This window comes from Altererythrobacter sp. C41 (assembly GCF_016803135.1).
GTDB lineage: Bacteria > Pseudomonadota > Alphaproteobacteria > Sphingomonadales > Sphingomonadaceae > Pelagerythrobacter.
In genome coordinates this window covers 1-57147 of the sequence record NZ_JAEVFE010000012.1, presented here as the reverse complement: position 1 = coordinate 57147, position 57147 = coordinate 1, and the positions used below count along the sequence as shown (strand labels likewise).

Here is a 57147-nt window from a genome sequence, read left to right as displayed (position 1 = left end):
AGGGCCCGTTCCACGGGATGATGCCGGCCACCACGCCCATCGGTTCGTACCGAATGCGCCGTTTGCTCACGACGCCGCGAAAATCGACGTCTTCGAGTTCGTCATCGAACTGGTAGTTCTCGGCGAGGTCGGCGTAATGGGACAAACGGGCGACCGGCACATCGAACAGCGTATCGCGTGTGAGCCAGATCGGCGTTCCGACTTCCGCCGACAACAGGGGGCGGATTTCCTCGGCATGGCGTTGCAGCGCCGTTTGAAGCTGCCGGATGCACTTGGCCCGGAACGCGCGGTCGGTCGACCAGCTGGTGGTGTCGAAGGCGCGGCGTGAGGATTCGATTGCGCGCAGGAAATCCTCGCGCGTTCCGTCCGCCGTAACGCCGATAACCTCGTCCGTCGCCGGGTTGATGTTTTCGAACACCGCGCCGGAGGACGACGGCACCAGTTCGCCATCGATGAGCATGCGCCATTCGGCGATCGGGGGATTCTTGTGACTCATGGCACTCTCTCCTGGGCGATTATCTGTCTGGAATTGTATTAACCGCGGCCTGCTCTGTCGTCGGGCGGGATCAGGAATCCTGCCCGACTTTATCGGAAGGGCGATCAACCATTCCGCGGCCAATCAGCGACGGCTCGATCCCATCGAGGGAGGAGACCCCGCACAGCATCATTGCCCGTCGCAGTTCGGCCTCGAGCGATTGGAGCATTCCGGTAACGCCCTCGGCTCCGTCGGCGGCGAGACCGTAACTTGCGGGGCGGCCGACGAGGACTGCGCGCGCGCCGAGCGCCAGAGCCTTGAGAACCGACGTGCCGCGGCGCACGCCGCCGTCGACGTAGACTTCTATCTTGCCGCCGGCGCCTGCCACTACGGAAGGAAGGGCGTCTACGACATTCACCGCCGTATCCAGTTGATTGCCCCCATGGTTCGACACGATCAGGCCGGCGGCGCCGGCTTCGACGCAGAGATTCGCATCGTCGCCCCGGAGCACGCCTTTGACGATTACCGGAATTGTCGTCTCGGCACAGAGCCATGCCAGATCGTCGATCGAGGCGCCCGAATAAAGCCGGTCGAACGAAGGGGCCGGGTCCGATCCTTCCCAGAACGCCGGTGGAGGGGGAGGCGGTGCCGCTCTGCCATCGGGTATCAGATCGACAGTGAGCACGATGGCGCCCACGCGCCCCTCCTGAACAGTCCCCAGGATATCGCGCATGATTGCTCGGTCACCAGCCATATAGAGCTGTTGCCAGATCGGCTGGGAAGGCCTCAACACTCGCAGTTTGGGGAGCGAGGGGATCACCGAACTGGGCAGGATCACCAGTGTTCCGGCTGCCTGAGCGCCCTCGAGCAGTGTCAGTTCGCCGTCTCCGCAGTACCGTGTCGCGCGCCCATTGGGGGCGATCATCACGGGCAGCGCGATCTGCGTGCCGAGGACTTCCGTCGCGACCCGGGTTTCGCTCACCCCGCGCAGAATGCGCGGGTGCAAGGCGAGTTGCTGCCACGCGTCGGTCGCCCACCGTGCGGAGACGCCGTCATCTGTCCCTGCTTCGAGGTACTGCCACGTCTCGGGGTCCAGCAGAGCGCGGGCACGTTCGCGCAGGTCCTCGATTCCCGTCAAGGGCGCGGAGCTTTGGCGTAACTGTGATGGCTGCGCCATTCAGGGTTGGGGCGAATCAGCGGCGCGCCGCCGTCGACCGAAAGCGTTTGCCCGGTAATCCAGCGAGCCTCGTCACTCGCAAGGAATGCCACAGCGCGGGCAATGTCCCACGCATCTCCGTCTGTCGGCAACACGCAGCGCGAGGCGCGTTCGGCGCGCAGACGTGCAGCCGCCTCCTCGCTGTCGCACATCCGATCGACCATTGCCGTCCATACTTCTCCGGGACGAACGGTGTTGCAGCGGATTCCGTCGGGACCATGCTGGAACGCGATATGCTTGGTCAGCGCCTCGACCGCGGCCTTGGTGGCGCCGTAGGACAAGCTGCGCGACGGGTGGTCGATCGCGGTCGTGGACAGATTCACCACGGCGCCGCCGTCGTGCATGGCGGGGATGGCGTACTTCGCCATGAAGATCGCCGACTTGGTGTTCAGCGCGATCGCGCGGTCCAGGGATTCCTCGGTAATGTCCGTCGCGGCACCTCCGGTGCCCGCGCCGACATTGTTGATGAGGATTCCGATCGTACCGAAGCGATCGACCGCTTCCGATACGGACCTCGCGCACTCGGTCTCCTGCGTAAGGTCGGCCACGATTCCCACGGCTCGGCCTCCCGCCTGTTCGATCGCAGCGACGGTCTGCTCCGCTACTTCTTCGGAGATATCGACGACGGCAACCGGATGGCCGCGCTCGGCGAGCAAGCGGCATACGGTCTCGCCGATGCTCGGCACGCGGCCGGGACTCGTCCCTCCACCTGTTACAATGGCTGTCTTCAACTCCCGCCCGTTCCCATCGTTCACGTACAATCTCTCCGCTGCAAGCGATGCAACGCTAACGAAGCAGCCGCGATTCTTCCCGAGTAAATGAGGCCGTCCGGACTTTATCGCGATGGCGATTTTCAGGACGGCGGCCGCCGCATTGCTTGGATGAATCCGATCCCGAACCAAAAGGGGCCGGTGCTCTGGACAAGGAAGCTAGCGATGATCGATTTCAGCGGACAAGGCGCCATCGTTACCGGCGCGGGCTCGGGAATCGGCCGCGAGACGGCATTGCTCTTGGCTTCCCGCGGCGCGAAGGTGCTTGTCAACGACCCGGCTCGGGAAATGGCGCAGGCCGTTGTGGACGAAATTAGGGCGGCCGGCGGGGCTGCTGCTGCCGAGCTTACGCCGGTGGGATCGGTCGACGCGGCGAAGCGGATCGTACGGGCCGCGGCCGACTTTTTCGGGCCGGTGGACATCCTGATCAACAACGCGGGCATCTCTCGCCCAGGGCCCTTCGGACAGGATAGCGATGCCGATATCGAGCGCGTTTTTCAGGTAAACCTGCTTGGCCCTTATGCGCTCATGCGTGCCGTGTGGCCGGGCATGGTGGAGCGCGGATATGGGCGCATTCTCAACACGTCTTCGGGCGCAGCGCTCGGTTCCGGAATCAGCGGCGCCTACGCGCCCTCGAAGTCGGGAATAATCGGGTTGACCAAGGATGCGGCGATCAGCGGTAAACCGCACGGCATCCGCATCAATGCGATCATGCCGACAGCACATACATCCTTGCTCGAGAACCATCCCGACCGGGACTTTCGCCGCTGGATCGAGATCAACTTTCCCGCCAGCCTCGTCGCTGCGACGAGCGTTTTTCTGACCAGCAGGGAATGCGATGTCACCGGAGAGGTGTTCTCCACAGGTGGCGGACTGGTCCAGCGGGTGGCCTTTTATGAAACCGCCGGCATCCTCGACAAGGAGCTTACACCAGAAGCGGTCCGCGACAATATGGAGCGGATCTGCGCGACCGAGGGCGGCACCGTCATCACGCGGCAAAGCGATCGCAGGGGCGCAAGCCGACTTTCCCGCAGCTAGAAGTTGCAGCCGCGTCGCGCGCTAGACCGATTCCAACGAGCTCTGATTAGAGTGAACCGATCTTGATGCTGCCAGAAGAACGATAGCGCTGACTCCGTAGAGGGTCGCCGTCACCGCAAGTGCCGGGCGTAAGCTGTCCGCATAGCCCAAACGCCCGAAAAGATCGCTCAGAACACCTGCGATTTGCGGTCCCAAGCCATAGCCCACGAGGTTCATGACGATCATCAGGACGGCCATGCCAACGCCGCGTCGCGCGGCAGGCAGGCGCGTCACATAGGCACCGATGACCGGGCCGTAATAGGCAACGCAGAAGATCGAGTAGATGGCCAGACAGACGAGGCTGGGAACGAGCGTCGAGAACGAAACCGCTGCGATCGCGGCTACGCCCGCGATCAGATTGAAGCCGGCGACGCAGGTCAATGCGCTGCCTCGTGATTTCCGGTTCAGCCAATCGCCGACCATGCCGCCGCCCGCGATGCCGATGAGGCCACCCACGCCGTAGGTTGCGGCGATCAGCACGCCCGCTTCGGCAATTCCGATCTCATGGACGCGCACGAAGAACGGCGCGAGAAATGCACTGATTCCGACCTGGCTGGCGACGGCTACCCCACAGGCCACAATCAGCAGTAAAAGGTAAGAGTCGCGCCGCAGGATCGAGGCGAAGCCGTGAATGCTGGGAGGCTGGCCCACAGCTTGATCCTGAACCCCGCGCTTCGGTTCGCGAACGCATAACCAAGTGATCGCCACGAGAAGGAAGCCGGGCGCAGATGCCACCCAAAAGGCTATCCGCCAGCCGAAATGCGCGGCGATGAGGCTTCCGAAAGCAAAGCCAATTATTATGCCGAGCGGTGTGCTCAGGTAGAGGAACGCGATGGCACTTCCCCGTCGTTCCTCCGGTGCGATATCGCTGACCAGCGAGGTCAGCGCGGGAGCCTGCCCGGCTTCCGACGCGCCAAGAGCAGCGCGTACGGCTACCATGCCGGCAAAACTGTGCAACATCGCGACGATCGCGGTCAGGCCGCTCCATAGCACCATCATGATCGATACGAGCCGAATTCGATGGCTTCGATCGACCAGCCGCCCCATCGGAATGCCTGCGATCGTGTAAGGAATCGCGAATGCCAGCCCCGTGAGCAGGCCCAACTGGGTGTCCGAAAGCAGAAATTCTCGTTTGATCGGTTCGGCGAGGACGGACACCAGCGCCCGATCGATATTGCCGAGCGTGAACAGCAAGACGAACAGAATCAGCGTGGGCCAGGGCAGGCGCTCTGTTGCGACGGAAGGCGACAAAGATATTCTCCGAGCTGGGGTGTGACGGTGCGTCGCGGCTCGATGAATCAGAATCGATACGTTGCCTTCAGCCCGAAGACACGCGGATCGCCGATGGTTGCCGCATTGTAGCCGATGGAGTTGTAAACGACGATGCCGAACGGGCGATATTCCGTTGCGAGCACGTTATTTACATAGAAGTTAAGATCGATCGGCGTGCCCCCCGCGCCGCGCCAGTCAACGCCGAGATTGAGAATACCGTAGCCGGCCTGGCTTTGCGAGTTGAGCGGTCCGAACGCGGGGCCTTGGGCGGTGTCCGAATAGAAGACGCGGGATTGGTAATAATAGTCGCCCCGAAGACTAACCTCACCGACTGAGTCCGGGACGGGCAGATCGATCTTGCCTGAAACGGAAATCTGATGGCGCGAGACCTGCGCGAACTCGTTATCGGAAAAGTCGCCCAATCCGGTGAGAAAATCCTTATAGTCCGGTCGGACATAGGCATAGTTCAATCCGAACTGAGCAGCCGATGTGGGCTGGTACAATATTTCGATCTCGCCGCCGTCGATCGAAGCGGTCGTGGCGTTGACGATGGCCGGGAGAATACCGCCGGGCGGAACAACCAGCCGCTGAATATCGCGGTAATCGGAGTGAAAGAGCGCCACGTTTGTGCGCAAGAATGCGCCGTTGCCGAAATGCCAATCGCGCTTGAAGCCCAGTTCGAAAGCGTCGACGTATTCAGGGTCGAATGGGCCGAAATCGTTGGGTCCGGTAGCAGTATAATTGAAGCCACCGGCTCGGTATCCGCGAGAGTAACTGGCATAGGCCAGCGTATCGGGATCCGCCTGATAAGCGCCGCTGAGCTGCCATGTCGGCGTATCGTACCTCGCTTCGCCTTCGATCAGACAAGCGTCTGCCGGGAACGGGACGCCGTTGTCGCGCAGATTGCACGCGCCTTGGTTGTCGAGCCTGCCGGTAAAGCTCGTGTGAGCCATTCTGCGGGCGTCGTGGGTAAATCTGAAGCCGCCGGTGAGCGAAAGTCCGTCCAATCCAGGCACACGCCAGGTCGTCTGGACGTAGGCTGCGTAACTGTCCGCTTCCGTGTGGTTCTCGGAAAAGCCGATGTCGGCGCCGTTCAGGACAACCCTGTTGTTATCGCGCTGGATAACCTGGTTGCTGTAGAAGAGGCCAGCGACCCAGTCGAATTGCTTGCCAGTCCCCTGCAGTTGGATCTCCTCAACGAATTCATGGCCGTAATCTGGAATGCTTGCCTCGAGAACCTGAAACGGAAATCCTTCCAAGTCCTGTTGTTCGAGACGATCGAAGTCACGGTATCCGATGATGTTCTTGAAGGTCACCTCGCTCGCTATTTCGACTTCGGTCACATTGGAAACTGCCCATTGATCGAGGCGCGCAAAGACACGTTCGTTGGCCTGCGCGCTCCAGAAGTCGCTTCGCTGGATTGCCTCGATCCGATCAAACTCCTCAGTGATCGAAGGCCGGCCGTCCATGCCGTTGAAAATGAAGGTTGCGCCACTGCCCGGCCGAACTGCGGTCGGCGCGTATGCCGTGCCGTTCGTTCGCAGCCGCGTGCCCTGATAGAGGAAATAGCTTTCTACCGCACCGGATTCGAACAAGGCGCCCAAGCGCCAAGCGAGCTGGTTGTTGTCGTTGAGACGCCGAAAATTGGCGGAGCCGGTATTGGGAATCGTTTGATAGTATGCCGATGTTTCCGGATTGGTGACGTTCCGTACGTAGCCGTCGCGGTCCTCGAAATCGAGAGCGGCTCGGAGTGCGATACCATCGGCAAGGGGGATGTTCAGGACGCCTGTCGCTTCTACGCCCTGCCCGCCATCGAAGAGCGTCGCGCCGATCGTGGCGGAACCTTCCATCGCGTCCGTCGGCCGTGCTGGTTGGATGACCAGCACGCCGCCTGTGGTGTTTCGGCCGAACAGGGTTCCCTGGGGCCCCTTGATAGCCTGCACCGATTCCAGATCGAACAGCAGCGGACTGATGCCAATCGTGAAACCATAGCTAATGTCGCCCACCACTACGCCGACCGATGGGTCCTGGCCCGGTGCGATCTCGCTAGGACGTACACCCCGGATTCCGATGTTCATGCTGGTCGGAGAATTGAATGCTTCGATCCGCAACCCAGGCACGAGCTGGTTGAGCTGAGTCGCATCGGAAATGCCGCGCTCGAGCAGAATATCGCCCGATAGCGCCGTGACCGCGACGGGCACGTTCTGCAAATTCTCCGAGCGGCGACGCGCTGTAACGACGATCGCATTTGCATCAGCAACGGATGCTTGGGCCGTTTCGGTCGCGTCGTCGGGTTCGACCGACTGAGCACTGTCGGATGCTTCTGATTGAGCATGAACGGAGGGCGCAATAATGGCGCCGCCGAGGGCCAGTGCCGTCGAGGTCAGCAGCCGAACTACTGTAACCATTCTATCCTCTCCCAATGTGATGATTATAAGGTGAAATGCTATGACTGCCGGCGTGGCAGGCGGACCGTCAGGCCATCGAGACCTTCATGCAGCGTGATCTGGCAGCTCAGTCGGCTCGTGGCCCGGCGCGGCTCCAGCGTTCCCTCGAGGAGTTCTTCTTCGTCCTCGTTGGCTGGCCCAACCTTCTCGGCCCACGGTTCCGCCACGTAGACGTGGCAAGTCGCGCAGTTGAGGAAGCCCCCGCATTGACCTTCGATTTCAGCAATTCCCGCGGCCAGGGCCGCGTCCAACAATGTATGGTTCGCCTCCGCGTGGACTTCATAGGTCCCTTCGGCCGCTTCGAAACGGATACGCACCATCGGCTCAGCCTTTCTTGCGGAGGCTGAGGGGCACGGCGACGGGGCTGAGTTCCTGCGCGGCTTCGGTATAGCGGATCGCCTCCAACGGCTCGGCGAGCTCCATTGCCTCGAAGCGATTGACCGCTTCGCGAAGCACCGTGCGGGTGGTCAGTCGTGCAACCGGCGCACCGATACAGTGATGGATGCCGTGTCCGAACACGAGCAGGCGCTTGGGCTGCCGTCTGATGTCGAACACGAAGGGATCATCGAAGACATCGGGGTCGAACGAGGTCGCGCCCTGCAGCATATAGACGGGCATGTTGCGTTCGAGCGTGAGGCCGGCGAATTCCACCTCCCGCGTCGGGAAGCGATAGTTGAACAAGCCCGGCGCGCGGTGCCGGGCGACCTCCTCCACGGCGTTCGTTGCCAGTGCGGGGTCACCACGCAGCAGGGCGAGTTGGTCTGGCCGGCTCGCGATCTGCAGGAAGGCCGTACCGATCAGGCTTGCGATGGTGGAGAAGCCGCCGGTCAACAAGGTGATAAGCTGCGCTAAAACTTCGTCGTCGGTCAGCACCCCGTCCGGCCCGCCGCGGCGCACGATATTGGAAAGAACACCGTCGGTCGGGGTATCCTTCTCCGCCTCGATCATGCGGCGGCAGTAAGTGGCTGCCATACTCCAGCAGCGATCGAAGTGCACCGCTTCGGGACTGCCGGGCATGCGGCCGCCAGGTGCGAACAGAGCGCTGGCAAGGTCGAGGAAAATGTCGTGATCTTCCGCAGGGACTTGCAACAATTCGCCGAGCATGACCCGCTGGGCCAAGGGGCGCGCGATCTCCGCCATGAGCTCTACCCGAGGTCGACCCTCGATAGCCGACAGGATGTCGTCAACCGCCCGTTCTACTGCTGGCGTAAGGCGGGCGACGGACGCCGGCATGAACGCGGGGTTCAACGTGCGTCGCAGGCGTGTGTGGACCGGCGGGTCCGAGAACGCGATGTTCAAGTGTCCGCTGAAGTAATCCACCGATTTCACGGCATTCGGAGGCTTGACGCTCGAGAAGAGGGCGGCATCGCCGTAGATCGCTTCCACATGATGGTATCGCGAGAAGACTGCGGCACGCGCTCCATCGACCTTGGTGAAGAACGGTTCCTCCTCCAGAAGACGTTTGTAGATGGGATAGGGATCGGTCTTCAGACGCGGGTCGTAGAGATCGAACCAGTGCTGTGAAGATTGCATGGGGTGTCCTTGGCGTCGCGAAAAAAGTGAGGGGATCGGGTCCCTCGCCGCGTAATCGGGGAGGTCGTCGGACCGTCCGGGAAGGGGGTGGCCTAGGATCGCATCCGCGATGTTTGCGTTCGGACGCTACAGGTTGGGCAGGTCGCCTTCATGGCCATCTCCATTTGATTTATCGTTTCGCGGGAGATTGCACGCCGGGGCCCACTCGGTGCTCTATAATCGCGTGATATACCCATGCCCGCGCGGCATAGCTGCTCGGGAATTCGCGGGATTGAGGAGGCGAGGCGAATGGATTTATCGCAGTTGCGATACTTCGTGGCGGTTGCTGAGGCGCGGAGTATCAGTGGCGCAGCAGCCAAACTGAGAATCGCACAGCCGGCCGTTTCGAGACAAATCCGCAACCTGGAAGAGGAGCTCGCCCAAGCGCTGTTTTCCCGTTCAGAGCGCGGAGTTTGTCTTACGCCGGCGGGCGAGGACTATCTCGTCTCGGTCCGGGCAATCCTTCGCCAACTGGACATGGCGAACGACGCTATCAGAAACAGGGCGCCTCCCCATGCCTTGCTGCATCTTGGCATCGTGCAACTTGCCCAGTCCTATCCGCTGATAACCGAAATTATCGCCGAGTTTCGAACCACCCATTCGGAGATCCGCCTTGAAGCCTTGCAAATGCCATCCAGGGCCCAGACGGAGGCGCTCGCCGCCGGCCAAATCGATGTCGCAATCGGTGTGCCGCTGTTCGAATTGCCCGCCGGCCTGGAACGCATCCACTTGCTGAATGTCCCGCGCGGTGTCGTCCTGTCCGAACGGCATCCTCTCGCGACCAAAGCGGATCTGGTTACGAAAGACATTCAGGATTTTCCCCTCATTACGACCGCTCGCCGCACATGGAGCGGCAATATCGACCGGTTCTTCGCTGCCAGCCGAGCAGAGGGTTTCGTGCCGGATTTCGCCGAGACGTTCGACAACTTCTCCCTACTGTTGGCACGGCTCCGCGACGAACATAGCATTGCGATCATTCCCGAGCCCGGTCCCAGTGCTCCGATGGAGGGTCTCATGTTCCGCCGGATTGCCTCGATAGATTACGAGATTCCCATTTGCCTCTATTGGCGCGCGCCGTCGCAGATCGCGCCGGTGAACGCGCTGGTTCAGCTCGTCTTGAACAAGTTGGGACAGATCGAACCGGCCCGAACTTAGGCCGAATTCATCGCACAGGCGAAGAAACGAGGCGCTCGATTTACACTGCGCCGCGGGCGTCATAGCCAGCTGGGCATGACCCATGATTTCGATCTCGTCGTCGTCGGCTACGGCGCCGCCGGCGTTGCCGCTGCGATCACCGCCGCCCGTCGCGGTGCCAGGGTCGCGCTTGTCGATAAGCAGCCCGAAGATGCGCACTTCTCGAGCACTCGCATGTCGGGCGGGCTGTTCATGGGGGCGACGGATATCGATCAGGCAACGGTGTACCTGGACGCCTGCTCCGGCGGCATGATCCCGGTCGAGGTCAGCCGCGCCTGGGCCGAGAGAGCCGTGGAAGTGCAGGCATGGGCGAGGGACATCGGAATTGAATCGATGCACGCTGCCGGGGGATGGTACCCCAAGCTTCCGGGCTTCGAATCGATCGAAGTCTACGCCCCGATGCCCCGCGGTGTGGATCCTGCCAGCGTCGACTACACGCTGCCCGCGCCCGGCGAACTGGCGTTCAAGGGACCGGTTCCTTTCGGCAACGGTCAGACGCTTCACGATCAACTGGTCGAGGCGGTGGATGCCGAGCCGAACGTTCATCCCTTCTTTGGTCACCGAGCAGAGCGCCTCCTCCAGGCGGATGATCGCATCGTCGGGGTGCGTTGTGAAACAGCCGAGGGGACGGTCACGTTTCGCGCAGGCAAAGGGGTGGTCCTTTCCTGCGGCGGGTTCGAGCAGAACCAGGAGATGATCCTCAACCATCTGAAGGCCTACCCGATATATTTCTACGGTGCCCCTTCGAACACCGGCGACGGCATTCGCATGGCACAGGCCGTGGGCGCCGATCTTTGGCACATGAATCAGATGATCGGCCGCGCGGTGGGACATTTCACCCATCCCGACGGGCGGGACATCAGCTTCAACATTTCGGTGAACCCGCCCGGTTACGCGATCGTCGACAAGTACGGCAGACGCTTCGCCAACGAGTACCTGCAGGCCGTTTCGAAGCCGAATTTCTACTATGAACTGCTTCACTATGATGCAGACTTGCTCGAGCACCCGCGGATCCCCGCATACTGGATCTTCGACAGCCGGCGCCTGAACGCGCGCCCGCTGTCCGGTGGATCCTTCGGTCATTACGCCTGGAGCAAGGACAACCGGGCAGAGATCGAAATGGGCTGGATCAAGGAAGCCGACAGTGTGGAGGAAGCGGCCCGGCTCGCCGGCTGTCTCGATCCCGAGTGCGCCGCTGCGACCGTCGCGGCGTATAATGCGGCGTGCGCGGCTGGAGAGGACGAATTCGGCAGACCGATGAGTTCGCTCGTGCCGATCGACGAACCGCCTTATTACTGCGTTCCCGTCTATCCGGGCGGCGCGACGACGAACGGCGGCCCGCGGCGCGATGCGAAGGCTCGCATTCTCAATCCCTTCGGGGAACCCATTCGCGGGCTCTATGGGGCGGGCGAGCTGGGCGGTGCCATCGGCGTTCTCTACCCCTCCCCAGGTGCCAATCTGGGCGAGGCATTCGCCTTCGGCGCAATGGCTGCCGAGACGGCGCTGGAGGACGCGATCTGATCTTGCTGTCCGCGCCGCCCACCAGTCAGGACGGGGACGATAAACGATGCCACGGGGAGAATGCGCGATGCTGATGGCCGACAAGACGGTGCTCGTGACGGGTACAGCCAGTGGAATCGGACGTGAAACCGCTCTGCTTGCCGTGCGGGAGGGGGCGGCAAAGGTCGCCTGTCTCGATGTGCATGATCAGAACAACGAGGAGACCGCCCACGAACTCGAGAAGATGGGGGCCGAAGCGATCGCGCTGCACGTCGATCTGGGAGACGTCGACCAGATTCGAACGGGCTTCAAGAGCACGTTGGAGGCTTTTGGCCGGCTTGATGCGTCCGCCCACATCGGTGGATACTCGTGGCGGGGCGAGACGCTCGATGTCACCGAGGACCTCTGGAACCTGGTGATGAACGTCAACCTGCGCGGGACATTCTTCTGCTGCCAGGAAGCCCTTCGGATCATGTACCCACAGGGCAGCGGTGCGATCGTCAACATGTCGGCCGACGCGGCCTTCAACCCCATCTACGGCTTTGCGCTTCAGGCCGCGGGAAAGGGCGGGATCGTCAATATGACCAAGACGCTCGCGCTCGAAGCCGCCCCCCGCGGGGTCAGGGTGAACGTCGTGTCCCCTGGCATCTGCCGTACTCAGAAGGCGGGTGCGAACCGGCCGTTCCAACCGCCGCTCAAGCGTGAAACGGCCCCGCCATCGGATGCCGTCGAGAGGCTGGGCGATATGACAGCCATCGGCCGCTACATGACCATGGAGGAAGTCGCGAACGCCTTCGTGTTCCTCTGTTCCGACCGGGCGTCCGGCGTCAGCGGCGACCTCATGTTCGTCAACGGCGGGGGCTATCCGACCCTGGAATACTGAGCACGGGGGACAGCCGGATCGAACCAGCGAGAGGCATTGTCCCGCATGATGGCGCTCTCCTCGCGCTCGCTCAGGCCTGCGCCGCGAACGGCATTCAGCGCGGCGGCGATCGGACGTGACGGCCAATCCGAGCCGATCAGGAGACGCTCGACGCCCACGGTATCGATCGCGAGGCGCAGGGCCGGCCCTGCGGGATAGCCGCAGTTGTCCAGATGAACGCGGGTCCGCAGATAATGGGACGGCGGATGTCGCGTCGGCCCCGCATGCCGGCTGTCGAGCCGGTCGATCAGGAATGGAAGAATTCCGCCGAGGTGCGTGAGAATGAGTTCCAGGTCCGGCACGCGGTCGAGCAGTCCGGACTGGATCATGCGAGCGGCGACCAATGCGTGGGAAACCATCGCATGCATGCCGGAGGCGAGGCCGTAGTCGTCGAACGCGGGCGACAAGTCCGCGACTCCCGCCGCCGGGTGGAGGAGGATCGGCAACCGCTGGTTTGCCGCGAGTGAGAACACCTCGTCGAAGCCGTGGTCCGGGCGATAGCCCGTCGTCTGGGCAACGATCTGAACCGCGCGCAGCGCCGCTTCGCCGGAAATCCTCGCAAGCTCGGCATGGGCGGCGCTGGGGTCGGGCAGAGGCAGCGCGGCGGCCATCACGAACCGGTTTGGGTGGGCGGCGCAAGCCTCCAGCAGGCCGTCGTTGGCGGCGCGGCAGATGTCCCGCCGTCTCTGCTCGTCGGCGACAACGCCGATCGGCGCCATGCTCAGAACCGACACGTTCACCCCCGCATCGTCCATCGCTCGCAACCGGGCATCGAGGGTGCACATCGGGGAATCAAGCTCGAGCGTGCGAGAAATCCCGTCCACCTCGATGTCGTGCAGAAGTCTGGCCGCCTTGGTGGGCACGTAGTGGGTTTGCACGTCGATCACGCCCCCGTGCGTGCCGCCTGCGTGTTCGTGAGATTTTGCCATATTTGCCTCGCCCCGTTCCGCGGAAATCATCGATCGCGTTTGAGGTGTGATTTCCACATGCGGGCTTCACAATGCCCGTAGAGACGAGGGTCGCGTCACATTCTCGGGAGAGCGCGGCCGAATTTCGAAGGAGCGATGAATTCCATCGATCCAAGCGCGCCGATTGACCCTCTTCGTTTGGCCGGGTGGTGTCATCGCCATCCAGGACGTCAGCGCCCACGCTGCGAAAAGAAGCGATCAGATGCCGGCCCGCACTACGTTGAACTATTCAAATCCCGCGTTTTTCGGCCGGTAGCGGACCGTGGCCGATCGCAACCTGGCCGCACAGGCGGACTTCATCATCATCGGCGGTGGAACGGCCGGCTGCGTGCTGGCCGACCGCCTTTCGGCATGCGGGCGCTACCGGGTTCTGCTCATCGAAGCGGGCGGTCCGGATCGCAGTCCGTGGATTCACATACCGTTGGGCTACGGCAAGCTGTTCGATCACCCGCGGCTGGACTGGCGCTTCGCCACGGTGCCGCAAGCCGGCCTGGAAGGGCGGAGCATCGGCGTACCCCGGGGCAAGGTCCTCGGTGGATGCAGCTCGACCAACGGTCTGCTCTATGTGCGCGGGCAGCGCGAGGACTACGACGACTGGGCCGCCGCGGGGAATACCGGCTGGTCCTTCGACGACGTCCTGCCGTATTTTCGCAAGGCCGAAGACCAGCAGCACGGGGCCGATGACTATCACGGCGTCGGCGGCCCGGTCGCGGTGCGGGATCCGGTGGAGCCTCACGAACTTGCAGAGGCATTCATCGCCTCTGCAGCCGCGCTCGGTATACCCCCGACGGACGACTTCAACGGCGCGACACAGGAAGGCGCCGGCTATTATCAGATGACCGTGCGGGGCGTGCGTCGCAGCAGCACCGCCGCAGGCTACTTGAAGCATGCGCGCAAGCGCAGGAACCTGCGGGTTCTGACCGGTGCGCTGGTCGAGCGGATCGGGTTTGAGGATGGGCGAGCCGCCTCGGTTCACTTCCGGCATCGCGGCCGGATCTGCGAGGCGGTGGCAAGCTGCGAGATTATCCTGGCGGGGGGAGCCATCGCTTCGCCGCAGCTGCTCATGCTTTCGGGTGTCGGCCCGGGGGCGGACCTTGCGGCGCTTGGCATTCCCGTCGTGAGTACACGCGCAGAGGTCGGCCGCGGACTGCAGGACCATCTCAACGTCCGCAGCAGCTATGTCGCCAACCGGCCGATCACGATGAACGACCGGCTGGGATCCATGATGGGCCGCCTCGGCGCCGGACTGGAATACCTGGTGAGAGGCAAAGGACCGCTTACCATCGCAGCCGGCTTCGGCGGCGCGTTCTATCGTGCCGACGGCGGGGAAGGTCGGCCCGACACGCAGGCCTATCTGCTGCTGTTCAGCACCGATCGCATGGGAACCCGGCTCCTGCCGAACTCGGGCTTCATGACTTCGGCGTATCAGTTGCGGCCGAAGAGCCGGGGCGCGATCCGCCTTCGCAATGCGGATCCCAAGGCCGCGCCGCTCATCGATCCCGCCTATCTAAGTCACGAGGAAGACCGCCGGCTCGTCCTTGCCGGAATGAAAAAGCTTCGCGGGATCATGCGCTCCGCGCCGATGGCTTCTTATCTCGCCGATGAGGGCGACCCGCCCCTGGACTGCGACGACGCCAGACTGATGGAGCACATCCGGCAGCGCTCGAGCGCCGGCCATCACTTCGCCGGATCGTGCCGGATGGGTGCCGACGAAGGAGCTGTCGTCGATCCACGCCTGCGCGTTCGCGGCGTGCGGGGGCTGCGCATCGTGGATGCGTCGATCATGCCGGCGCTCGTATCCGGCAACACCAATGCTCCCGTCATCATGATTGCGGAGAAAGGCGCCGAGATGATCCTCGACGACGCCAGACAGGAACAGCGATGACAATCATGAACGAACTCGAACTTCGTCATGCCAGGCGCTTGTATATCGGTGGCAGGTGGGTCCAGCCCGAGCATGCCGAGCCGCTCGACGTGGTCAACCCCGCGACCGAAGAGTGCATTGCACAGGTCGCGCAAGCCGGAATGGCCGATGTGGATCGTGCCGTCGCGGCGGCGCGCGCGGCGTTCGATCGCGGCGAGTGGTCGATGAAGGCGCCGTCGGAGCGAGCGGCCCGGCTGCGCCTGGTGGCCAATGCGCTGCGCGAGCGCCTGCCCGAACTCGCGCGGGCGATCACGCTGGAGATGGGTGCCACACTTAAGGTTTCGACCGGCAGTTGCGCCGTGCCCCCGATGCTGTTCGACTGCTACGCTGATCTCATCGAACGGCTCCCGGACGCCGAACGGCGAGAACGTCCCTCCGGCGAGGCTTACACGGTGATGGAGCCGGTCGGCGTCGTCGCAGCGATCGTGCCGTGGAACGCACCGCTCAATCTGAGCGCGCTCAAGGTCGCACCGGCGCTTGCAGCCGGTTGCAGCGTCATACTGAAGGTTGCGCCAAGCACGCCTCTCGATGCGCTGATCTTCGCCGAGTGCCTGGACGCGGCGGGATTGCCGGAGGGTGTCGTAAGCGTGCTGCCCGCCGGCAACGAGGCGGCGGACGCATTGGTGCGCGACCCGCGTGTGGACAAGGTGACCTTTACCGGCAGCACTGCAGTCGGGCGGCACATCGCCAGCGTCTGCGGCGAGCGCATCGCGCGCGTCGCGCTCGAGCTGGGCGGCAAATCGGCCGCCATCATCCTCGACGACATGCCGATCGACGAGGTCGTCGCGAAGTTGCTGCCGGCATCCACCACTCTGACCGGTCAGGCCTGTTCGGCGCTGACGCGCGTGATCGTGCCGCGTCGCCGCCACGACGACTTCGTCGAAGCCTTCGCCGCTGCATTGCGCGCGATGTCGGTGGGCGACCCGTTCGATTCCACTACCGACATGGGTCCGATCGCGATGGCGCGGCAGCGGGAGAGAGTGGAGCACTACATCGCCGTCGGAAAGGCCGAAGGAGCGCGGCTCGTCACGGGCGGCGGCCGGCCGGCGCATCTCGATCGCGGCTACTTCGTCGAGCCGACCCTGTTCGACCGTGTCGACAATCGCATGACGATCGCGCGCGAAGAGATCTTCGGACCGGTGATCGCCGCGATTCCATACGAAGGCGAAGCCGAGGCGATCACCATTGCGAACGACAGCGACTACGGGCTCTATGGCAGCATCTTCACTTATGACGACGAGGCCGTGTGGCGTATCGGGCGGCGCCTGCGCACCGGCAACGTGGCGAAGAATGCGGTGATCGTCGATCGAACGCTTCCTTATGGAGGATTCAAGCAATCCGGACTCGGACGCGAGGGCGGTCTGGAGGGATTGCGCTCATTCCAGGAGCAGAAGACCGTCTATCTTGCGTGAATCGCAAAGTGAGGGGGTTTGTTCGCTCCTTCGATAAATGGGCGGAAGGATCCCGCCTGATCCCCGCGCCGACCAACCCTGCATTAGAACCTATCGCGACCGACGCGACAGGCCGCGCCGACCGAAAGGATGGACGACGATGCACGACTTGGTGATCCGCAACGCACTGATTCTGGATGGCCTCGGGGGCGTGCCCTACCATGCAAGTCTCGCAGTGAAGGCAGGCAAGATCGTCGAGATCGGCGAGGACTTGGGCGAAGCCGCGGAAACGATCGACGCGAACGGCCTCGCGCTGATGCCCGGCATCATAGACTCGCACACCCATTACGACGCGCAGGTAACCTGGGACGCGCTATGCGATCCATCACCGCCGCATGGCGTGACCACGGTGGTAATGGGCAATTGCGGCTTCACCATCGCGCCATGCAAACCCGAAGACCGCAAGCTCATGATGGGCCACCTGACTCGTGTGGAAGGAATGGCGATCGAGGCGCTGGAGGAAGGGATCAAGTGGGATTTCCGGACCTTCCCCGAGTACCTCTCGATGATCGAGCAGCAGGGGGTCGGGCCCAACGTTGCGGTCTATATCGGTCACTCCGCACTGCGGACCTACGTCATGGGGCCGGATGCAACGACACGCGTCGCCAATGACGACGAGATCGAAACCATGCGCGGCCTCGTCGCGGAAGCGATGGATGCGGGCGCGCTGGGCTTCTCCAGCTCGACGCACGAGCAGCACGTCGGATGGGGCGGGGTGCCCATGCCCTCGCGCTTGGCCGACGACCGCGAATTCAGGGCGATTGCCGCGACTGTCGGCGCGGCAGGCAAGGGAACCTTGATGCTTGTCAAGGGCTCGAAGACCAGCATCGAATGGATCGAAGACCTCGCGCTGGAATCGAAGCGTCCGGTTCTCGTCTCAGCCATGCGCCATCACCCGGCGTCCCCGAACAAGGTGTTCGAGGATCTGGCCGCACTGCGCAACGCGCGCGAGCGTGGACGCCGCCTCTACGGCCAGTGCTCCTGCATGCCGATGGCGATGGATTTCAGCCTCGAGAATCCCTATCCGTTCGAAGCTTACGATGCCTGGAAATCGGCGATCGAGGCCGATGGGCGCGACGCCTACATCGCGGTTCTCAAAGATCCCGAATGGCGCGCCGCCATGAAAGACGAGATCGTCAACAATCCCGGCATGCGGATCTTCCGCGGCAACTGGGACACGTTGACAGTCGGCGAAGCAGGAACCGATGCCAATCGGGCGCTGGAAGAACGTTCGGTGGGCGAGCTGGCGCGCCAGGCCGGCAAGCACCCGTTCGACTATTTCCTCGATCTGGCGCTCGAGGAAGATCTCAAGACTCTGTTTGTGACCGAGTTCTCCAACTTCGACGTGCCGGCAGTTACCCGAATTCTCCAGGACCCGGACAATCAGATCTCCCTGGGTGATGCCGGCGCGCACCTGAGTTTTCTGTGCGAAGCGGGCTTCGGTCTGCACCTGCTGGGACGCTGGGTGCGTGAGCTTGAGGCGTTGAGCCTGGCGGAAGCCGCACGGCGACTGACGGGACAGCAGGCGAACCTGTTCGGAATCCGCGACCGGGGCACGCTCGAACCCGGCAAGGCGGCCGATTTGCTCTTGTTCGATCCCAGCACCGTGGGAATCGGTCCCAAGCGGCGGCTGTTCGATTTGCCGGGCGGCGCGACGCGACTGCGTACCGACGCCCAGGGCGTACACGGTGTCTGGGTCAACGGGCGCCGCCTCGCGGATGAGAACGGCCCCATTTCGGTCGAGAAAAGCGGGCTGCCTGGCAAGGTGCTCCGTGAATTCGCAGCGTGAAGGTCAGGCGCCCTTGAAAGACGCGGCGCGCCGCTCCTTGAAGGCGCTTACCCCTTCCTCGTGATCCTCACTGCGGGACATCAGCGGCTGCATGCTGAACTCCGCCTCGAGGAACTGATCGAAGCTGGTCGCGGCAGCGAGTTCGAACTGGCGCTTGGCCATACCCAGCGCCAGCGTCGGCCCATTGGCCAGCGACGCCGCCAGCTCCCGGGCCCGATCGAGTAAGCTGTCGGATTCGACTTTCTCGAGCACCAGGCCGAGCCTTTCCGCCTCGTCCACGCCGACCATTCTGCCGGAATAGACGATCTCCTTCGCTCGCATGGTGCCGATCTGTTGCCGCAGTTGCCAGACTGCGCCGCCGTCGGGAACGAGGCCGATGTTGCGAAAGATCTGCGCGAAGCGAGCCGTCTCCGAAGCGAGAACCAGGTCGCACGCAAGTGCGTAGCTCCAACCCACGCCGACGCAGACACCGTTCACTGCGGCTATGGTCGGCTTCTTGAGGCCAGCGATCGCGCGCGCGATGCGATGCAAACGGCGAATTTTCGTCATCGACCATGCAATGCCGCCTCCGCCCATCTCGTTGACGTCCATCCCGGCGCAAAAGGCGTCGCCCGCGCCGGTGAGGATCACCGCGCGCACCTGGTCGTCTTCGGCAAGAGCCTCGAACACGGTCCAAAGCTGTTCGCGCATTTCGATGGTGATCGCGTTTTTCGCTTCGGGGCGGTTGATCGTCACCGTCGCCACCCCGTCCTCGATCGCCAGGTCGATAGCCATCCTCAGTCACTCCGCCTTGTTTGAAATCTCAGGTGACGCCGGCGGCTGGCATGGTCAAAGGGGCCAGGTCAGACATCGCCTCCTCGATTTTGCGAGCGGGACGAATTGCATCGGTTCTTCGTTTGAGGGCACGGTCAGGCGCGTGATGGGAGACTCCGAATGAGTAACGACGAACTGACCTTCGAACCGGAGACGACGGCTCTCGTCGTCGTCGATCTGCAGAACTTCACGATTGCGATGAACACGGTTCCGACGCCTGCCTCGCAAGTGCTGGCGAACTCGATCCGGCTCGCCCGGGCGTGCCGCTCGGCCGGCATCCAGGTCGTTCTCGTGCGGGTCGGACACGACGCAGCCAAGGTTCCCCCAGTGAAACCGGTGACGGATGCCAGCTTTTCCGGTTTCGAGTTCGGGCCCGGCGCGAAGGAAATCCCGCAGGAACTCGGACCGGAAGATGGCGACATCGTCGTCGACAAGTACAACTGGGGTGCATTTCACGGGACAAATCTGGACATACATCTGCGACGCCGGGGTATTCGCACGCTGATCGTCACCGGCCTCGTCACGAATGTCGGCGTCGATACGACCATGCGCCACGCTCACGAACGCGGCTACGATCAGGTCATGGTGAGCGATGCCGTGGCGGCGATGACGCAGGAGGAGCACGATTATACGTGCAGGATCATTGCCCCCAGGCTCGCCCGCGTCCGAACGACGGAGCAAGTGCTGGCTGCCATCTGAGCTGGACGTCTAATGAAAGGCATTGTTCGCGACCCATCCAGCCCGTTGGGTGCCGCTGTCGTCGACTTGCCCGATCCACCCGATCCCGGGCTGGTTGAAGTCCTCGTCCGGATGCGGCTGGCGCCGATAAATCCGGCCGATCGCCTGGTGATTGCCGGACGTTATGCGCCGCCGGAGGGGCTTCCGGACGTGATAGGTGCAGAGGGGATGGGGATCGTCGAAGCGATCGGCGGGAACGTATCGGCCCTGACGCCGGGGATGCGCGTCATCCTGCTCTCCCGCGGCAACTGGAGCGAATGGCGCTGCGTTCCCGCGGCCGACCTGATCGTCGTCCCGGACGCGCTGCCGGACGCGCAGGCTGCGATCCTGCGCATCAACCCGGCGACGGCCGCGCATCTGCTCGATCGCCTGGCCTTGTCCTGCGGCGACTGGCTGATCCAGAACGCGGCTGGGTCGTCGGTTGCGGGGTGGGTGCGCAGGCTCGCCGCGCGCCGCGGAGTCCGCACGATCAATGTGGTACGCGGCACGACTCCAGCGGCAAGTTCGGAGATCTTCCTGAACGATGGTGACGATCTGGCTGACCGGGTGCTGGAGATGGCCAAAAGCCAGCCGGTCGGGGCTTTGGACGCCGTTGCAGGCACCGCGACGGGACGGCTGGCGCAATGTCTTGCAGCGACAGGTGCGCTGCTGGTCTATGGTCACCTGTCCGGGGAGCCGTGCTCGATCCCGTCGACACTCCTGACGACGAAAAGCCTCAACGTCCGGGGCTTCACGCTGCGCACAGCCGAAGCTGCCGAGGACCCGCTCCGGCGTGCCCGTCGCTACGAGGAATTGGGCGCGCTCGCAGAACAAGAGCCCGAGCCTATCGCCGGCATCTATCCGTTCGACCAACTGGAGACGGCGCTGGCGGCGGCCGCCAACAAACCTGGAGGGCGCGTTCTCCTGTCGGCGTGACGAGGGGGCCGGCAAACATCGCTCACCCGAAATGGCCCGCTGCCCCGCGCCCCACTGGTTGACCGGCCGGCGCACCTCGCTCTTGGGTCGGAGGCGCAGCAGCCGGAGATCGAGCCATGCCTATCGCCGACCAGATCGCCACCTACGTGAGCGAAACCGGGTATGCCGACTTCGAGCCATCGGCGATTGAACGCACGAAGGATCTGTGCCTCAGCTCCATCGGATCGGCGGTCCTCGGCGCCCGGATGGAAGTCCCCGCGGTCCTCGCAGACTATGTGCGTTCGATGGGCGGGCCGAGCCAGGCGGGCGTCATCGGCTTCGGGTTCAGCACGTCGGCCGAACTGGCGGCGATGATGAACTGCAATTCGTCGCATTGCACCGAGCTGGAAGACGTCGCCTGGCCTGAGGCACAGTATACCTGCTGCCTGATCCCCGCGCTTTTCTCGCTCGGTCAGTCGCTTGGCAGCAGTGGGCGCGAGTTGCTGGAAGCGCTCATCATCGGGTTCGAGGTGGCGGCACGGCCGGGCATGATCTGCTCGAACCACGGCGCAGCGGCGCGCGGCTTTCTCTCCTGCGCCAACAACGGCACGATCGGCGTCGCCGCCGGCGCGGCCAAGCTCATGAAGCTTGAGAGAGCGCAGATCCGCGATGCGGTCACGCTCGCGACTTCGGTGGGCGGAGGCCTGGTGCGTCAGACGGGTTCGGCGGCGCACGTGGTCGAGGCAGGCTTTGCCGGCAGGGACGGGATCATGGCCGCGACGCTCGCGGCGCGCGGGCTGGGCGGCAACCCGACGATCATGGACGGAAAGGCAGGCTACTACGATGCTCTTGCGGGCCAGCCCGAGATCGCATTCGATCTCGGCGTCGGGAGCGACGTGCGTGTCATGGCCGTCGGCCAGAAGAAGTATCCCTGCTGCTATCTCCTGCAGCGTATCATCGATCAGACGAAAGCGCTCGTTTCCGCGCACCACATAGCCCCCGAGGCCGTCGCCGAGATCACGGTGGAGGTGAACCGCGCCTTTCCGACGATCGTCAAATATCCCGAGCCGACGGATGTGGAAGAGGCACGCTTCAGCCTGCCGCACGTCGTCGCAGGGGCTCTCGTTGGCGAGCCGATGGATGTGGACACCTTCTCCGCGGCAAAGCTCCATGACCCCGCGATAGCGGCCCAGCGCGGCAAGGTTCGCATGATCGTTCACGACGAGTGGGGCTACGACCAGCTCGGCAAGGAAGATATCCTGACGATCCGCCTCGCCGACGGCCGCGAATACCGGGCGATTTGCACGACTGCGCGCGGCGACGCGGAGGATCCGCTGACGCGGGAGGAGACGGTCGCGAAGTTTCGCGCCTGCGCCGAGCACATCCTGCCACCGGCGGTTTGCGAGGACGTCCTCGCCATGCTGACCGGCCTCGAGGACGTTCCTTCGGTCGCGCCGCTGCTCGAACTGATCACGCCCGGTCCCGACCCTCAAACGGTAGCTGCCTAGATGAATCTCGATTTCACCGACGAAGAACTGGCATTCCGCGACGAAGTGCGGGCGTTTCTCGCGCAGTCGCTGCCGGACGATCTCCGGCGCAAGATGATCGACCGTCGTCACCTGGAAAAGGACGATATCGTCCGCTGGCAGCGCATCCTCAACGCGCGCGGCTGGGCCACGCCCAACTGGCCGGTCGAACATGGCGGCCAGCCCTGGTCGCCCGCGCAGCGCTATATCTTCCAGGAAGAGATGGCGCTCGCCCATGCTCCCGAGGGATCGCCGTTCAACGTCAACATGATCGGCCCGATCATCGCCAAGTTCGGAACCGATGCGCAGAAGGCGCGGTTTCTCGCGCGTATCGCCAACATCGACGACTGGTGGTGCCAGGGCTTTTCCGAACCCGGCGCAGGCTCGGACCTCGCATCGCTGAAGACGCGCGCCGACCGCGATGGCGACGAGTACGTGATCAACGGTCAGAAGATCTGGACCACACAGGCGCAACACGCCGACTGGATGTTCGCGCTCGTCCGCACCGATAGCAGCGGCCGCAAGCAGCAGGGCATCACGTTCCTGCTCATCGACATGAATACCCCCGGAATTACCGTGCGGCCGATCGAGACGATCGACGGCGGCCACGATGCGAACGAGGTATTCTTCGACGACGTGCGGGTGCCGGTCGAAAATCGCATCGGAGAGGAAGGCCGGGGCTGGGACTATGCCAAGCATCTGCTCGGCAACGAACGCAGCGGCATCGCGCGCATCGGCCTTTCCAAGGAACGGCTCGCGCAGCTTCGGCGGCTCGAAGTGGAGCTGTCTGCCGACGGGCGCCTCACTGCGGGGGAACGCGATCGGCTGCGGCGCAAGCTTGCCGAAGTCGAGGTGGAACTGCGCGCATTGGAGCTGACCCAGCTTCGTGTGGTGGCCGCAGATGCAGGCGAGGGCGGCGCCGGGGCGGCCGCATCCATCCTCAAGATCAAGGGGACCGAACTGCAGCAGCGCATGACCGAGCTGGCGATCGAGCTGGCCGGCCCGGCTGGACTTGCCATGCCCGAGGAGGAGGAAAGCGGCGCGGCGCTGGAGGACGGGTGGATCGCGGCAGCCGCTCCCTTCTACTTTTCCATGCGCAAAGTCTCCATCTTCGGCGGATCCAACGAGATCCAGAAAAACATCATCGCAAAAGCCCAACTCGGGCTCTGAGCGGAGGATCACAGGTGGATTTCGAGTACAGTGACGAGCAGCGGTTGCTGCGCGAGAGCGTGGCGCGCTTCATAACGGATCGCTACGATTTCGAGGGGCGCCTTCGAGCCATGCAGGCACCGGAAGGATGGAGCCGCGATGCCTGGAGCGACATGGCGGACCTTGGCCTCCTCGGATTGCCCTTTTCCGAGGAAGACGGCGGTTTCGGTGGAGGCGGCGTCGAAACGATGATCGTCATGGAGGAACTGGGCCGCGGCCTCGTTCTGGAGCCTTACCTGTCGACGGTGGTTCTAGCGGGCGGTGCGATCCGCCACGCGGCGAGCGCCGGGCAGAAGCAGGCGCGTATCCCGCGGATCGCCGCCGGCGAGCTTCTCATGGCCCTTGCACATCAGGAGCCCGGCGGCCTTCGCCATGGCCCTGACGCAGGCAGTTCCGCGGAGCGCCGAAGCGACGGCTGGGTGCTGACGGGCCGGAAGATCGCGGTTCTGCACGGAGCGACGGCAGAGGAATTCGTCGTCAGCGCGCGCACGAATGCGGGTCTGTCGCTGTTCCTCGTTTCTGCCTCCGCGCCCGGAGTACGGGTCATCCCTCAGCGAGGCTACGACGGCATTCCGGTCGCCGAAGTCGTTCTGGACGAGGTGGCGACAGGGAATGAGTCCCTGCTGGGCGAAGACGGCGGAGGCGCCGCCGTGCTGGAGCGTGTCTTCGAGGAAGCGAATGCCGCCCTTACGGCGGAAGCCGTCGGGATCATGGCCGATACGCTCGACGTTACCGTCGACTACCTGAAGACGCGCCAGCAGTTCGGTGTGCCGATCGGCAGCTTCCAGGCGCTGCAGCATCGCTGTGTCGACATGCTCATCCAGGTGGAGCAATCGCGCAGCATGGCGATCCTCGCGGCACTGTCGCTGTCCCAACCGCCGGCGCAGCGATGCCTCAACATCGCCGCGGCCAAAGTGCAGATCGGGCGTGGCGGGCGTTTCGTGGGACAGCAGGCCGTCCAGCTTCACGGCGCCATCGGGATCACCGCCGAGTACAAGGTAGGCCACGCCTTCAAGCGGCTGACGGCGATCGACGCGCTATTCGGGGATGCGGATCACCACCTCGACCAACTCGTCGCCGCCGGTGGAATCCCACCGGGGAACCGCGGCTCGAACTGAACCGCGGCCCCTGTCGGCATTGATCTGGCAGATCAGAAACCCTTGAACTCAGGCTTGCGCTTGTCCGCGAAGGCGTTGACCGCCTCCTTGTAATCCTCGGTCAGCATGGTCAGCGATTCATAGGCGATCGACAGCTCGAGGATTTGATTGAGCTGCGCCTTGAGCTGCTTGTTTACCGCCGCCTTCGACCAGCGAACGGCCCAGAGCGGGTTTCCGGCGATCTCGGTGGCGATCTTGTGCGCCTCGCTGACCACGTCCTCCTTGGGAAATGCGTAGTTCACCAGGCCCAGATTGGCCGCTTCGGCACCCTTGAGCAGCTTTCCGCGCATCAGGAATTCCTTGGCGCGCTGCGGTCCGACCAGCAGGGGCCAGATCACGGCCCCGCCGTCGCCGGCGACGAGGCCGACTTTCACGTGCGTGTCGCCGAGACGTGCATCGTCGGCCACCACGCTCATGTCCGCAAAGAGCGCAAGCGTCAGACCGAGACCGATCGCGTCTCCATTGACGGCTGCGATGATCGGCTGCGGCACGAGCAGCATGTGTTCGAATATGCGCAGCGTGTTCTGCGGGACGCGCAGCGCGTATTCGAGGCCGAACTGGGTGCCTGCACGCTGCGCCATGCGCTTCACGTCGCCCCCGGCGGAGAAGGCGCGGCCGGCGCCGGTGAAGACGATCGTCTTGATCGATTCGTCCCGCGCCAGATCCAGCCAGATGTCCTCGACCTCGCGGTGCTGCTCGGGGCCCACCGCATTGAGCTTCTCGGGCTCGTTCATGGTCACGGTGCCGACTCCGTTGTCGTCGACCTCCACCTTGATGAACGAGTAGCGGTCGTACGAGACCGGGTTGAGCCAAGTGCGATTCATAGTTCTGTTCTCCATAGGGCGTTCACGCCCGGTCTTTCTGCCATTGAGCGAACGTCGCGCCCTTCTGCGCCAATTCCCTGAGCAGAGGCGCGGGGGCGAGCGTTTCGTCGCCGCTGCGGGCGGCGAAAACGTCGAGGCGTTCGACGATATAGGGAAGGCCAACCTCGTCGGCGTAGGCGAGCGGACCGCCGCGCCAGCGCGGGAAGCCGTAGCCGTAGATCCAGACGACATCGACGTCCGAGGGCCGTGCGGCGATGCCTTCGGCAACGATCTTGGCGCCTTCGTTGATGAGGGCGAAGATCATACGCTCGGTCATTTCCTCGCGGGGAATTTCCCGCCGCTCGATGCCGAGCGAGGCGGAGACGGACTCGATCACGCGGGTCGTCTCGGGATCCGGAACGGGCGTACGCGAGCCCGCCTCGTAGCGATAATAGCCGGCGCCGGTCTTCTGACCAAGACGGCCCGCTTCCGCGATAGCGTCCGCGATCGGGAACTTGGTGCCGCGGCGCTTGCGGATGGCATAACCCACATCGAGCCCGGACATGTCGTTGGTCTGCAGCGGTCCCATGGGAAAACCGAAGGCGCGTATCGCCTCGTCGACATCCTGCGGTAGGGCGCCTTCCTGCAACAGCCGCTCTGCCTGCGCCGAGCGTTTCGCCACCATGCGGTTGCCGATGAAACCGTCGCAATTGCGTGCCAGGACGGGGACCTTTGCAATCCGCTTCGCCGTTGCAAATGCCGTGGCAAGTGTGTCCGGATCGGTCGCGTCGGTCCTGACGATCTCACAGAGCTTCATTACGTTGGCAGGCGAGAAGAAATGCATGCCGACAAAACGGCCTGGCCTGTCCAGCACCGCGGAGAGGGCGTCGACATCCAGGGCCGAGGTGTTGGTGGCCAGGACGGCATCGACACGGCAGATCGCTTCGAGTTCGCGGAAGACCTCCCGCTTCAGATCCATGTTCTCAAACACCGCCTCGATGACGAGGTCGGCCTCGCCGGCCGCCGAACGTGTCGTCGCCGTCTGGATCAGCGCCAGGCGCTGCTCGGCCTCCGCTGCGCTGATGGAGCCGCGCTCGACGGAGGTCGCATAGTTGCGGCGAATGCGATCCATGCCTCGTTCGATCGCAGCATCGTCGATATCGATCAGCGTCACCGGAAGCCCCGCGGCGGCAAAGGACATGGCGATGCCCCCGCCCATAGTGCCCGCCCCGACGACTGCGGCGCGAGCGACCGGCCGCGCGGACCCGCTGGCGAGCTTGGCCGCTTCGCGCTCGGCAAAGAAGACATGCCTCAGGGCGCGTGATTGGCTGCCTGCCGACAGTTGCGCAAAGACTTCCCGGTCGCGCGCGACGGCCTCGTCGAAAGGAAGCGTCATCGCACGCCTGACCGAATCTGCGCAGGCCGCAGGCGCCTCCTGCCCGGCCGTCTTGCGGGTCAAGCGCGCGACAACCGTCTCGAATGCGTCCGGCGCGATGGCCTCGATCGCGCGCGCTCGAGTCGGCCGAGCGGCTTTTCCTCCGGCCGCGAGCGATTTGGCGAACGCGGTCGCCGCGACGCGCAGGTCGTTCTCGGCAATCTCATCGACAATTCCGACGGCATGTGCATCGGCGGCGGAAATCGGATTGCCTCCGATGACGATTTCCAGTGCCTGCTCTGCCCCCGCAATGCGGGCGAGACGGTTCGCCCCACCGGCGCCCGGGATCAGTCCGAGCTTGACCTCGGGTAGGCCCATGCGCGCATCCGACGTAGCGATACGATAATGTGCGGCCAGCGCGATCTCGAACCCACCGCCCAGCGCCGTGCCATGAAGGGCGGCGACAACCGGCTTGGTGCAGCCTTCGATGATGTCGCAGGTCTCGGCCAGCGAGGGGGGCTGGCGCGGTTTACCGAACTCCCTGATATCGGCGCCGGCAATGAAGGTTTTGCCTGCGCAGAGGATCAGCACGGCTTGAACGTCAGGATCCTGTTCCAGAACCCTTACCGCATCGGCAATCCCGCCTCGCACCGCATTGCTGAGCGCGTTTACCGGCGGATTGTCGATCCGGATCAGGCCGATACCGTCGACGATCTCCGTCGTTACGGGGGTGGTCATGTCGAAGCTCCGGTTTGGATAACGGCGTCAAGCGCGAGCACGCCCTTGCCGCGCGGAAGAACGCGCAGCGGATTGATCTCCAGCGTCTCGACCGTATCGGCGTTGGTGGCGGCGAGTGCGCTCAAGGTCGCGATCGCACGCGCGGCTGCGGCGACGTCTGCCTTGGGTGTTCCGCGCCATCCATCCAGCAGCGGCCAGGACTTGAGCGAACGCAGCATCGCTTCGGCTTCGTACTCATCGACCGGCGCGAGACGGATCGCGACATCCTCGAACAGTTCTGCCGTGACGCCCCCGAGACCAACCATGACGAGGGGCCCGAACAGGGGATCGCGGCGCGTGCCGAGGATCAACTCCACACCCGCGGGTGCCATCTCTGAAAGGAGAAACCCCTCAAGCCGTGCGTCCGGAGCCGACTGCCCGATGCGCTTGGCCATCTGCAGGGCCTCTGCGGCAGCCTCCTCTGGAGAGTTAAGGCCGAGCCGGACGCCGCCGACCTCGGTCTTGTGAAGGATGTCGGGTGAGACGACCTTCAATGCCAAGGGCAGGCGCATCGTCGCCGCCACCGCGGCGACGTCGTGTGGGCCGGCCACGGTGCGCTCGCTTGGTGAGGCGATACCGGCCTCACCCAGCAAGGCTTTCGCCGAAGCTTCGTTGAAGTCAGTCCCGCCGGTGATTCTCGGCAGGTCGGTTTGCACCCACGCCGTGCTCGGTGGGCGTTCGAAACCGTCGGCAATCTGCTTCAGGGCCGCGAGGGCGCGGACGGCTCTTGCGGGTTCCTCGAAAACCAGAAAGCCGGCGCTTGCGTAGCGTTCCGCTTCGTCTGGCGGACAGACAATGCTGGCAACCATCGTCGCATCGGGGAAATCCGTTCTCAGGCGGGCGAGATCCTGCAGGAACGCTTCCGACAGGGCGGGCATGTTCGCGTAGACGCCGAAGAAAGCGAGCAGCGCATCATAGCTTCCGGTTTCCAGAAGCAGGCGCATGCTCGCCGCGAGCAGATGGGGATCCGTCGACAATTGTGCAGTGATGTCGACGGGATTGAGGGGGGAGCCAGGGGGACACAGCGCTTTCAGCCGCGCCTGCACGTCCGCGGCGGGGGCCGGGAGCGTCAGTCCCGCATCTGCTGCCGCGTCCGCGATCTGTGCGCCCATGCCTCCGGAGATTGTCACCACGCCCAGCCGTGATCCCGCTAGCAAGCTCGGAGCTGCAAGCGCCGCCATGGCGACGTCGAGAAGTTCCTCTGTCGACTGTGCACGATAGACGCCGTGGCTGCGGAACACCGAATCATAGACCCGATCCTCTCCGGCCAACGAGGCGGTGTGCGAAGCTGCCGCCTGCGCCCCCGCGCTGGTGCGACCCACTTTCAGCATCAGCACAGGCTTGCGCGCGCGCCGGGCCGCTTCCAGCCCTTCCAGAAGGCTCGCCCGGTCGCGGACGCCTTCGATATAGGCAATGATGGCTGTGGTCAGCGGGTCGTTTGCGAGCGCCTTCAGGCCTTCGCCGAACTCCACGTCGACTTCGTTGCCGGTGGTGATGAAGGTGCCGACGTTCAGTCCTCGAGCCTGCGCGAGTTTCAGCACGTGAGCGGCGGATCCGCCGCTCTGGCTTATCATTCCGAGTGCGGGCCCCTCGACTCGCTTCTGGAAGAGCGAGGTGAAGCTGAGCCAGGCGCCGTTTCGGCTGTTGAACACGCCCAGGCAGTTGGGCCCGATGACGCGCATGCCGGTCCGGTCGATGATCTCACGCAAGCGGGTCTGGCGCGCCGCGCCTTCCTCACCGGCCTCGTTGAAGCCGGCGCTGAAGATGACCAGCGCACGCACGCCCTTTGCCGCGCATTGCTCGGCGGCTTCGATCACCATCTCGCCCGGCAGCGCGATCACGGCGCAATCGATCGTACCCGGTACATCGCCCACGGCGGGCCAGGCTCGAAGTCCCTGCACCGTCTCGCGACTCGGATTGATCGGGTAGACCGCGCCGGCGAAATCCCCCTGCCGAATGTTGAATAGCGTGCGGCCGCCGATTCGCGTGGGGTCGTCCGAAGCACCGATGACAGCGATCGACCGCGGCTCGAGAAAAAGGCTGATTCCCTCAGGTGAACCGGTGGGGTCATCCGGTTGCGCTCGGACGGGAGGGGGCGTGGCGCGGTCGAGCATTTTGTGAGCTTCCAACAAGTTGTTGGGTGCTTCGCTAGCAAACTGGCTTGATGCAGAAACTGTCGACACCGACGAAAGGGGTTATATCGCCCACGCGATATCGACCGCAAATTTGCGGGGAATCGCACCATCTGAGCGGCAGATTCAAGCTTCGCAAAAGAAAAGTGTCGACACTTTTGCCTGTTCGTGCATGTTGAGCGGGCCGGGAAGCTCTTTGCGCCCCGAGGCAGGTCAACAGGAGACGATGCAGTGGGAAGGTCACTTGAGGCCAAGTCGATCAAGTCGGCTCAGCGTGTGTTTGAAGTGCTCGAGTATTTCGATGAGGACCGCCCCGAAGCGAGCGTCACCGACATTTCGCGGCGGTATGGCTATCCCCAGTCGAGCGCCTCCGAACTTCTCAGCTACATGGTTCACCTCGGCTACTTGCGCCGGAGTCCGAACGGCCGAAAATTTCGTCTCTCCATGCGCGTCGCCATGCTCGGTGCCTGGGTGCAGCCCGAACTCGTTCGAAACGGCAAGTTGCTGCGCCTGATCGATACGCTTGCGAACGATACCGGCAGCACTGTGGTTCTCGCGACCAACGTGGGCGTGCAACTGCATTGCCTGCATGTCGTGCGCCGCGACCATACGGCTCCTCGGCAGGGCGACCTTCTGCCGCTTCTCCACAGCGCTGAAGGCCGCGCTCTGCTGCTGACGGCCGATCGCGAGCTCGTTCGCAAATATGTCCACCGGCTCAACAGCGAGGCTACAGATCCCGCGGAGCGGATTCGGTTCGACGACCTGGCGTCGGAGCTCGACGCAGGCAGTGCGCGGGGGCACGTGAGGCTCGTCGACGAGAAGTCCTCTGCATTTGCGATTCTCATTCCGAACGCCGACCGCACCGAGCAGCTCGCCCTGTGCGTGCGCGCCGGACCGGGCGCCAACGAGGAGGCCATCGTCCGCACCATGCGCGGCGTCGTGTCGCGGACCCTTGGCCTCATCAGCGTGCCGTCGGCCCTGCCGCCCCATGTGACCGCCCCGCGCCAACTCGCGCGCCTCAGCCGTTGAACGGACGAGCAAGCCGATGATCTCGCCGATCGAGGACATTATCGAGGAAGCCCGCGAGGGGCGGCCATTCGTCATTGTGGACGCGGAGGATCGCGAAAACGAGGGCGATGTCATCATCCCCGCGCAGTTTGCCACGCCGAGCCAGATCAACTTCATGGCCATGCATGCGCGCGGCTTGATCTGCATTGCGATGACGGAGGAGCGGGCGCAGAGATTGCGGCTGTCACCGATGGCCGCTCACAATGGCACGCGCCACAGCACTGCGTTTACGGTCTCGATCGAAGCGCGCGAGGGCGTTACCACGGGTATTTCGGCCCATGATCGAGCTCACACCGTCGCAGTCGCGATTGATCCTGAGCGGACCGCGGACGATATCGTCAGCCCCGGGCATGTCTTCCCGCTCGTCGCGCGCGGCGGCGGCGTTCTGGTCCGCGCCGGGCACACCGAAGCGGCGGTGGACATCGCGCGTCTCGCCGGTCTGATCCCGGCCGGCGTCATCTGTGAGGTCATGAACGACGACGGGTCGATGGCGCGGCTTCCGGAACTCATTCCCTTCGCCGAGCGCCACAATCTGAAGATCGGGACGATTACCGACCTGATACAGTACCGCAGACGCACCGAACGGAGCGTGGAGCGGGTGATCGAAGTGCCGTTCGAAAGCGAGGGCGGCCATGCCTTCCGCATGATCATCTATCGCAACCTGATCGACGGGGCGGAGCACGTGGCGCTCCTGAAAGGCCGCCTGGACGCGAATTCGCCGGCGCTGGTTCGCGTGCACTCGGTCGATCTTGCAACGGATCTCTTCCGGCACGCCGGGCCGCGCGCCGATTTCATACCCAAGGCTCTCAAGGCGATCGGCGAGCACGACGGGCCGGGCGTGATGCTCTTCCTGAGAGATTCCCAGACGAGCTGGTCGCAACGCTACAAGGATGGCTTGCATAACGCGAAACCGTCGCTGTCACTGCGCGAATACGGCGTGGGCGCGCAGATCCTGCGTGATCTCGGCGTCCACGACATGGTGCTTCTGTCGGCCAGCGCCGTGCGGATGTCGGCGCTGGACGGCTATGGATTGCGCATCGTGGACTATCGCATGATCGACGACGAGCCCGTTACGCCGGCGATGTCGGTCGTGGCGTGATCCCGCGATCGCCGGCCGCTTCGAAATGCATCGGCTCGGCCCGTGCGATCAATGGTCTCAGCAGCGAGCGAATCTCGGCCGCTTCGGCCGTCGCGGGATAGCCATCGACATGGTCGGAGAGGCGGTTCCACTCGACCTGGACCATATAGCGGCCGGGGTGCTCGACGCAGCGCAGCAGGGTCGCGCCCCGGCACCCTTCGACGCGCAGGAGCAGGGGAATGCACTGCGCGAAGGCTTGCTCGAAAGCCGCCTCCCGACCCGGATGAATGTCGACGCTGTTGATTTCCAGGACCATCGCCGGGCGGTGCATCGCGCGCATGGTGTCGACAACCTGAGCGTGCCGTCGATTGCGAAAGATCGCTCTTTCGAAATCTTCCGGAAATCCCTCCGAAACCTCGCTCTTCGACCGGTCGATCTCATAGAAGTGTCGACAGATCGATGGTGAGGTAGATTGGAATGACGGCGCCGGTGCGAGATGAGGTCGGGCGGATCACCCGCGGCGAATTGCGCGACCTGTTCGACGATTATGCCGCCTGTCTCGACGCGGAAGCGCTTCGCGAGTTTCCTGCTTTCTTCACCGAAGACGCCAAATACCAGGTGATCTCGCGCGAGAATCACGATGACGGTCTCGAGCATGCCTCGATCTTCTGTCTCGGCCGGGCGATGATCGAGGATCGGGTGACGGCCACCGTCGAAGCCGCGCTCTATCAGCCGCGTTCGCTGCGGCACTTCGTCAGTGGCGTGCGGATTACCGGCGAGGAGAACGGCGAGGTCCGGGCCGAAGCCAACTTCCTCATCATCGAATCGCTTGTCGAGCGCGAACCCCGGATCCTGATGGTCGGCCGCTATCTGGACCGCGTGGTGCGCGAGGATGGTTCGCTCAAGTTCCGCGAGCGCACCTGTGTCTTCGACAACTACCGGATCCGCACCACTCTCGTGATCCCCGTCTGAGCAAGGAAGCCGTCATGAGCGACACAACGCTGCGCAACGCGACCGATCGGGTCTGGCCGGAGGACGGTGTGACGCGCGTGCCCGCGTGGATCTATTCCGACCCCGAGATCTACGCCAAGGAACTGAAGGTCTTCCATTACGGGAAGACGTGGAACTTCGTGGGTCTCGATTGCGAGGTTCCGGAGCCGAACAGCTTCAAGCGATCCTGGGTCGGCGAGCGCCCGGTCATCATCACCAGGGACGCCGAGGGCGAAATCCACGTCGTCGAGAATCGCTGCGCCCATCGCGGTTCGCTGCTCTGCTGGAAGAACCGTGGCCAGGCCAAGGACATCACCTGCCCCTATCATCACTGGACATACAACCTGTCCGGCGATCTCATGGGGCTGCCTTTCCTGCGCGGGGTCCAGGGCAAGGGCGGGATGCCCCGCGATTTCGACAAGTCCAAGAACGGCCTTACCAAGCTTCGCGTGGCCGTCCGGGGTGGTTCGATCTGGGCGACCTACAGCGACGAGGTGGCGCCGCTCGAGGAATATCTCGGCCCCGAGATCCTCATGCGGCTGGACCGGCTCGTGTCGCGGCGCCCGCTGCGGCTGCTCGGATACAGCCGCCAGATCGTCGAGAGTAACTGGAAGCTCTACTGGGAAAACAGCCGCGATCCCTACCACGCGACGCTGATGCACCCGTTCCTGTCCACGTTCGGCATCCTTCGCACGGATGGGGACTATCACAGCGTTCCGCTGCAGGAAGGGCGGCACGAATATACCTATTCGCAATACGATCCCGAGCTGAAGAACAAGACCAGCGAGGCCTCCAAGCAGATCAAGAGCATCCACTCTGATCTGGAAGTGAAGGACAAGGAGGTCGTGTCCTCCGTCGTCGACGAGTTCAAGGACGGGATGATGGGCGCCTTCCAGGTGTTCCCGACGATTCTCGTCCAGCAGTATTTCAACTGCCTCGTCGTGCGCCATGTCATCCCCAAGGGAGTGGGGGCGCACGAGCTGTCGTGGACCTACTTCGGCTATGCCGACGACGACGAGACGATCAACCGCCTGCGGCTCAAGCAGAGCAATCTGGTCGGCCCGGCGGGATTCGTCAGCCTCGAGGACAGCGAAGTGCTCTCGCTCATGCAGCCGGTCGTGGAGAGCTGCCCGGACTCGGTCCAGGTTCTGGAAATGGGCGGGCACGGCACAGAAGCCCAGTCCACGATGATGACCGAGACGCTGATCCGCGCCTTCTACGACTTCTACCGCCGAGAGATGGGTCTCTAGGCGCCTTCTTCGGGGGATGGATCATGAGTGATTGGGTCCGCATCGCGGACGCTTCCGAGATAGCCGACGACGAGCCTTTCGCTTCCGAATGGAACGGCGAGGCCATCGCGTTGTATCGCCATGAAGGCGAAATCTTCGCGATCGGCGACATTTGCACGCACGAACATGTCCGTCTCTCCGACGGGTGGTTCGAGGGCGACCGGATCGAATGCCCGCTCCACCAATCCTGCTTCGAAATTCGCACCGGCAAAGTGATCGAGGGCGGTCCCGCGAGCGAGGACGTGGCGAGCTATCAGGTCAAGGTCGAAGATGGCGCCGTATTCGTGAAGCGCGGCATATGATGGACGCTTATCTCTACGGCGGTTTGCGCACGCCCGTGGGCCGGTACGGCGGTGCCTTGTCCTCGGTCCGGCCGGACGACCTTCTCGCCGGTGTCCTAAACCGTCTTGTCGCGGACTCGCCCTTCCGTCCCGAGGATTTCGAGGATGTGATCGTCGGCTGCACCAGTCAGGCCGGCGAGGACGCACGGAACGTTGCCCGCCATGCGTCGCTCGTGGCGGGGCTCCCGGTCGGCCTGGGGGCGCAGACGGTGAATCGGCTCTGCGGCAGCGGTCTCGCGGCGGTCGCCGATGCTGCGCGCTGCGCAAACACGGCTCAAGGCGAGCTCTTCCTCGCGGGCGGGGTCGAGAGCATGTCGCGGGCGCCGTTCGTAATGGCCAAGTCGGAGACGGCATTCGCGCGCAAGCCGAAGGTTTACGAGGCTTTGGGCGAACGCTTTCCCAATCCCGTCGTCCACGCGATGTTCGGCCGCGACAGCATGCCCCAGACCGGCGACAACGTCGCCGCAGAGCATGGGATTGCGCGCGATGAAGCCGACCGCTTCGCCCTGGCGTCGCAGCAGAAATACGAGAAAGGCGCGGCGGAAGGCTTCTTCGATAGGGAAATCGCGCCGGTAACCGTGAAGGGCCGCAAGGGCGCGGAGACGGTGGTGGACCGCGACGAGCACCCCCGGCCCGGAAGCACAATCGAAGGGCTCGCGAAGCTACCCACACTCTTCGAAGGCGGGGTGGTGACGGCTGGCAACGCATCCGGCGTCAATGATGGCGCGGCCGCGCTCATCGTCGGAACGCGCGCGGCCGGTGAGAAGGCCGGGGCGGCACCACTGGCGCGGATCGTGACCGCTGCGGTCGCGGGTGTCGAGCCGCGCGTGATGGGGCTCGGGCCGGTGCCGGCGACGAGGAAAGCGCTCGATCGGGCGGGGCTATCCCTGGCGGACATCGACGTCATCGAACTCAACGAAGCCTTCGCCAGCCAGGCTCTCGCCTGCATGAAGCTGTTGGACCTCGCGCAGGACGACAGCCGGGTCAATCCTTACGGCGGCGCGATCGCGGTCGGTCACCCACTCGGCATGTCCGGCGCGCGCATCGCGCTCACCGCCGCTCGCCAACTCGCTGCCGGGCATGGCCGCTATGCACTCGTGACCATGTGCATTGGCCTGGGCCAGGGCATCGCAATGATCCTCGAACGCACGGACGCTCACTGAAATGAATTTCAACCTTACCGAAGAACAGGCAATGTTCCGCGATTCCGTCGCGGCATTTGCCGACCGCCATTTGCGCGATGACGCGCTCGCACGCGCACATAGCGACGACTATCCGTGGGAGGTCGCGGAGAAGATGGCGGAAGCCGGCCTTATCGGGATCACCAGCACGGCCGAGGACGGCGGAGTCGGGGGCACGCTCATGGACGCGGTCCTCGCGATCCAGGAAATTGCGATGGTCTGCCCGCGCAGCGCGGACGTCATACAGGCCGGCAACTTCGGTGCGATCAGAGTGCTCTCCCAATACGGCACGGACGAACAGAAGGAACGGCTCCTCAAGCCGCTCCTCCAGGGCAAGGCGCTGATTGCCGTGGCAATGACCGAGCCGGGGGCCGGATCGGCCGTGACCGAACTCAAGGCAACCGCGACGCCCGATGGCGAGGGTTGGCGCATCAGCGGCGAGAAGATCTTCACCACCCATGGGCTCCATGCGACCGTATTTCTCGTCTATGTCCGGTTCGGCCCCGGTGTGGACGGCATCGGTTCCGTCCTCGTGGAGCGCGGCGCCGAAGGTTTCTCGTTCGGCAAGCCTTCCCGGTTCCTTTCGGGAGAGGATTGGAACACGCTCTATTTCGACGACGTCTATGTGGGTCCCGAGAACGTGGTTCTGGGCCCGGGCGGGTTCAAGAAGCAGATTTCCGGCTTCAATGTCGAGCGACTTGGCAACAGTTCGCGCGCGCTCGCTCTCGGCCGGCATGCATTCGAACTGGCGCGGGAACATGCGCTGAACCGCCACCAGTTCGGTCAGCCGCTCGTCAATTTCCAGGGTCTGCAGTGGAAGTTCGCCGAGATGAAGATCAAGGCGGAAGCGGCGCAACTGCTGCTCTATCGCGCAGCTGCCGGCGCCGATACGGGCTTCCCGTCGCCTCAAGACACCGCGATCGCCAAGATCGCGTGCAACCGCGCGGGCTTCGATATGGCCAACGAGGCGATGCAGATCATGGGCGGCACCGGTTACAGCGAGGAATCGCTCGTAGAATACTGCTTCCGTCGGACTCGAGGTTGGATGATCGCTGGCGGCACGATCGAGATTCTGTTGAACCGCGTTGCCGAAGGGGTGTTCGACCGTCGCCTGCCGATCCGGGAAAAAGCCGCCTAGATCAGTAGCTCGCCTCGCCCGCTTGTGGCGGCTACCCAGCGGGCCGGGCAGTACCATCCGTTGCAGCATATGACCGGTACAATTCGCGCCGTGCGCCGAGAGCCGCTTCCGCACGTTCCAGCGCTGCCTGGCCCAATACAACCCGAGTGGGCGGGAGAGACAGGTCGCTTAGCTCGAGGACGGCATCGGCAATGGCCTCCGGGTCGTTCGCCTGGCGGCCATCGGATGCACGGAATGCGTCTTCGACCTTACTGCGCATCGGTTCATAGATCGGGAGCCGCTCGGCCGCCTTGCGCAGACTGCGGCCGGCAAACCCTGTGCGCATGCCGCCGGCTTCGACGGCGGTCACATGGATGCCGAACGGTTGTACCTCGATGGCGAGCGTGTCGGACAGTGCCGAAAGACCCGCTTTGGACGCGCAATAGAGTCCCAGACCGGGATAGGATTCCACCGCCGCCAGCGACGAGATATTGATGATCCGGCCGGGCGTCGCCGTCCGCAGGTAAGGCAGGGCGGCCCGCATGACGGCCAGTGGCGCAAAGAAGTTGACCGCGAAGATCTCGTTCGCTTCCGCATCGTCGATTTCCTCGACAGCGCCCGCGAGGCAATAGCCGGCGTTGTTGACGAGCACGTCGATCCCGCCGAGCCGCGTTGCTGCTGTCTGCACTGCCGCGGGAATGTCGCCGAGGCGCGACACGTCCAGTTGCACCGCATGCGATCGCCCGGGCGCCAGCATTTCGAATTCCTCTGCCCCGCTGCGCAGCGTGCCGACAACGGAGTCACCCCGCGCAAGCGCTCCTTTGGCGATCGCCCTGCCGAGCCCTCCGGAAACGCCCGTGATCAGCCAGCGCCGGCTCACTCCTGCCAGCCGTCGAAGACGTCTCCCGCCTCGTTCTGGATCATCGTTGCAGCCTCCATCTGGCCGTAGACGAGGGCATTGCCGATCACATCGAGAGTGTCGGACTTGGTGACCCCCCACGCCTTGCACAGCAGCACGCTTTCCCGAATGCCTTCGGCGAGCCGGGACATCACATGGTAGTAGAGCATGTGCGTCGGCCACATCTGTTTGGGCAGGACGTAAAGCATGTTCTCTATCCGCGCGCGATGCGACTTGAGCAGCCGCGGGCGATGCTCGGCCATGAAGCGAACGTAAGGCGGAATCTCGCCGATAGTGCGCAGATACCAGTCGTAGATCTTGGCTTTCTCGTCGGCCGTGAGATTGACCGTCGAATAATCGATGCCCGATCGGAAGGCGTCGATGTCGGCAGCCCAGCCTTCCGGATAATTCGCTGGATTGGCGGGCTTGTCCTCGAACTCGATGTCCTTGGCGGCTTCAGCGATCGCCTGCATGCCGCGCGGGCCGGCATGGATGAAGGACATCGCGAGCATTTCCAGCGCCTCGGCTTTGCCCACGCCCCGCGCCCTCCAGCTATGCAGAACGTAGCGGACGCCGGTGACGTAGCCCTGAAGCGCATAGAAGGCGAGGGTGCCGTTACCGGTGATCGCCGGCTTCACCCGCAATGTCAGGCTGCAATAGAGGCGGTAGCGCTTGAGCACCTCGGGATTCTGATCGAGCCACCAGTCGAGGCCATCCAGCGAATGGCCGAATTGCGTCGCGTAGTGCTGCCGAAACGCATCCGCCTCGCCCGGGGCAAGCTCGGTCGGCTTCGACAGGTCGAGCCCGCGGTGCACCCAGCTCCCGTTATCCGGGTCGAAGCCATGATTGATGGCGCGTAGCTGTTCGATGGGTTCGGCCATCATTTGATCTCCTGCTGTGAACGCCCCGCATAGCTGGCACCGGTCGCCGATCCACGATCAGCGCCGCTTGGGCGGTCAGATATCGCGTCGTCGAAATGGGCGCCGACGCGGCCGCTTTTTCGCCGCTGGGCATGGCCTCTCGTTAGATGTCGTCTGCACCCTACAGGAGACAGCAACATGGCGGAGCAACGCAGGATCGCTTTGGTAACGGGATGCGGCAAGCCCGACGGGATCGGGGCCGCGATCGCTCGCCGCCTGAGCGCGGACGGGCATGTCGTGGTCGTGGTCGACATCGAGGCGACCGGTGTCCGCGATAGTCACGAGCCGGCCGACAGTGTCGCGCAAGATTGGCGCGGTGTGGAATCGCTCGTGGCCGAACTCGAGGCCGCAGGTGGTGCGGCGAGTTCGGTGACCGGCGACATCAGCGTCGAAAGCGATGCCGAGCGGATCATCGCCCACGCCGTGGACCGGCACGGCGGTCTCGACATTCTCGTCAACAACGCGGGAGCGCCTTTCAGCCTGGGGCATGGCGACATCGCGGAAGTCGATGCCGGCGAATTCGACCGTGTCATGGCCATCAACGTGCGCGGGACCTTTCTGATGGGGCAAGCCGCGGCGCGGGTGATGCGCCCGCGCAAGTGGGGCCGGATCATCAACATCGCGTCCGTCGCCGGGCGCCAGGGTTCCCGGCTGAACTCGGCCTACGCGGCGTCGAAGGCAGGCGTCATCGCTCTTGCTCAGACATGGGCACTGGATCTGGGGCCCGATGGCATAACGGCGAATGCCGTTCTTCCCGGCTTCATCTTCACGACCCGGACGCTCAGCGCCATGAGCAAGAAGGCGGGCGGTGCGGACATCGATCGAACCGCCGCCGTCAAATCCGCGCCGAATATACCGGTCGGCCGTCCGGGATCGCCTGAAGATGTCGCTGCTACGGTCGCGTTCCTGGCGTCGGATCACGCGGCCTTTACAAACGGACAGTCCCTGATCGTGGACGGAGGAAGCTTGCGCCTGTAGCCGGATTTCGGGATGAAGGCGGACGTATCGCAAAGATGCTGCCGTGAGGATAGATCAATGAAACCGGCCATCGAGGCAATGAACCTTATCGACGATCGCGTCGCGATCGACCTGAAGGAGCGGTCGGATTCCCTGGTCGGGCGGATCGCTGCGGATGTCGCGCGAGCGATTACCGAGGGACGCCTCGCGCCGGGGGCGAACCTCAATTCCGTGGAACTGGCCGCCCGCTTCGGCACCAGCCGTACCCCGGTTCGCGAAGCCTTGATGCTGCTCGAAAAAGAGGGGCTGGTTGAGATTCCGCCGCGTCGCCGGCCGCGAGTCTCCCGAGTGAGTCTCGAGGAGATCGAGGAACTCTATCAGATCCGCGTCGTGCTCAATGGCCTCATGATCGCCTCTTTCGTTCGCAACGCGGACGCGGAGCATATGCGCCGTATGGACGTGCTGCACGAGGAGATCAGGCGACATGCCTACGGAAACCAGGACGCATTCCTGGCCAGTCGGCGCACGCTGCACAACCACTGGCTCGACAATTGCGGCAATGGCAGTCTGCGCGACCTGCTCGGCACCTGGAAGATGCGGATGAGCGTTGGCCGACTGGTGCAGATGCGCGCTGACGATGTCGAACGCTCGCTGCGGGATCACGAGCGGCTCGTGATGGCCTGCTGGGACCGGGACGAGACCCTGGCCGTGGCGCTGATGCAGTCGATGACGCTTTCCGGTCTCGCCGCCATTAAGCGCCAGCATGGCGAGCGGGCCTGAAGCCCCGCCGGATACGCTCCTTGCGCGGCAAATTCTTCAAGTAACTCGGACATATCGCGTGGGCGAATAAGGCCGGACCGGCGGCGCTCGCCGTTGACCCGAAGCCCCGCGTGCGGACACTTGGCTGACAGCCGCCAGGGGGCGGCGAGGTCACGCTGAGGTTATCTGATGTTGAAACTGTCCGTATTCATGTCGCCGACCGGTGGGCACGCCGGGGGCTGGCGGCATCCGGACGCCGTGATCGACGCCGGCTTCAACTTCGATCGGTGGATCGAATTCGCCAAGCTGATCGAACGCGGAAAGCTGGATATGATGTTCCTTGCGGACGGGAACGGTGTGAACGGCATCGAGAACCCCGCTCTTCTCAGCCGCAACCCGATCACGAGACCCGTAGTGATCGAACCGGTCAGCCTTCTGTCGGCGCTTGCTCCGGTCACCTCGCGTGTGGGTCTCGTGGCGACTGCCACCACCACCTACGATCAGCCCTTCAGCATCGCTCGTCGCTACGCGGCGCTCGACTGGCTGAGCAAGGGCCGCGCGGGCTGGAACGTGGTGACCTCGTCCAACGCTGAGGACGCCAAAAACTTCAGCCGCGACGAACATGTAGAGCACAACGACCGCTACGAACGGGCCGGCGAATTCGTCGATGTCGTGAAGGACCTGTGGGATAGCTGGGCGGATGACGCTTTCGTGCTCGACAAGGAAAGCGGGGTCTTTCTCGACGGCGAGAAGGTCCGTCTGCTGGAGCACAAGGGCAAGAACTTCTCCGTCCGCGGCCCCTTGAACTCGGCGCGCCCGCCGCAAGGACACCCGGTCGTCATCGTCGCGGGCGCGTCGGACTCCGCGATGGAGCTCGCGGCGCGCACCGCCGACGTTATCTTCACTGTGACCGAAACCAAGGAAGCGGCGCAGAAATTCTACGCCGACGTGAAAGGCCGCCTGGCGAAGTACGGGCGCAAGCCGGACGATCTGAAGGTGCTTCCCGGCACTGCCATCTTCGTCGGTCATACGGCCGACGACGCCGAACGCGATTACCGCCGGTTGCAGGATCTGATCCCGGAGGAAGTCGGAATCCAGGTTCTTTCCAAGATGGTCGGCGTGGATCTTTCGCAATACTCTCCGGAAGATCCGCTGCCGGAACTACCCGAAACCTTGGGTATTCGGAGCTTCCGCAACATGCTTCAGGAGATGGCGCAGCGCGACGGCCTCTCGATCCGCCAGTTGTATCAGCATGTGCTGCCCGCCCGGGGCCATGTACTCATCAAGGGCGATGCGGCGCAGGTCGCGGACGTCATGGAGGAGTGGTACCGGGACAAGGCGTGCGACGGTTTCAATATCGTGGCGCCTTATCTGCCCGGCGGGCTCGAAGGCGTAATCGACATCCTGGTGCCGGAACTCCAGCGTCGCGGCCTCTTCCGCACGGAGTACGAAGGAACGACGCTCCGTGACAGCCTCGGCCTGTCGCGACCGGACAATCGGTTCTTTGCCGCGGCTGCCGAGTAGATGACGCGAACCATGAAAGCTGCCGTCCTGCACGGGGCGGGATCGCCGGACGCCTTCGTCCTGGAAGACGTCCCGGTGCCCACGATCGGACCGGAAGAGGTGCTCGTCAAGGTCGAGGCTTGCGGCGTCTCCTACCGCGACGTGGTCGAACGAAACGGTACCTATCGCCGCGACGTGGTCTGGCCGGCGGTTCTCGGGCTCGAGATCAGCGGCACCGTGGCCGCCCATGGCGAGGCCGTGCTGGATCTCGCCGTAGGCGATCATGTCTGCAGCAAGGCGTTTATCAGTTGTGGGGCCTGCAGGTTTTGCCGGAGCGGGCGCGAGACGACTTGCCGGCGCCGCCGGCCGGTCAAAGGCGGCTACGCCGAATACGTTGCGCTGCCTCAGGACGCTTTCGCCAAAGTGCCGGCGGCCATTCCGTTCGAAGTGAGCTGCTCGCTGGGGCCCGGCGCCGGCGTGGCACTCAACGCGTTGCGCGACACGGCCCGGGTGCAGATCGGCGAGACGGTCTTGGTGACCGGCGCGACTGGCGGTGTCGGTGTTCCCAGCGTCCAGATCGCAAAGGCATGCGGTGCGCGCGTGATTGCCGTCACGCGAAGCGCCGCAAAGCGCGAGTTCCTCGTCGGCATTGGCGCGGACGAGGTGGTCATCGCGGGTGACGGCGAGAACTTCGCCGGAGAAGTGCGCGATCTGACGGATGGTGAAGGCGTGGACATCGTCGTCGACAATGTCGGCAGCCGCGTGTTCGACGCGTGTTTCGACAGCCTCGCCGTCCACGGCCGCTATGCAATGGTCGGGCAATTGTTCGGAGAGGACATCTCGATCAACCCGGCGCGCATCTTCTTCAAGCGTGCGCAGATTCTCGGTGTGGGCAGCGTCAGCCGAGCCCAGCTGGCGGACGCGATCGCGCTGGCGGCACGGGGGATCGTGACTCCGCAGGTCAGCCGGGTTCTGCCTCTTTCCGAAGTCGCGCAGGCCCATGAAATCGTCGAAGGAGGCGCGGCTTCGGGCCGCGTTGTGCTGAAACCATGAACCAGATGCCAGCCGAACTGCCCGATGCCGAACCCGACGAGAGGCTGAAGGCGATCTTCGCCCGCACGGTCGAGAAGATGAAGGAGGTCGTTCGGGAATTCGAAATCACCCAGGACGAACTTCACGTCGCCGGCGACTATTTCAACAGGCTGGGTCAGTCCGGCTTCTGCCGAAGCCTGATCGATGTCGCGCTGGCGATGACCAGCGTGGATGTGACGGCACGCGTGCCAGGCGGCACGCGGCCGAATCTGGAAGGTCCTTTCTATCGAGCCGCGCCGCTGCGGGAGGACGGCGATCTGTTCGCCGGCGATCCGCCGCCGGGCACGCCAGTGCTCCATCTGTCGGGGCGCGTTACCGACGCGGCGACCGGCGCGCCGATCCCCGGCGCGATCGTCGACCTGTGGCAGGCGGATCACGACGGGCACTACGATCTTGACGATCTCCAGTTGTTCGGCCGGGTGCGCGCTGACGAAGAGGGCCGCTATCGCGCGCGAACGGCCGTTCCGAAGGACTACTCGGACCATGATCACGATCCGATCGGCGAGCTGTTCCGGGCTATGGGGCGCCACAATCGCCGCGCTGCGCATATCCACGTCAAGATATGGGAAGGCGAACACTGCCTCCTGACGACGCAGTTGTTCGTTCCCGGCAATCCCTATCTCGACAGCGACTATGTGGAAGGGGCGGTGAGCGATGATCTCCTGATCGGCATGAAGCCCGCCGACAGCGGCGTCGCCGACGAATATGAAGCGGTCTTCGATTTCGCCGTTTCGCGGACCTCGCGATGAGCGCGCTGTGGCAAACCGGAGCGATCACGGCTGCTCCCGGTATTCATGATCCCCTTACCGCGCGCATTGCGGAGCAAGCCGGGCACAGCGCGCTCTATCTGGGCGGCAATGCGATGGCTCTGGGGCTCGGCAAGGGGCAGCCTTTCATCACCTTGTCCGAAACCGCGGCGATCACGGCGCGTGTCACAGCCACGACCGACCTACCGGTCCTGGTGGACGCGGGTGCGGGTTTCGGCGAGCCGGCCCACCTGCATCTTGCGGTCCGCGAGATCGAGGCGGCGGGCGCGACCGGCCTGCATATCGACGACCAGCCTTACCCCAAGCGTGCCGCCTATCATCGGGGCCAGGGTACGCTCGTGTCGCCGGAGACTATGGCGCGCCGCCTGCGCACGGTGGTTTCAGCGCGGCGCACCGCGGCTTTCGCCATCGTCGCCCGAACCGATGCCTTGCGCGTTACGAAGTCGATCGACGAGACGCTCGCGCGCTGCGCGACCTATGTCGATGCCGGTGCCGACGCCCTGATGGTGCTCGATCTCGGTCCTGACGCCACCGAACCGTTTCGCGCAGCCTTTCCGGATACGCCGCTGATCTGGATCGGCGGAGTCGTGCCCCCGATCCCTTCACTCGCCACCTTGGAACAGGCCGGCTTCGCGCTTGCGTGCTATCCCTTCAACGGGGTGGCCCTTATTGCATCCGGCCTGTCGGATCTCTGGGCGGGGCTGGCTCGGAGCGGCACGATCGACCAGCCCGACGAAAGCCTCGCACGCGCCCGGAAGGAAACGCTCGACCTCGTCGAAATGCAGCGTTTCTGGGACATCGAAAGCGGTCAGGGAGACAACCATGGTCGCGCCTGAAAGCAACCGCCTGGCGGCGGTGCTCGACGAGAAATGCGCCGCGGCTCCGAACCATCCGGCAATTCTCTACCATGATCGCGCCATTTCCTATGCGGAGCTTCGCGATCAGAGCCTGGCTGCGACGCGCAGCCTTCTCGCTCTGGGCGTGCGGCGAGGGGACCGCGTCGGCGTCCTCCTGGGCAACCAGCCCGAGTGGGTGGTGATGGCACTCGCCACCTCGTATCTCGGCGCAACGCTCGTCCCGCTCAATACCTGGTACAAGGAAACCGAGCTTGCCTGGACCCTGCGACATTGCGGTCTCAAGCTGCTGGTCAGCGCCACCCGCTTCCTGAAGGCGGACTATCTCGCACTCCTTCACAAGATCGTGCCGGAGGCACGGGGCGCGGCACCGGGCCGCATCGAGGCGCCAGGCTTTCCGGAGCTGGCGGGTCTGTTCTTCGTTGGAGATGCGCCGTCGGGCGTTTCATCCTGGGCGGACTTTCTCGCCTGCGGCCGCGGGGTCGCCGCGGACGATCTCGCCGCTGCCATCGCTCGCGCCAGCGGTGCCGATACCGCGTTCATCCTCTACACTTCGGGCAGCACCGCGGAACCCAAGGGCGTCATGCTCAACGGACGCGGCGTGGTCGAGAACGGGATCGAGTTGGGGCGCAGGCGCGGCATCGTGGCGGACGACCGGGTCTGGTTCGGAACGCCGCTGTTCTACGGCCTGGGCGCGACCAACGCGCTACCGGCGACGCTCACGCTTGGGGCGACCATCGTACTGCAGGACTATTTCGATGCCGGCCGGGCGATCGACGTGATCGAGCACACCGGTGCTACCGTATATTACGGAACCGGCAACATGACGCGCGCTATACTGGATCATCCGGAATACCGGCAGGCCCGGATCGGATCGCTGCAGAAGGGCAATGCCGGCACGGTCGCGGAGTACAAGCGGCTGACGCTGGTGGAGATGGGTGTCGCTGGCGCCGTGCCGGCCTATGGTCTGACCGAGACTTACGGCAATGCCACCGTCGGCAGTCCGGACGATCCGCTCGAGGTCAAGCTCGCGACCAGCGGAAAGCCGCTGCCCGGCATGGAGATGCGGATCGTCGACCCCGCGACCGGCCGTGATCTGCAGCGGGGAGAGGTGGGTCTCGTCCTGATCCGCGGCCACACCACCACCGGCTACCTGCACAACCAGGAGGAAACGGCCAGGGCCCTGCGATCCGACGGCTTCTTCGATACCGGGGATCTGGGGCACTTCGATGCGGATGGGCACTTCATCTTCCATTCGCGTTTGAAAGAAATCATCAAGAGCGGCGGCATCAACGTGTCGCCGGTCGAGGTCGAGCAACTGATCGCCGGTCATCCGGACGTCCGCGATGCTTACGTGGTGGGCGTCGCCGATGCCGTCCGGGGCGAACTGATCGTCGCCTTCGTGGATGCGGCCGCGCGCCTTGCGGAAGACGACGTCCGCGGTTACGTCAAGGAACGGGCAGCCTCGTTCAAGGTGCCGCATCACGTGCTCTTCCGGACCGAAGATCAGTTGCCGCGCCTCGCCAGCGGCAAGGTTGCCAAACATCGGCTGCGGGAAGAAGCTTCGCGCGAGCTCGGCTGTAACGGCTGATGGCTTTTCTCGATGGAATGACCGCGATCGCCGGCGTGGGTGCCAGCCGCTTCGAACGCAGGCCCGAGGCGTCGGTGCTCGAGTTCGCCGGAGACGCGCTTAACGCGGCGCTCGCCGATGCTGGGCTGGACAAGGAGCAGATCGATGGTCTGATCGTGCAGGTCGGATCGCCGCGAGGCGCTGACTACGACACCATCGCGCTGACCTTCGGCCTGTCGCCTTCCTATTGCGGACAGACATGGGCCCACGGTCGGTTTGCCGCGAGCGTGATCATTCAAGCGGCAATGGCCGTATCCGCCGGTCTGGCTACCCGGGTCGCGTGTCTGATGGCCATGAAGAACTCGGACATCGGCCGCATGGGAGAGGCCGACAATCCTTTCTATCACGAGCAGTTCCGTGAGAACGGCGGACCGCATGGCGAGGAAGGCCATATCGGCATGTCCTCACCCATTGCCGGGGCCGCAATGGGGTTCGACCTCTATTGCCGTCGCTACGGCGTCGATCGCGAGCTTCTGGCGGAGATTCCGCTGACGTTCCGGCGCCACGCGCTCCTCACCGACGACGCGATCATGCGCACGCCGATGACGGCGGAAGACTATCGATCGTCGCGCCCGATCGTCGACCCGCTGCGACTGTTCGACTGCTCGCCGGTTGGCGATGGCGCCGTGTGCGTAATCGTCGCGGCAGCCGGCGCCGATGCGCGCGAAGTCCGCATAACCGGTGCGCAAGGGATGCGGGCGGGGCGCAACGAGTTCATCTTTGCACCGAGCGGCCTCGGAATGGCGCAGCAGTCCCACAAGCGGCTCACGCGCGAAGATGCCTGCCGGCAGCGGGTTTACGAGATGGCCGCCGCCCGTCCCGACGACATCGACGTGCTGGGTCTGTACGATTCCTTCTCGCCCCTGCCGCTCTACGCCCTGGAGGATTTCGGGTTTTGCCGCGCGGGGGAGGCGCTCCACTGGATACAAGGCGGCCGGATCGGGCTCGGCGGAGACCTTCCGACCAATACGGCGGGCGGCCAATTGTCGCAGGCCCAGCTCAACGGCTGGGGCCAGATTCGAGAACTGGTTACGCAGTTGCGAGGCGAAGCAGAGCAGCGTCAAGTCCCCGATGCCGCTCGGGCGATGTGGGCCTCGGTCGGGGGCGATGCCTTGATTCTCGAGCGGAGCGCGTGATGAGCGAAAGCTTGGCACCCGCCGTCAACGATCTGTCGCGGCCGTTCTGGAATGCGGCAGCGGAAGGACGGCTCGCGTTACCCTACTGCGTCGCCACGGGATGCCCCTTCTGGCCACCGGCTCCGACGAGCCCTTTCCGCACCGCCGGGGCGGTCGAGTGGCGCGACGCTGAAGCGGTGGGCATAGTGTCGAGCATCGTCGTCTATCGCCGAGCGTTCCAGTCTGCCCTTGCAGAGCACCTGCCGTACGGCATCGCACTGGTCCAAGTTGCGCGAGGCGTCCGATTGCTCGCGCACCTGGAGGATCCCGAGGCTGCTCCAAAGCCGGGAACCCGCGTGAACCTGTGCTTCAGGCGGCTGGCGTGGTCGGAAACACCCGTTCTGGCGATCGCACCGCAGGAGTAACGGGTCGATGATGGAGTTCTCCGCGTGGCTCGGTCGCCAAGAAGAGCGGCGGGATCGGCTCGACGCATCGCGCAGCATGGCGCTGTTCGCGGCCATGGGACGACAAGTCGAGCTGGGTGATGGCGATCCGTTGCCGCCGCTGCATCACTGGCTGCATTTCTGGGACGTTAGAACCCCCGCACAGACCGGTGCGGACGGGCATCCGAAACGAGGCGGGTTTCTCCCGCCGATCGCCTTGCCCCGGCGCATGTGGGCGGGCGGTCACCTCATCTTTCGGCGGCCACTGGTGCTCGGTGCGGACATTCGGCGCGTGTCGACGATCGACGCGATCACCGAAAAGCGGGGGCGGAGCGGGCATCTGGTATTCGTGACGGTGCGGCACGAAATCTTCGACGAGGCGGGGTTGGCGATCGAGGAAGAGCAGGATCTCGTCTACCGCGAGCCCGCTGCAGCTCGATCGGTATCCGTTCCGTCGCCGGATCACGCGGCAGGACCCGACGACGAGGCGCAAAGATCGATCGCGGCCCAGGTGCAGGCCGACCCGATCCTCCTCTTTCGCTATTCCGCACTGACGCTGAACAGCCATCGCATCCATTACGACCGTCCCTACTCGGTGGAGGAGGAGGGGTACGAGGACCTTGTCGTACAGGGCCCTCTACAGGCCACGCTCCTCGCAGACCTGGCCGCCAGCCGGCTCGACCGGCCGCTGGCGACCTTCCGCTTCCGCGGCATGGCGCCAGCGGTCGCGGGCCACTCGCTCCTGCTCCATGCGGAGAACAGCGAAGGGCGGCTGGATCTCTGGACGAGTCAGCGCGGCATCCGTGCGATGACCGCATCGGCGGAATGCCGATGAGCCGCTCGATTGCCTCGGCCCGATCGTGGCTATTCGTGCCCGGCGACAGGCCGGATCGCTTCGCCAAGGCGGCGGCAACGGCTGACGCGGTGATCCTGGACCTCGAGGACGCGGTGCCTTCCGACCGCAAAGCTGAAGCGCGTATCAGCGTCGGGGATTTCCTGGCCAACGGGACATGCGACGAGGCGGTAGTCGCAGTGCGCATCAACCCGGTCGAGACGCTCGCTGGACTGGAGGATCTGCGCGCCCTTCTGCGGCCCGGCCTCGCGCTCGATGCGATCGTAGCTGCCAAAGTCGAGGGTTCCGCTTCACTCTGCCTGATCGACAGGCTGGCCAGCGAAGCCGGGCTGGGGGCAAGGCTCGTTGCGCTGATCGAAAGCGCGCGCGGGCTTCATCACGTGGGCAGTATCGCGGGCGCCTGCGAGAGACTTTCGGGGCTGATGTTCGGTGCGGCAGACTATTCCGCCGATCTCGGCCAGTCGCCCGAGGTGCTCGATGCGGGATACGCACGCGCGGCCATTGCCAACGCTGCCGCGATGGAGGGGCTGGTTGCGATCGATTCGCCATTCTTCTCGATCGACGACGCGGCGGCGCTGGCTCAGTCCTGCGCGGCGGCCACCGGTCTCGGCTTTCACGCCAAGGCCGCCATTCACCCCAAGCAGGTTCCCCTAATCAACGACGGCTTCTCCCCAAGTGCCGAAGAGATCGAACGAGCGACCAGGGTGCTGCAACTGTCTGACGGAGGAGCGAGCGCGATCGACGGCAAAATGATCGACATAGCGATTTTGCGCTGGGCGCGGGGCATAGTTTCACGCGCCGTCTAGGAAGTGCGTTATCCCGCCACGGTGAAGCTCCGAAGAGCCGGACCCCGCACGAGGACGCCATGGCGACTGTTACCACCGAAGACCTGCGAAACATGAAGCCCCTGCGGGTCGCCAATCACACGGTCGGCACACCTGCCGAGACGCTGGCGATGATGGAGGAGGACGGTTACGTCTACTTTCGCGACGTGCTCGATCAGGGCGCGGTCGGCCGGCTCAGGCAGCGGTATATGGACGTCCTGGTCGACTGGGGCGTCGTCGATGCCGGCGCGAGCGAGCCGGTCTGGAACGGCGCGGATCTCAGCAGCTTTCCGGTCAAGATAGAGCCGCTGCACGAGGCGCGGATTTGGGAGGAGTTCGTCTCCGACCCGGCGGTCGACGCGTTCTTCACGAAGTTGCTGGGCAGTCCGCCTTTCTGGCTGGAGATTACCGAGTATCGCATCACGCCTCCCGGTGCGACCTTGCCGGAGGATCCGTTTTTTGGGCGGCACCAGGATGCCTTCTACAACATGGGCATGGAGTGTTTCACCTGCTGGATCCCGTTGATGGAGATCGACGAGCGCATCGGCGGCCTCGCAGTCATCCCCGGGCTGCACAAGGGCGACTTCTTCCACGATCGGGACGACCCGCCCCAGTATCGCATTCCGCCCGGGGCTCTGCCCGCGGATAAGTGGCATAGAAGCCTTTACCGGCCCGGCGACATGGTGATGTTCCACAAGATGACGCCGCATAGCGGTCTGCCAAACACGTCGGACCGTTTCCGCATGTCCATGGACGTACGGGTCGCGCCGATGACGGGCGATTTGCCGATAATCGGCGAGATCCGCCGTTTCGCCGACGATGCCATCGATATCGCCCTTCCCTCCGGGGAAACCGTCACGCTCGCGATCGACGAGAATACCTACTGCCGCTGGACGGCCGGCAAGCGCCTTTCGATCAACGAGCTCCAGGAGCTGTTGAAGGTGGGCGACCGAGTACTTGCATCCGCCAGTGACGGCCACGCGATTTCACTGCGGCCGCCGCGCTGAACGCCGGCATTTCCGCTCTGCCTCCACGCCCTCGTCCAACACAAGGAGCCACCATGGCCTCTCTCACCGTGCCCGAACTCAGGAAAGTCAGCGGCGGTTTCAACCCCGATCGGGGCAACTGGGTGCATCGCGGCCTTGACCTGTCCAAGCCGACCGAGATCACGCGGGAGGAGATCGATGGCTTCCGGGGGCACTACGCAACGCAGTTCGGCCTTCCTCTCGACGGGCTCGACTGGTGGCTCGACCAGAATCCGGAAGTGCTCAAGCGCTACCGGCTATACTGCAGCCTGACCCTGCGCGTCGAACCCGCGGTGATGGGGGGCGGAACGCTCGCCTTCTACATGCTCATGGGCTACGTGACCGGCGCGCGCTACGTCATGCACTCCTTTCTCAACGATGGGCTGAGCAGGGCGCAGGCGAACGAGATGATCGCGATCGCGTTCGTTCACGCAGGCCCGCGCGGCATGCAAACCATCGCGGAGGCGATGGAGGGCCTGGAATTTCCCGAAGAGCCTGAAGTGCCTGCGAAGTTTCCCGAAGGTTGGGCCCCGGACATCGACGCGTTCAGATCGGGCCTCGACTTTTCTACGGTCGACTTTGGTGCGGACGAGAAGGCGAAGCTCTACGATTGGTATCTGCGCACGATCGGGGAGATCCCGCCCTACGTCCGCTTCATGGCGGAACATCGCCCGCGTCTGCTCAAGACGCACCGGGCGCGGATCGAAAACATGCTCTACGTCCTGCCCAAGCAGGTCTGGCCGACCGCGCTGCTGTACTATCACGTCATGTCGCGCACGGCCGAGGGCATTCGCGAGAACGTGCTGCTGTGCAAGGCGTGGGGCGTGAGCAAGTCGGATACGCTCGACGTCATCGGTAACGCTCTCGTCTATGGCCAGATGGAGGCCGCGACGATGGTCCAGCGCGAAGCCGGCGATATCTTCGACGGATGGGAGGGCTGACGCGGTGCAGTCTCTTGCCGATCACGAGAGCGACGAACTCGCGGAAATCCGGCGCGCCGTTCGCGCCCTCTGCGCCGATTTTCCCGGCGAGTACTGGCGCGATCTCGACCGCAGGGCCGAATATCCGACGGCGTTCGTCAAGAGCCTGACGGAAGCAGGGTTCCTCGCCGCGCTCATTCCCGAGGCGTATGGCGGCTCGGGCCTGAATCTCACCGCAGCGGCGGTCATCATGGAGGAGATCCAGGCGAACGGCTGCAACGGATCGGCCTGCCATGCGCAAATGTACATCATGAACACGGTGCTGCGCCACGGCAGCGAGGAGCAGAAGCAGCACTACCTGCCGCAGATCGCGTCCGGCGCGCTGCGCCTCCAGGCGTTCGGCGTGACCGAACCGACCTCGGGCACCGACACCCTTGCGCTACGCACCACCGCGGTGCGCGACGGCGACGATTATATCGTGAGCGGGCAGAAGATCTGGACGTCCCGTGCCGAGCACAGCGACCTCATGCTTCTGCTGGCTCGCACGACACCTCGCGACCAGGTGGAGAAGAAGGTCGACGGCCTGTCGATCTTCCTGGTCGACATGCGTGCCGCGCGCGATGCTGGCATGACCATCAAGCCCATTCGAACGATCATGAACCACAGCACGACCGAGGTGTTCTTCGACAACGTGCGCGTGCCTGCCTCGAGCCTGATCGGCGAGGAAGGGAAGGGGTTTCGTTACATCCTCTCGGGCATGAATGCGGAGCGGATCCTTATCGGCGCCGAGTGCATCGGTGATGCCAAATGGTTTATCGAGAAAGCCTCCGCCTACGCGAAGGAACGGAAGCTCTTTGCAAGGCCGATCGGCGCCAACCAGGGCGTTCAGTTTCCGATCGCGAAAGCCTACGCGGACATGCGCGCGGCCGAACTCATGGTCTATCATGCCGCTGCGCGGTACGAAACCGGGGCGAACATCGGTGCCGAGGCGAACATGGCGAAGATGCTCGCTGCGGATGCATCATGGGCGGCCGCGGACATGTGCGTGCAGACGTTCGGCGGTTTCGGCTTCGCCGAGGAATACGATGTGGAACGCAAGTTCCGTGAGACCCGGCTGTATCGCGTCGCGCCGATCTCGACCAACATGATACTGGCCTATCTCTCGGAACACGTCCTCGGATTGCCCCGCTCCTACTGAGCGGTTTCTGAATTGACCCGTCGACGGGCGAAATTGGGATAACGTGCGGCGAGGAGGGGGTGTGGCATCCCTTCCTCTGGCCGCCCACCTTTCCGGAGCTATCCCGCGAGCTCCTTCAGCGCGATGCTCGTGTCGGCGAGCTTCGCCGGTTCCGGGGCAGCCCCATCCGCAATGAGTCGCCGACCTTGAACATAGTCCTTCATCGCATTCACACAGTCGAGCGCGATCATTCGGCCGTTCTTCAGATAGACGACCGAAAAGGTCCGCGAGGCCGGATCACCGCGAATGACGGTGTCATCGTGCCCCGTTGACAGGCCGGCGGTCTGGAGCCGGAGATCGTATTGATTGGACCAGAACCAGGGGAGGGCCCGGTAGGGTTGCGGTGCGCCCACGATTGTCTTGGCCGCGGTCATTGCTTGGTCCGTAGCGTTCTGGACCGACTCCAACCGGATCCGTTTGCCCTCCGCGAAATCGCTGATGTGAGCGGCGCAGTCGCCGATCGCATAGATGTCCGGGAGGGTGGTTCGGCAGTGGGCATCGACATCGACGCCGTTGTCCCCCTCCGCTCCTGCCGCGAGCAAAGGCCCCACCTCAGGAACAATGCCGATCCCCACCACAACCATCTGAGCTGGAATCACCTCTCCGGATTCGATCCGCACCCCGTTGGCACGCCCACTGCCCTCGATCGCGGCCACCGCTGCGTTGAGCCGGATGTCCACGCCGCGAGCCCGGTGTTCCGCTTCGTAGAAGCGCGACAGACTTTCACCGGCAACCCGCGCGAGCACGCGAGGGAGCGCTTCCACGACTGTTACCTTGTGTCCCAGGGTGTTGAGCACCGCGGCGGTCTCGAGCCCAATATAGCCGCCGCCGATTACGACCACTTCGAGCGTATCGGAGAGCGCTGCCATGAGCTGGTCGGCATCGGCTTTGGATCGCATGACGTGAACGCCATCGAGATCTGCGCCCGGACATGCGAGCGTTCGCGGTGTGCCGCCTGCTGCCCATACCAGCTTGCCGTAGCCGATCGTCTCACCGCTCGCGAGCGCCACGCGATGCGCTTCGGCATCGACGGTCAAGACACGTCGATTGGTTAGCATCGAGATATCGCGCTCCTCCCAGAATTCCGCGGGGCGGATCAGCAGGCGCTCGAATGGTTTTTCGCGGGACAGATATTCCTTTGTGAGTGGAGGCCGTTCGTAGGGAAGTTCCGGCTCGCTGCTCACGATGGCCAGGTTGCCGCCGAACCCCTGCTGGCGCAGATTGATCGCGACCTGTGCTCCAGCGTGCCCGCCTCCGACAATGAGAACATCGAATGCGGTCATGTCCGCGCTCCAGTGGGTTGAGATGACGGGATACTTCGCGCGGGCCCGGCGCTGCAGCGCCTCAGGCCGCCGCAGGCTGGGGACCGCGGACCAATCGGCCAGGCAGACAGCCCGTTGGCTCGCTGGCGCGATAGGTCACACGGCCGGAGAGGACCGTTGCAATGAAACCCTCGGCGCGCTGCATCAGCCGCGTTCCGCCGGCGGGCAAGTCATGGACGAAGTAGGGACGCTGCAATCGGATCGCTTCCAGATCGATCAGGTTGAGATCCGCCTTCAAACCAGGTGCGACCAACCCGCGGTCGAGGAGGCCGACGGCTTCGGCGTTCGCCCGCGTCAAGCCGCGGATCAATCGTGGGATATCGAAGCCGTCCGCTGCGTCGCGGCCCCAATACGAGAGCAGGAAGCTGGGAAAGCTCGCATCCGTGATGAAGCCAACGTGCGCGCCTCCGTCGCCCAGACCGAACAGCGCGTTGGAATCACCGATCATCGCGCGGCAGGCAGACAGGTCGTAATCGAGATAGTTCACGACCGGCGCAAACAGCAATGCGCGCCCGTCCTCCTCCAGGAGGAGATCGTAGGCGATTTCTTCGGGTCGCCTGCCTTCGCGTTCGGCGATGGCGGTGACCGACTGATCGCGCGGAGGGGCGTAGTCGGGCGGATTGCTCAGCCGGAAAACGCGCTCGTTGGACAAGCGGCCGAGCAAGGCGAAAGTGGACTGCGCAAGCGGATCTTCCGAAAGAATGCGTTCCCGGACCTCCGGGTCGCGCATCCGGGCGACCCGCTCGTCCAGCGGGAGGTGGGCGAACTCACGATAAGTCGGGGTGCCGGAAAACGGGTTCTGCGTTCCTTCCAGGCCGAACAGGATTCCGATCGGTCGAGGGGCGACGACCGTACGCATCGGCAGGCCGTCAGCGGCTGCTTCGCGCGCCAGCTCCATCACCCGGCTCCAGACCGCGGGCTGATGGTATCGTTGCGTCACCGAGATCAGGGCAGGTCGGCCGGATATCTCGACGATCCGGCGCAACATCGCGAACTCACTGTCGGGATCGGGAGCATCCCAGTCCGAAATGACTTCCAGAATGCCGTGGCCGGCGTCCGCCATGCCAAGCGCGATTTCGGTGAGCTCGTGCTCGGCCGCGCGCAGCGTAGGGATGGGGTCTCCGGCGAGAGTCTTGTGTCCGATGGTGCGTGAGGTCGAGAAGCCCACCGCACCTGCGCGCATGGCCTCCGCGGTCAAAGCGCGCATCTGGGCCATGTCTTCCGGCGTTGCCGCCTCGAGCCGAAGCGCACGTTCGCCCATGACGTAAAGGCGCAGGGCCGCATGGGGCAGCAATGCGCAGATGTCGGCGTCGTGCGTGCGCCGCTCTACAGCCTTCAGATACTCCGGAAAGGTCTCCCACGCCCAGTCGAGCCCCTCGGAAAGGCATGGGTTGGGAATGTCCTCGACACCTTCCATCAGCGCGATGAGGCTGTCGCGGTCGCTTGGGCGGACAGGTGCGAACCCGACGCCGCAATTGCCCATCACGACAGTGGTGACGCCGTGCCAACTGGTGGGAGAAAGGTGCGAGTCCCAGATCGCTTGCCCGTCGAAGTGCGTGTGGATGTCGACGAAACCGGGCGTGACGAGCAAGCCTGTGGCATCGATCTCTTCCTTCCCCCGGCCGGCCACTGCGCCGACGTTGCTGATGCGATCGCCCGAGATCGCAATGTCGGCCGTTCGAGGCTTGCTGCCGCTCCCGTCGATCAGGGTGCCGTTTCGGATTACGAGATCATATTCTGCCATGGCCTCGCGCTACCACGTTCGCGTCGCGATCGACGGTCGTCGCGTCTGCAGCGACCTCGATATCGCCAATTCGAATTCCGGTGAGCGATGCTTCTCCGGTTGTCTGGGCGCTGATATTTGGCCGCTCAATTAAGGAGACCGACATGGCGAACGAGAGCTTCAACACGACTCCACTGCCCGGCCCTTTCGGGGTTGCCGTGGAAGGACTGGATATAGCGGCGGCCTCGCCGGCCCAGTTCAACGCGCTGGTGGACCTCCTGTACGAGAACCATATCCTCGTGATCCGCGGTCAGGATCTGTCGCCGCCGGAATATATCGCGTTCGGACGCAAATGGGGCGAACTGGTCCCATACTTCCAGAAGCGCTGGACGTTGCCGGACTATCCCGAAGTCCTCCTCATTACCAATGAGGCTGTGCCTGGCCGCGCCCTCCCGCCGGCGGAGAACTGGCACGCCGACGGAACCTATCTGGAACGGCCGCACAGCGTCACAATGCTATACGGGCGCGAGGCCCCTGATGAGGGCGGCGAAACCTGGTTCGCGGGAACCGCGCAGGCCTACGACGGGCTGGACGCCGAAACGCGGACGGCGCTCGAAGGACTGATGGTCCAGCACGTCAAGAACGGCGGTGACAAGCTGGCGCTCGCCGAGGAGCACGAGCGTGCGCTTACGCTCGAGAGCCAGACGACCGAGGAGGAGCGAAAGGGGCTCCGCCCGGTCGTGCACCCGATGGTCTTGCGCCATCCGGCCACAGGCCGACCGGCGCTCTACTGTTCGACCACCACCGCCTACGGCATCGAAGGCATGGAGGAGTCTGAGGCTGTCGAACTGATCCTGAAGATCAAGCGGCATGTCCTTCAGTCACAATATCGCCAGAGCCACAAGACGCTGCCCGGCGAGATCCTGTTGTGGGATAACTTCGCAGTGCTTCACAAGGCGGCCCCGACGCCGCTCAGCAACGCGGATGGCGAGCGCCGGTTGCTTCATCGGATAACCGTCAGCGGGCTCCCGGAACGTTTCGCCGATCGGGCGGCTGCCTGAACCGGCCCCCAAAGCAGGTGGGAGGCCCCCACGCCACAGAACAGGAAAAGAGCATGAAGATCCTCGTGCCCGTGAAGCGGGTGATTGACTACAACGTGAAGCCTCGGGTGAAGGGGGATGGCACGGGTGTTGATCTAGCGAACGTGAAGATGAGCATGAACCCGTTCGACGAGATCGCG

At 64.1% G+C, this 57147-nt stretch carries 51 protein-coding genes and 1 pseudogene (1 of these 52 only partly in view); 35 read left to right on the top strand and 17 right to left on the bottom strand.

The window, feature by feature from the left end; translation table 11 throughout:
• From JNO53_RS14450 to JNO53_RS14440, 3 genes are all read right to left on the bottom strand, one after another.
• Positions 1-496: the 5' end (the start) of an aldehyde dehydrogenase family protein gene (locus tag JNO53_RS14450; RefSeq protein WP_203113097.1), read on the bottom strand. The gene continues 1046 nt to the left of window position 1, outside the view; the window shows 496 of its 1542 coding nt (coding positions 1-496); it begins with the start codon at positions 494-496; its stop codon lies beyond the left edge, outside the window.
• Between the two features lie 70 nt (positions 497-566).
• Entirely contained in the window at positions 567-1652 is a 1086-nt protein-coding gene (locus JNO53_RS14445) for an alpha-hydroxy acid oxidase (protein ID WP_203113094.1), read from the bottom strand.
• Positions 1610-2422 (bottom strand): SDR family NAD(P)-dependent oxidoreductase, encoded by an 813-nt coding sequence (locus JNO53_RS14440; protein WP_203113091.1) that lies wholly within the window; start codon positions 2420-2422, stop codon positions 1610-1612. Before JNO53_RS14440 ends, JNO53_RS14445 begins: the two co-directional genes overlap by 43 nt.
• A 204-nt stretch (positions 2423-2626) precedes the next feature.
• On the opposite strand from JNO53_RS14440, the gene JNO53_RS14435 reads away from it, so the two are divergent.
• Complete coding sequence (locus JNO53_RS14435; protein ID WP_203113088.1) at positions 2627-3499, top strand: SDR family NAD(P)-dependent oxidoreductase; 873 nt, start codon at positions 2627-2629, stop codon at positions 3497-3499.
• A gap of 21 nt (positions 3500-3520) precedes the next feature.
• On the opposite strand, the gene JNO53_RS14430 is transcribed toward JNO53_RS14435, so the two are convergent.
• From JNO53_RS14430 to JNO53_RS14415, 4 genes are read right to left on the bottom strand one after another with little or no spacing between them, the layout of a single operon-like run.
• Positions 3521-4789 (bottom strand): MFS transporter, encoded by a 1269-nt coding sequence (locus JNO53_RS14430; protein ID WP_203113076.1) that lies wholly within the window; start codon positions 4787-4789, stop codon positions 3521-3523.
• A gap of 47 nt (positions 4790-4836) precedes the next feature.
• Complete coding sequence (locus tag JNO53_RS14425) at positions 4837-7218, bottom strand: TonB-dependent receptor (RefSeq protein ID WP_203113073.1); 2382 nt, start codon at positions 7216-7218, stop codon at positions 4837-4839.
• Positions 7219-7256: 38 nt separating this feature from the next.
• Entirely contained in the window at positions 7257-7577 is a 321-nt protein-coding gene (locus tag JNO53_RS14420) for a 2Fe-2S iron-sulfur cluster-binding protein (RefSeq protein WP_203113071.1), read from the bottom strand.
• A 4-nt stretch (positions 7578-7581) separates the two neighbouring features.
• Entirely contained in the window at positions 7582-8790 is a 1209-nt protein-coding gene (locus tag JNO53_RS14415) for a cytochrome P450 (RefSeq protein ID WP_203113068.1), read from the bottom strand.
• 288 nt (positions 8791-9078) lie between these two features.
• On the opposite strand from JNO53_RS14415, the gene JNO53_RS14410 reads away from it, so the two are divergent.
• The 3 genes from JNO53_RS14410 to JNO53_RS14400 all read left to right on the top strand — a co-directional run bounded on the left by JNO53_RS14410 (position 9079) and on the right by JNO53_RS14400 (position 12406).
• On the top strand, positions 9079-9984 hold the full coding sequence (locus tag JNO53_RS14410) for a LysR family transcriptional regulator (RefSeq protein ID WP_203113064.1): 906 nt from the start codon (positions 9079-9081) through the stop codon (positions 9982-9984).
• Between the two features lie 75 nt (positions 9985-10059).
• Positions 10060-11544, top strand: a complete 1485-nt coding sequence (locus JNO53_RS14405) for an FAD-dependent oxidoreductase (protein WP_203113061.1) — start codon at positions 10060-10062, stop codon at positions 11542-11544.
• A gap of 73 nt (positions 11545-11617) precedes the next feature.
• Complete coding sequence (locus tag JNO53_RS14400; RefSeq protein ID WP_203113058.1) at positions 11618-12406, top strand: SDR family NAD(P)-dependent oxidoreductase; 789 nt, start codon at positions 11618-11620, stop codon at positions 12404-12406.
• On the opposite strand, the gene JNO53_RS14395 is transcribed toward JNO53_RS14400, so the two are convergent.
• Positions 12385-13332: an amidohydrolase family protein gene (locus tag JNO53_RS14395; RefSeq protein ID WP_203113055.1), complete on the bottom strand. Its 948-nt coding sequence runs from the start codon at positions 13330-13332 to the stop codon at positions 12385-12387. The two genes, JNO53_RS14400 and JNO53_RS14395, sit on opposite strands and share 22 nt — an antisense overlap.
• 343 nt (positions 13333-13675) lie before the next feature.
• On the opposite strand from JNO53_RS14395, the gene JNO53_RS14390 reads away from it, so the two are divergent.
• The 3 genes from JNO53_RS14390 to JNO53_RS14380 all read left to right on the top strand — a co-directional run bounded on the left by JNO53_RS14390 (position 13676) and on the right by JNO53_RS14380 (position 18577).
• Positions 13676-15298, top strand: a complete 1623-nt coding sequence (locus JNO53_RS14390) for a GMC family oxidoreductase N-terminal domain-containing protein (RefSeq protein WP_203113052.1) — start codon at positions 13676-13678, stop codon at positions 15296-15298.
• A 5-nt stretch (positions 15299-15303) separates the two neighbouring features.
• A complete protein-coding gene (locus JNO53_RS14385) occupies positions 15304-16749 on the top strand; it encodes an aldehyde dehydrogenase (RefSeq protein ID WP_203113049.1) in 1446 nt (481 codons plus the stop codon).
• Positions 16750-16888: 139 nt separating this feature from the next.
• Positions 16889-18577, top strand: a complete 1689-nt coding sequence (locus JNO53_RS14380) for an N-acyl-D-amino-acid deacylase family protein (RefSeq protein ID WP_203113047.1) — start codon at positions 16889-16891, stop codon at positions 18575-18577.
• A gap of 3 nt (positions 18578-18580) precedes the next feature.
• On the opposite strand, the gene JNO53_RS14375 is transcribed toward JNO53_RS14380, so the two are convergent.
• Positions 18581-19351: an enoyl-CoA hydratase/isomerase family protein gene (locus JNO53_RS14375; RefSeq protein ID WP_203113043.1), complete on the bottom strand. Its 771-nt coding sequence runs from the start codon at positions 19349-19351 to the stop codon at positions 18581-18583.
• Between the two features lie 159 nt (positions 19352-19510).
• On the opposite strand from JNO53_RS14375, the gene JNO53_RS14370 reads away from it, so the two are divergent.
• The 5 genes from JNO53_RS14370 to JNO53_RS14350 all read left to right on the top strand — a co-directional run bounded on the left by JNO53_RS14370 (position 19511) and on the right by JNO53_RS14350 (position 24875).
• Entirely contained in the window at positions 19511-20089 is a 579-nt protein-coding gene (locus JNO53_RS14370; protein WP_203113040.1) for an isochorismatase family protein, read from the top strand.
• Positions 20090-20101: 12 nt separating this feature from the next.
• Positions 20102-21043, top strand: a complete 942-nt coding sequence (locus tag JNO53_RS14365) for a zinc-dependent alcohol dehydrogenase family protein (RefSeq protein WP_203113037.1) — start codon at positions 20102-20104, stop codon at positions 21041-21043.
• A gap of 116 nt (positions 21044-21159) precedes the next feature.
• Positions 21160-22530 (top strand): MmgE/PrpD family protein, encoded by a 1371-nt coding sequence (locus JNO53_RS14360; RefSeq protein WP_203113034.1) that lies wholly within the window; start codon positions 21160-21162, stop codon positions 22528-22530.
• A complete protein-coding gene (locus JNO53_RS14355) occupies positions 22531-23718 on the top strand; it encodes an acyl-CoA dehydrogenase family protein (protein ID WP_203113031.1) in 1188 nt (395 codons plus the stop codon).
• Positions 23719-23732: 14 nt separating this feature from the next.
• Positions 23733-24875, top strand: a complete 1143-nt coding sequence (locus JNO53_RS14350) for an acyl-CoA dehydrogenase family protein (RefSeq protein WP_203113028.1) — start codon at positions 23733-23735, stop codon at positions 24873-24875.
• Between the two features lie 32 nt (positions 24876-24907).
• Here JNO53_RS14350 and JNO53_RS14345 read toward each other — a convergent pair whose 3' ends face one another.
• Genes JNO53_RS14345 through JNO53_RS14335 form a run of 3 tightly spaced genes read right to left on the bottom strand, consistent with a single transcriptional unit; the run spans position 24908 to position 29983 of the window.
• Positions 24908-25738: an enoyl-CoA hydratase/isomerase family protein gene (locus JNO53_RS14345; RefSeq protein ID WP_203113025.1), complete on the bottom strand. Its 831-nt coding sequence runs from the start codon at positions 25736-25738 to the stop codon at positions 24908-24910.
• Positions 25739-25760: 22 nt separating this feature from the next.
• Positions 25761-27830 (bottom strand): 3-hydroxyacyl-CoA dehydrogenase NAD-binding domain-containing protein, encoded by a 2070-nt coding sequence (locus tag JNO53_RS14340; protein WP_203113022.1) that lies wholly within the window; start codon positions 27828-27830, stop codon positions 25761-25763.
• A complete protein-coding gene (locus tag JNO53_RS14335) occupies positions 27827-29983 on the bottom strand; it encodes an acetate--CoA ligase family protein (protein ID WP_203113019.1) in 2157 nt (718 codons plus the stop codon). Before JNO53_RS14335 ends, JNO53_RS14340 begins: the two co-directional genes overlap by 4 nt.
• 249 nt (positions 29984-30232) lie before the next feature.
• Here JNO53_RS14335 and JNO53_RS14330 point away from each other — a divergent pair, with 249 nt between their 5' ends.
• Positions 30233-31030, top strand: a complete 798-nt coding sequence (locus tag JNO53_RS14330; RefSeq protein WP_203113015.1) for a helix-turn-helix domain-containing protein — start codon at positions 30233-30235, stop codon at positions 31028-31030.
• Between the two features lie 16 nt (positions 31031-31046).
• Positions 31047-32168, top strand: coding sequence for a 3,4-dihydroxy-2-butanone-4-phosphate synthase (gene ribB, locus JNO53_RS14325; protein ID WP_203113012.1), 1122 nt, complete (start codon positions 31047-31049; stop codon positions 32166-32168).
• Here ribB and JNO53_RS14320 read toward each other — a convergent pair.
• Positions 32140-32487, bottom strand: a complete 348-nt coding sequence (locus tag JNO53_RS14320) for an antibiotic biosynthesis monooxygenase family protein (RefSeq protein ID WP_203113009.1) — start codon at positions 32485-32487, stop codon at positions 32140-32142. The genes ribB and JNO53_RS14320 overlap by 29 nt on opposite strands.
• A 137-nt stretch (positions 32488-32624) precedes the next feature.
• Here JNO53_RS14320 and JNO53_RS14315 point away from each other — a divergent pair, with 137 nt between their 5' ends.
• From JNO53_RS14315 to JNO53_RS14295, 5 genes are read left to right on the top strand one after another with little or no spacing between them, the layout of a single operon-like run.
• Positions 32625-33119: an aromatic-ring-hydroxylating dioxygenase subunit beta gene (locus JNO53_RS14315; protein ID WP_203113006.1), complete on the top strand. Its 495-nt coding sequence runs from the start codon at positions 32625-32627 to the stop codon at positions 33117-33119.
• Between the two features lie 14 nt (positions 33120-33133).
• Positions 33134-34387 (top strand): aromatic ring-hydroxylating oxygenase subunit alpha, encoded by a 1254-nt coding sequence (locus tag JNO53_RS14310; protein WP_203113003.1) that lies wholly within the window; start codon positions 33134-33136, stop codon positions 34385-34387.
• Positions 34388-34410: 23 nt separating this feature from the next.
• Complete coding sequence (locus JNO53_RS14305) at positions 34411-34728, top strand: non-heme iron oxygenase ferredoxin subunit (RefSeq protein ID WP_203112995.1); 318 nt, start codon at positions 34411-34413, stop codon at positions 34726-34728.
• Positions 34725-35930 (top strand): 3-oxoadipyl-CoA thiolase, encoded by a 1206-nt coding sequence (locus JNO53_RS14300; RefSeq protein ID WP_203112992.1) that lies wholly within the window; start codon positions 34725-34727, stop codon positions 35928-35930. Before JNO53_RS14305 ends, JNO53_RS14300 begins: the two co-directional genes overlap by 4 nt.
• Before the next feature lies 1 nt (position 35931).
• On the top strand, positions 35932-37086 hold the full coding sequence (locus JNO53_RS14295) for an acyl-CoA dehydrogenase family protein (protein ID WP_203112989.1): 1155 nt from the start codon (positions 35932-35934) through the stop codon (positions 37084-37086).
• A gap of 31 nt (positions 37087-37117) precedes the next feature.
• Here the strand turns inward: JNO53_RS14295 and JNO53_RS14290 are convergent, their stop codons facing one another.
• Together JNO53_RS14290 and JNO53_RS14285 are read right to left on the bottom strand one after the other, a co-directional pair.
• Positions 37118-37945: an SDR family NAD(P)-dependent oxidoreductase gene (locus JNO53_RS14290; protein WP_203112986.1), complete on the bottom strand. Its 828-nt coding sequence runs from the start codon at positions 37943-37945 to the stop codon at positions 37118-37120.
• Positions 37942-38847 (bottom strand): hypothetical protein, encoded by a 906-nt coding sequence (locus JNO53_RS14285; RefSeq protein WP_203112974.1) that lies wholly within the window; start codon positions 38845-38847, stop codon positions 37942-37944. Before JNO53_RS14285 ends, JNO53_RS14290 begins: the two co-directional genes overlap by 4 nt.
• A gap of 174 nt (positions 38848-39021) precedes the next feature.
• Here JNO53_RS14285 and JNO53_RS14280 point away from each other — a divergent pair, with 174 nt between their 5' ends.
• The 14 genes from JNO53_RS14280 (at position 39022) to JNO53_RS14215 (ending at position 52823) form a co-directional block, all read left to right on the top strand.
• Positions 39022-39861 carry an SDR family NAD(P)-dependent oxidoreductase gene (locus JNO53_RS14280; protein ID WP_203112971.1) on the top strand — a complete coding sequence of 280 codons (840 nt, stop codon included), beginning with the start codon at positions 39022-39024 and terminating at the stop codon, positions 39859-39861.
• Between the two features lie 57 nt (positions 39862-39918).
• A complete protein-coding gene (locus JNO53_RS14275; protein ID WP_203112968.1) occupies positions 39919-40620 on the top strand; it encodes a GntR family transcriptional regulator in 702 nt (233 codons plus the stop codon).
• Positions 40621-40788: 168 nt separating this feature from the next.
• The gene (locus tag JNO53_RS14270) at positions 40789-42123 is read left to right on the top strand and encodes an LLM class flavin-dependent oxidoreductase (RefSeq protein WP_203112965.1); all 1335 of its coding nucleotides are present in this window, start codon (positions 40789-40791) and stop codon (positions 42121-42123) included.
• 12 nt (positions 42124-42135) lie between these two features.
• Positions 42136-43155, top strand: a complete 1020-nt coding sequence (locus JNO53_RS14265; protein WP_203112962.1) for a quinone oxidoreductase family protein — start codon at positions 42136-42138, stop codon at positions 43153-43155.
• On the top strand, positions 43152-43943 hold the full coding sequence (locus JNO53_RS14260; protein ID WP_203112959.1) for a dioxygenase family protein: 792 nt from the start codon (positions 43152-43154) through the stop codon (positions 43941-43943). The genes JNO53_RS14265 and JNO53_RS14260 overlap by 4 nt, the downstream gene beginning before the upstream one ends.
• Entirely contained in the window at positions 43940-44797 is an 858-nt protein-coding gene (locus JNO53_RS14255; protein ID WP_203112956.1) for an isocitrate lyase/PEP mutase family protein, read from the top strand. Before JNO53_RS14260 ends, JNO53_RS14255 begins: the two co-directional genes overlap by 4 nt.
• Positions 44784-46406 carry a class I adenylate-forming enzyme family protein gene (locus JNO53_RS14250; protein WP_203112953.1) on the top strand — a complete coding sequence of 541 codons (1623 nt, stop codon included), beginning with the start codon at positions 44784-44786 and terminating at the stop codon, positions 46404-46406. The genes JNO53_RS14255 and JNO53_RS14250 overlap by 14 nt, the downstream gene beginning before the upstream one ends.
• Positions 46406-47581 (top strand): thiolase family protein, encoded by a 1176-nt coding sequence (locus JNO53_RS14245; protein ID WP_203112951.1) that lies wholly within the window; start codon positions 46406-46408, stop codon positions 47579-47581. The genes JNO53_RS14250 and JNO53_RS14245 overlap by 1 nt, the downstream gene beginning before the upstream one ends.
• Positions 47581-47985, top strand: a complete 405-nt coding sequence (locus JNO53_RS14240; RefSeq protein WP_203112948.1) for a Zn-ribbon domain-containing OB-fold protein — start codon at positions 47581-47583, stop codon at positions 47983-47985. The genes JNO53_RS14245 and JNO53_RS14240 overlap by 1 nt, the downstream gene beginning before the upstream one ends.
• Positions 47986-47992: 7 nt before the next feature.
• The gene (locus JNO53_RS14235; RefSeq protein ID WP_203112936.1) at positions 47993-48838 is read left to right on the top strand and encodes an FAS1-like dehydratase domain-containing protein; all 846 of its coding nucleotides are present in this window, start codon (positions 47993-47995) and stop codon (positions 48836-48838) included.
• Positions 48835-49662, top strand: coding sequence for an HpcH/HpaI aldolase/citrate lyase family protein (locus JNO53_RS14230; RefSeq protein ID WP_203112933.1), 828 nt, complete (start codon positions 48835-48837; stop codon positions 49660-49662). Before JNO53_RS14235 ends, JNO53_RS14230 begins: the two co-directional genes overlap by 4 nt.
• 59 nt (positions 49663-49721) lie before the next feature.
• On the top strand, positions 49722-50687 hold the full coding sequence (locus JNO53_RS14225; RefSeq protein WP_203112930.1) for a phytanoyl-CoA dioxygenase family protein: 966 nt from the start codon (positions 49722-49724) through the stop codon (positions 50685-50687).
• A gap of 53 nt (positions 50688-50740) precedes the next feature.
• The gene (locus JNO53_RS14220) at positions 50741-51646 is read left to right on the top strand and encodes a hypothetical protein (protein WP_203112921.1); all 906 of its coding nucleotides are present in this window, start codon (positions 50741-50743) and stop codon (positions 51644-51646) included.
• 4 nt (positions 51647-51650) lie between these two features.
• The gene (locus JNO53_RS14215; protein ID WP_338015368.1) at positions 51651-52823 is read left to right on the top strand and encodes an acyl-CoA dehydrogenase family protein; all 1173 of its coding nucleotides are present in this window, start codon (positions 51651-51653) and stop codon (positions 52821-52823) included.
• A gap of 98 nt (positions 52824-52921) precedes the next feature.
• Here JNO53_RS14215 and JNO53_RS14210 read toward each other — a convergent pair whose 3' ends face one another.
• Both JNO53_RS14210 and JNO53_RS14205 read right to left on the bottom strand, forming a co-directional pair.
• Positions 52922-54145 (bottom strand): NAD(P)/FAD-dependent oxidoreductase, encoded by a 1224-nt coding sequence (locus JNO53_RS14210; RefSeq protein ID WP_203112916.1) that lies wholly within the window; start codon positions 54143-54145, stop codon positions 52922-52924.
• 61 nt (positions 54146-54206) lie between these two features.
• A complete protein-coding gene (locus JNO53_RS14205; protein WP_203112911.1) occupies positions 54207-55928 on the bottom strand; it encodes an N-acyl-D-amino-acid deacylase family protein in 1722 nt (573 codons plus the stop codon).
• 143 nt (positions 55929-56071) lie between these two features.
• On the opposite strand from JNO53_RS14205, the gene JNO53_RS14200 reads away from it, so the two are divergent.
• Together JNO53_RS14200 and JNO53_RS14195 are read left to right on the top strand one after the other, a co-directional pair.
• Positions 56072-56968, top strand: coding sequence for a TauD/TfdA dioxygenase family protein (locus JNO53_RS14200; protein WP_203112908.1), 897 nt, complete (start codon positions 56072-56074; stop codon positions 56966-56968).
• Positions 56969-57021: 53 nt separating this feature from the next.
• Positions 57022-57147, top strand: a pseudogene (locus tag JNO53_RS14195) (electron transfer flavoprotein subunit beta/FixA family protein); the annotation flags it as partial.

Excerpts from the sequence above, each read along its gene's own strand:
- JNO53_RS14245 (WP_203112951.1), top strand. The coding sequence starts at position 46,406 with ATGGCTTTTCTCGATGGAATGACCGCGATCGCCGGCGTGGGTGCCAGC.
- JNO53_RS14235 (WP_203112936.1), top strand. The coding sequence starts at position 47,993 with ATGATGGAGTTCTCCGCGTGGCTCGGTCGCCAAGAAGAGCGGCGGGAT.
- JNO53_RS14210 (WP_203112916.1), bottom strand. The coding sequence starts at position 54,145 with ATGACCGCATTCGATGTTCTCATTGTCGGAGGCGGGCACGCTGGAGCA.
- JNO53_RS14410 (WP_203113064.1), top strand. The coding sequence starts at position 9,079 with ATGGATTTATCGCAGTTGCGATACTTCGTGGCGGTTGCTGAGGCGCGG.
- JNO53_RS14280 (WP_203112971.1), top strand. The coding sequence starts at position 39,022 with ATGGCGGAGCAACGCAGGATCGCTTTGGTAACGGGATGCGGCAAGCCC.
- JNO53_RS14380 (WP_203113047.1), top strand. The coding sequence starts at position 16,889 with ATGCACGACTTGGTGATCCGCAACGCACTGATTCTGGATGGCCTCGGG.
- JNO53_RS14405 (WP_203113061.1), top strand. The coding sequence starts at position 10,060 with ATGACCCATGATTTCGATCTCGTCGTCGTCGGCTACGGCGCCGCCGGC.
- JNO53_RS14265 (WP_203112962.1), top strand. The coding sequence starts at position 42,136 with ATGAAAGCTGCCGTCCTGCACGGGGCGGGATCGCCGGACGCCTTCGTC.
- JNO53_RS14200 (WP_203112908.1), top strand. The coding sequence starts at position 56,072 with ATGGCGAACGAGAGCTTCAACACGACTCCACTGCCCGGCCCTTTCGGG.
- JNO53_RS14300 (WP_203112992.1), top strand. The coding sequence starts at position 34,725 with ATGATGGACGCTTATCTCTACGGCGGTTTGCGCACGCCCGTGGGCCGG.
- JNO53_RS14420 (WP_203113071.1), bottom strand. The coding sequence starts at position 7,577 with ATGGTGCGTATCCGTTTCGAAGCGGCCGAAGGGACCTATGAAGTCCAC.
- JNO53_RS14360 (WP_203113034.1), top strand. The coding sequence starts at position 21,160 with ATGCCTATCGCCGACCAGATCGCCACCTACGTGAGCGAAACCGGGTAT.
- JNO53_RS14220 (WP_203112921.1), top strand. The coding sequence starts at position 50,741 with ATGGCCTCTCTCACCGTGCCCGAACTCAGGAAAGTCAGCGGCGGTTTC.
- JNO53_RS14415 (WP_203113068.1), bottom strand. The coding sequence starts at position 8,790 with ATGCAATCTTCACAGCACTGGTTCGATCTCTACGACCCGCGTCTGAAG.
- JNO53_RS14205 (WP_203112911.1), bottom strand. The coding sequence starts at position 55,928 with ATGGCAGAATATGATCTCGTAATCCGAAACGGCACCCTGATCGACGGG.
- JNO53_RS14275 (WP_203112968.1), top strand. The coding sequence starts at position 39,919 with ATGAAACCGGCCATCGAGGCAATGAACCTTATCGACGATCGCGTCGCG.
- JNO53_RS14435 (WP_203113088.1), top strand. The coding sequence starts at position 2,627 with ATGATCGATTTCAGCGGACAAGGCGCCATCGTTACCGGCGCGGGCTCG.
- JNO53_RS14375 (WP_203113043.1), bottom strand. The coding sequence starts at position 19,351 with ATGGCTATCGACCTGGCGATCGAGGACGGGGTGGCGACGGTGACGATC.
- JNO53_RS14340 (WP_203113022.1), bottom strand. The coding sequence starts at position 27,830 with ATGACCACCCCCGTAACGACGGAGATCGTCGACGGTATCGGCCTGATC.
- JNO53_RS14305 (WP_203112995.1), top strand. The coding sequence starts at position 34,411 with ATGAGTGATTGGGTCCGCATCGCGGACGCTTCCGAGATAGCCGACGAC.
- JNO53_RS14255 (WP_203112956.1), top strand. The coding sequence starts at position 43,940 with ATGAGCGCGCTGTGGCAAACCGGAGCGATCACGGCTGCTCCCGGTATT.
- JNO53_RS14225 (WP_203112930.1), top strand. The coding sequence starts at position 49,722 with ATGGCGACTGTTACCACCGAAGACCTGCGAAACATGAAGCCCCTGCGG.
- JNO53_RS14260 (WP_203112959.1), top strand. The coding sequence starts at position 43,152 with ATGAACCAGATGCCAGCCGAACTGCCCGATGCCGAACCCGACGAGAGG.
- JNO53_RS14370 (WP_203113040.1), top strand. The coding sequence starts at position 19,511 with ATGAGTAACGACGAACTGACCTTCGAACCGGAGACGACGGCTCTCGTC.
- JNO53_RS14365 (WP_203113037.1), top strand. The coding sequence starts at position 20,102 with ATGAAAGGCATTGTTCGCGACCCATCCAGCCCGTTGGGTGCCGCTGTC.
- JNO53_RS14320 (WP_203113009.1), bottom strand. The coding sequence starts at position 32,487 with ATGCGCGCGATGCACCGCCCGGCGATGGTCCTGGAAATCAACAGCGTC.
- JNO53_RS14285 (WP_203112974.1), bottom strand. The coding sequence starts at position 38,847 with ATGATGGCCGAACCCATCGAACAGCTACGCGCCATCAATCATGGCTTC.
- JNO53_RS14355 (WP_203113031.1), top strand. The coding sequence starts at position 22,531 with ATGAATCTCGATTTCACCGACGAAGAACTGGCATTCCGCGACGAAGTG.
- ribB (WP_203113012.1), top strand. The coding sequence starts at position 31,047 with ATGATCTCGCCGATCGAGGACATTATCGAGGAAGCCCGCGAGGGGCGG.
- JNO53_RS14445 (WP_203113094.1), bottom strand. The coding sequence starts at position 1,652 with ATGGCGCAGCCATCACAGTTACGCCAAAGCTCCGCGCCCTTGACGGGA.
- JNO53_RS14270 (WP_203112965.1), top strand. The coding sequence starts at position 40,789 with ATGTTGAAACTGTCCGTATTCATGTCGCCGACCGGTGGGCACGCCGGG.
- JNO53_RS14335 (WP_203113019.1), bottom strand. The coding sequence starts at position 29,983 with ATGCTCGACCGCGCCACGCCCCCTCCCGTCCGAGCGCAACCGGATGAC.
- JNO53_RS14230 (WP_203112933.1), top strand. The coding sequence starts at position 48,835 with ATGAGCCGCTCGATTGCCTCGGCCCGATCGTGGCTATTCGTGCCCGGC.
- JNO53_RS14315 (WP_203113006.1), top strand. The coding sequence starts at position 32,625 with ATGACGGCGCCGGTGCGAGATGAGGTCGGGCGGATCACCCGCGGCGAA.
- JNO53_RS14295 (WP_203112989.1), top strand. The coding sequence starts at position 35,932 with ATGAATTTCAACCTTACCGAAGAACAGGCAATGTTCCGCGATTCCGTC.
- JNO53_RS14400 (WP_203113058.1), top strand. The coding sequence starts at position 11,618 with ATGGCCGACAAGACGGTGCTCGTGACGGGTACAGCCAGTGGAATCGGA.
- JNO53_RS14345 (WP_203113025.1), bottom strand. The coding sequence starts at position 25,738 with ATGAATCGCACTTGGCTCAACCCGGTCTCGTACGACCGCTACTCGTTC.
- JNO53_RS14385 (WP_203113049.1), top strand. The coding sequence starts at position 15,304 with ATGAACGAACTCGAACTTCGTCATGCCAGGCGCTTGTATATCGGTGGC.
- JNO53_RS14310 (WP_203113003.1), top strand. The coding sequence starts at position 33,134 with ATGAGCGACACAACGCTGCGCAACGCGACCGATCGGGTCTGGCCGGAG.
- JNO53_RS14425 (WP_203113073.1), bottom strand. The coding sequence starts at position 7,218 with ATGGTTACAGTAGTTCGGCTGCTGACCTCGACGGCACTGGCCCTCGGC.
- JNO53_RS14250 (WP_203112953.1), top strand. The coding sequence starts at position 44,784 with ATGGTCGCGCCTGAAAGCAACCGCCTGGCGGCGGTGCTCGACGAGAAA.
- JNO53_RS14240 (WP_203112948.1), top strand. The coding sequence starts at position 47,581 with ATGAGCGAAAGCTTGGCACCCGCCGTCAACGATCTGTCGCGGCCGTTC.